This is a genomic window from Intrasporangium sp. (genome assembly GCF_051961875.1).
GTDB lineage: Bacteria > Actinomycetota > Actinomycetes > Actinomycetales > Dermatophilaceae > Intrasporangium_A.
In genome coordinates this window covers 1-42,468 of sequence record NZ_JBQCCV010000263.1, presented here as the reverse complement: position 1 = coordinate 42,468, position 42,468 = coordinate 1, and the positions used below count along the sequence as shown (strand labels likewise).

38 protein-coding genes are annotated in these 42,468 nt (G+C 72.5%); 23 read left to right on the top strand and 15 right to left on the bottom strand.

The genetic code is table 11. The features are described from left to right. Positions 1–124: 124 nt before the first annotated feature. Positions 125–1,501, bottom strand: coding sequence for an FAD-binding oxidoreductase (locus tag ACTHJJ_RS16280; RefSeq protein ID WP_440303991.1), 1,377 nt, complete (start codon positions 1,499–1,501; stop codon positions 125–127). A gap of 121 nt (positions 1,502–1,622) precedes the next feature. Then, positions 1,623–2,456, bottom strand: coding sequence for a UbiA family prenyltransferase (locus ACTHJJ_RS16275; protein WP_440303990.1), 834 nt, complete (start codon positions 2,454–2,456; stop codon positions 1,623–1,625). Between the two features lie 200 nt (positions 2,457–2,656). On the opposite strand from ACTHJJ_RS16275, the gene ACTHJJ_RS16270 reads away from it, so the two are divergent. From ACTHJJ_RS16270 to ACTHJJ_RS16260, 3 genes are read left to right on the top strand one after another with little or no spacing between them, the layout of a single operon-like run. Then, a complete protein-coding gene (locus tag ACTHJJ_RS16270; RefSeq protein WP_440303989.1) occupies positions 2,657–3,715 on the top strand; it encodes a type III polyketide synthase in 1,059 nt (352 codons plus the stop codon). A gap of 3 nt (positions 3,716–3,718) precedes the next feature. After that, a complete protein-coding gene (locus ACTHJJ_RS16265) occupies positions 3,719–4,240 on the top strand; it encodes an isoprenylcysteine carboxyl methyltransferase family protein (RefSeq protein WP_440303988.1) in 522 nt (173 codons plus the stop codon). Next, the gene (locus tag ACTHJJ_RS16260) at positions 4,237–5,316 is read left to right on the top strand and encodes an NAD(P)/FAD-dependent oxidoreductase (RefSeq protein ID WP_440303987.1); all 1,080 of its coding nucleotides are present in this window, start codon (positions 4,237–4,239) and stop codon (positions 5,314–5,316) included. Before ACTHJJ_RS16265 ends, ACTHJJ_RS16260 begins: the two co-directional genes overlap by 4 nt. A gap of 27 nt (positions 5,317–5,343) precedes the next feature. Here the strand turns inward: ACTHJJ_RS16260 and ACTHJJ_RS16255 are convergent, their stop codons facing one another. Then, positions 5,344–5,862, bottom strand: coding sequence for an Hsp20/alpha crystallin family protein (locus tag ACTHJJ_RS16255; protein ID WP_440303986.1), 519 nt, complete (start codon positions 5,860–5,862; stop codon positions 5,344–5,346). A gap of 252 nt (positions 5,863–6,114) precedes the next feature. Between ACTHJJ_RS16255 and ACTHJJ_RS16250 the strand changes: the two genes are divergently transcribed. The 3 genes from ACTHJJ_RS16250 (at position 6,115) to ACTHJJ_RS16240 (ending at position 8,533) form a co-directional block, all read left to right on the top strand. Further along, positions 6,115–6,801, top strand: coding sequence for a DedA family protein (locus tag ACTHJJ_RS16250; RefSeq protein WP_440303985.1), 687 nt, complete (start codon positions 6,115–6,117; stop codon positions 6,799–6,801). A 74-nt stretch (positions 6,802–6,875) separates the two neighbouring features. Next, positions 6,876–7,715, top strand: a complete 840-nt coding sequence (locus ACTHJJ_RS16245) for a hypothetical protein (protein WP_440303984.1) — start codon at positions 6,876–6,878, stop codon at positions 7,713–7,715. Positions 7,716–7,783: 68 nt separating this feature from the next. Continuing rightward, positions 7,784–8,533, top strand: a complete 750-nt coding sequence (locus tag ACTHJJ_RS16240) for a DUF4118 domain-containing protein (protein ID WP_440303983.1) — start codon at positions 7,784–7,786, stop codon at positions 8,531–8,533. 131 nt (positions 8,534–8,664) lie between these two features. On the opposite strand, the gene ACTHJJ_RS16235 is transcribed toward ACTHJJ_RS16240, so the two are convergent. Further along, positions 8,665–9,462, bottom strand: coding sequence for a deoxyribonuclease IV (locus ACTHJJ_RS16235; protein WP_440303982.1), 798 nt, complete (start codon positions 9,460–9,462; stop codon positions 8,665–8,667). 394 nt (positions 9,463–9,856) lie between these two features. On the opposite strand from ACTHJJ_RS16235, the gene ACTHJJ_RS16230 reads away from it, so the two are divergent. Both ACTHJJ_RS16230 and ACTHJJ_RS16225 read left to right on the top strand, forming a co-directional pair. Beyond that, positions 9,857–10,681 (top strand): hypothetical protein, encoded by an 825-nt coding sequence (locus ACTHJJ_RS16230; RefSeq protein WP_440303981.1) that lies wholly within the window; start codon positions 9,857–9,859, stop codon positions 10,679–10,681. Positions 10,682–10,971: 290 nt separating this feature from the next. After that, positions 10,972–11,487: a DUF4395 domain-containing protein gene (locus tag ACTHJJ_RS16225; RefSeq protein WP_440303980.1), complete on the top strand. Its 516-nt coding sequence runs from the start codon at positions 10,972–10,974 to the stop codon at positions 11,485–11,487. A gap of 110 nt (positions 11,488–11,597) precedes the next feature. On the opposite strand, the gene ACTHJJ_RS16220 is transcribed toward ACTHJJ_RS16225, so the two are convergent. From ACTHJJ_RS16220 to ACTHJJ_RS16205, 4 genes are all read right to left on the bottom strand, one after another. Then, a complete protein-coding gene (locus ACTHJJ_RS16220) occupies positions 11,598–12,170 on the bottom strand; it encodes a dihydrofolate reductase family protein (protein ID WP_440303979.1) in 573 nt (190 codons plus the stop codon). Between the two features lie 280 nt (positions 12,171–12,450). Further along, entirely contained in the window at positions 12,451–14,994 is a 2,544-nt protein-coding gene (locus ACTHJJ_RS16215) for an ABC transporter permease (protein WP_440303978.1), read from the bottom strand. Positions 14,995–14,996: 2 nt separating this feature from the next. After that, entirely contained in the window at positions 14,997–15,785 is a 789-nt protein-coding gene (locus ACTHJJ_RS16210; RefSeq protein ID WP_440303977.1) for an ABC transporter ATP-binding protein, read from the bottom strand. Positions 15,786–16,054: 269 nt separating this feature from the next. Further along, positions 16,055–17,710, bottom strand: coding sequence for an LLM class flavin-dependent oxidoreductase (locus ACTHJJ_RS16205; RefSeq protein ID WP_440303976.1), 1,656 nt, complete (start codon positions 17,708–17,710; stop codon positions 16,055–16,057). Positions 17,711–17,883: 173 nt separating this feature from the next. On the opposite strand from ACTHJJ_RS16205, the gene ACTHJJ_RS16200 reads away from it, so the two are divergent. Then, positions 17,884–19,173, top strand: coding sequence for an ATP-grasp domain-containing protein (locus tag ACTHJJ_RS16200; RefSeq protein ID WP_440303975.1), 1,290 nt, complete (start codon positions 17,884–17,886; stop codon positions 19,171–19,173). A 119-nt stretch (positions 19,174–19,292) separates the two neighbouring features. Continuing rightward, positions 19,293–19,862: a type 1 glutamine amidotransferase domain-containing protein gene (locus tag ACTHJJ_RS16195; protein ID WP_440303974.1), complete on the top strand. Its 570-nt coding sequence runs from the start codon at positions 19,293–19,295 to the stop codon at positions 19,860–19,862. Positions 19,863–20,031: 169 nt separating this feature from the next. Here ACTHJJ_RS16195 and ACTHJJ_RS16190 read toward each other — a convergent pair whose 3' ends face one another. After that, a complete protein-coding gene (locus ACTHJJ_RS16190; protein WP_440303973.1) occupies positions 20,032–20,679 on the bottom strand; it encodes a DUF1345 domain-containing protein in 648 nt (215 codons plus the stop codon). 35 nt (positions 20,680–20,714) lie between these two features. Between ACTHJJ_RS16190 and ACTHJJ_RS16185 the strand changes: the two genes are divergently transcribed. Genes ACTHJJ_RS16185 through ACTHJJ_RS16175 form a run of 3 tightly spaced genes read left to right on the top strand, consistent with a single transcriptional unit; the run spans position 20,715 to position 23,132 of the window. Continuing rightward, complete coding sequence (locus ACTHJJ_RS16185) at positions 20,715–21,638, top strand: diacylglycerol/lipid kinase family protein (RefSeq protein WP_440303972.1); 924 nt, start codon at positions 20,715–20,717, stop codon at positions 21,636–21,638. A gap of 1 nt (position 21,639) precedes the next feature. Then, positions 21,640–22,437 (top strand): phosphatase PAP2 family protein, encoded by a 798-nt coding sequence (locus tag ACTHJJ_RS16180; RefSeq protein ID WP_440303971.1) that lies wholly within the window; start codon positions 21,640–21,642, stop codon positions 22,435–22,437. Beyond that, positions 22,434–23,132, top strand: coding sequence for a phosphatase PAP2 family protein (locus ACTHJJ_RS16175; RefSeq protein WP_440303970.1), 699 nt, complete (start codon positions 22,434–22,436; stop codon positions 23,130–23,132). Before ACTHJJ_RS16180 ends, ACTHJJ_RS16175 begins: the two co-directional genes overlap by 4 nt. 25 nt (positions 23,133–23,157) lie before the next feature. On the opposite strand, the gene ACTHJJ_RS16170 is transcribed toward ACTHJJ_RS16175, so the two are convergent. From ACTHJJ_RS16170 to ACTHJJ_RS16155, 4 genes are all read right to left on the bottom strand, one after another. Then, complete coding sequence (locus ACTHJJ_RS16170; RefSeq protein WP_440303969.1) at positions 23,158–23,940, bottom strand: DUF1206 domain-containing protein; 783 nt, start codon at positions 23,938–23,940, stop codon at positions 23,158–23,160. A gap of 53 nt (positions 23,941–23,993) precedes the next feature. After that, entirely contained in the window at positions 23,994–24,821 is an 828-nt protein-coding gene (locus tag ACTHJJ_RS16165; RefSeq protein WP_440303968.1) for an acyl-CoA thioester hydrolase/BAAT C-terminal domain-containing protein, read from the bottom strand. Next, the gene (locus tag ACTHJJ_RS16160; RefSeq protein WP_440303967.1) at positions 24,808–25,326 is read right to left on the bottom strand and encodes a DUF2231 domain-containing protein; all 519 of its coding nucleotides are present in this window, start codon (positions 25,324–25,326) and stop codon (positions 24,808–24,810) included. Before ACTHJJ_RS16160 ends, ACTHJJ_RS16165 begins: the two co-directional genes overlap by 14 nt. Before the next feature lie 77 nt (positions 25,327–25,403). Then, complete coding sequence (locus tag ACTHJJ_RS16155; protein WP_440303966.1) at positions 25,404–27,944, bottom strand: DEAD/DEAH box helicase; 2,541 nt, start codon at positions 27,942–27,944, stop codon at positions 25,404–25,406. 210 nt (positions 27,945–28,154) lie between these two features. On the opposite strand from ACTHJJ_RS16155, the gene ACTHJJ_RS16150 reads away from it, so the two are divergent. Together ACTHJJ_RS16150 and ACTHJJ_RS16145 are read left to right on the top strand one after the other, a co-directional pair. After that, positions 28,155–28,658 (top strand): NfeD family protein, encoded by a 504-nt coding sequence (locus ACTHJJ_RS16150; protein ID WP_440303965.1) that lies wholly within the window; start codon positions 28,155–28,157, stop codon positions 28,656–28,658. Beyond that, the gene (locus ACTHJJ_RS16145) at positions 28,631–29,521 is read left to right on the top strand and encodes a slipin family protein (RefSeq protein WP_440303964.1); all 891 of its coding nucleotides are present in this window, start codon (positions 28,631–28,633) and stop codon (positions 29,519–29,521) included. The genes ACTHJJ_RS16150 and ACTHJJ_RS16145 overlap by 28 nt, the downstream gene beginning before the upstream one ends. Positions 29,522–29,640: 119 nt before the next feature. Here ACTHJJ_RS16145 and ACTHJJ_RS16140 read toward each other — a convergent pair whose 3' ends face one another. Then, positions 29,641–31,044, bottom strand: coding sequence for an aldehyde dehydrogenase family protein (locus ACTHJJ_RS16140; RefSeq protein WP_440303963.1), 1,404 nt, complete (start codon positions 31,042–31,044; stop codon positions 29,641–29,643). Between the two features lie 86 nt (positions 31,045–31,130). Between ACTHJJ_RS16140 and ACTHJJ_RS16135 the strand changes: the two genes are divergently transcribed. The 8 genes from ACTHJJ_RS16135 to ACTHJJ_RS16100 are packed head-to-tail and all read left to right on the top strand — an operon-like array spanning position 31,131 to position 41,467. After that, a complete protein-coding gene (locus tag ACTHJJ_RS16135) occupies positions 31,131–32,792 on the top strand; it encodes a carbamoyltransferase family protein (RefSeq protein ID WP_440303962.1) in 1,662 nt (553 codons plus the stop codon). Positions 32,793–32,796: 4 nt separating this feature from the next. After that, positions 32,797–34,380: an HAD-IIIA family hydrolase gene (locus ACTHJJ_RS16130; RefSeq protein WP_440303961.1), complete on the top strand. Its 1,584-nt coding sequence runs from the start codon at positions 32,797–32,799 to the stop codon at positions 34,378–34,380. After that, positions 34,377–35,471 carry a glycosyltransferase family 9 protein gene (locus ACTHJJ_RS16125; protein WP_440303960.1) on the top strand — a complete coding sequence of 365 codons (1,095 nt, stop codon included), beginning with the start codon at positions 34,377–34,379 and terminating at the stop codon, positions 35,469–35,471. The genes ACTHJJ_RS16130 and ACTHJJ_RS16125 overlap by 4 nt, the downstream gene beginning before the upstream one ends. Next, positions 35,468–36,442, top strand: coding sequence for a glycosyltransferase (locus tag ACTHJJ_RS16120; protein ID WP_440303959.1), 975 nt, complete (start codon positions 35,468–35,470; stop codon positions 36,440–36,442). Before ACTHJJ_RS16125 ends, ACTHJJ_RS16120 begins: the two co-directional genes overlap by 4 nt. Beyond that, complete coding sequence (locus ACTHJJ_RS16115) at positions 36,439–38,388, top strand: glycosyltransferase (RefSeq protein WP_440303958.1); 1,950 nt, start codon at positions 36,439–36,441, stop codon at positions 38,386–38,388. The genes ACTHJJ_RS16120 and ACTHJJ_RS16115 overlap by 4 nt, the downstream gene beginning before the upstream one ends. Continuing rightward, positions 38,385–39,782 carry a PfkB family carbohydrate kinase gene (locus tag ACTHJJ_RS16110; RefSeq protein WP_440303957.1) on the top strand — a complete coding sequence of 466 codons (1,398 nt, stop codon included), beginning with the start codon at positions 38,385–38,387 and terminating at the stop codon, positions 39,780–39,782. The genes ACTHJJ_RS16115 and ACTHJJ_RS16110 overlap by 4 nt, the downstream gene beginning before the upstream one ends. 25 nt (positions 39,783–39,807) lie before the next feature. Further along, positions 39,808–40,506: an SDR family oxidoreductase gene (locus tag ACTHJJ_RS16105; RefSeq protein ID WP_440303956.1), complete on the top strand. Its 699-nt coding sequence runs from the start codon at positions 39,808–39,810 to the stop codon at positions 40,504–40,506. Positions 40,507–40,516: 10 nt separating this feature from the next. Continuing rightward, a complete protein-coding gene (locus ACTHJJ_RS16100) occupies positions 40,517–41,467 on the top strand; it encodes a glycosyltransferase family 9 protein (protein ID WP_440303955.1) in 951 nt (316 codons plus the stop codon). Here the strand turns inward: ACTHJJ_RS16100 and ACTHJJ_RS16095 are convergent. Continuing rightward, a complete protein-coding gene (locus tag ACTHJJ_RS16095) occupies positions 41,400–42,398 on the bottom strand; it encodes a UDP-glucuronic acid decarboxylase family protein (protein ID WP_440303954.1) in 999 nt (332 codons plus the stop codon). The genes ACTHJJ_RS16100 and ACTHJJ_RS16095 overlap by 68 nt on opposite strands. Between the last annotated feature and the right edge of the window lie 70 nt (positions 42,399–42,468).

The following is a 42,468-nucleotide window of genomic DNA, read 5'->3' as shown; positions in this document are numbered from 1 at the left end:
AGGTGGAAGGGGCCGCCAAGTACGAGGCCACCCCCCGCGGCTTACTCCCCCGTTGTTGCATCTCGGGTTGTGTTATTCCGGGGGCCACCGCGGCCACCGGAATACCTCGAATCAGGGAGAACTGTCAGTCGAGCTTGTGGTTCGCGACCATGACCCCGTCCGGGTCGTAGGCCGACCGCACGGCACGGAGCAGGTTGAGCTGGTCCTCGTCGAACGCCGTGCCCGCGGCCACCCGGGACTCGGCGAAGTTGAGGTAGTTGCGGCCCGTCGACCACGGCTGCAGCGCGTCCACGAGGCCGTGCGTGGCGGTGTGGCTCGCCGCCGCGAGCTCCGGCGTCGCCGCGATGCCCGCCGACATGAAGGCGTAGTCGCCCTCGATGTGGCTCAGCGCACCGGCGCCGGTGGCGGGTCGGCCGACCGCGCCGCCGAGCTGACGCAGCTCGGCCATGATGAGGCCACTCTGCGGGCCGACGCTCGCCCGCTCGACGAAGGTCTCGATGCCGGCCTCGCCTAGGCGGCCCAGGATCGTCGACGTGCCGACGGCCGGTGTCGGGCCCTCGGGGTCCATGTGGAGGCGGGCCAGTGCCGGGGCCGGCATCCGACCGAACGTGTCCATCTCGGGACGCATCGCCCGGAGCGTGCGGATGACGTCAGCGCCATACTCGTCGGTGCCGAGCACCGCGCCGTCGATGACGGCGAGCGATCGGCCACGGAGCGGCTCGGGGATCTCCGGCAGCGGCGGGACGTTGAGGATCCGGAACGAGGTCGAGACCTCGTCGGGTGCCTCGGCCGCCCACTCCTCGAAGCCGCGCAGCACGTCGTGAGCCTGCGTGACGTCCCAGACGAGCCATCCGGCATATGCGCTCTGGATCGGGTGGAGGCGGAACTCGAGGGCCGTGACGACGCCGAAGTTTCCACCACCGCCGCGGAGGGCCCAGAACAGGTCACCGTTCTCGTGCTCGTCCGCCCGGACGAGGTCTCCGTCCGGCGTCACCATGACGACCGCGGTGAGGTTGTTGCTCTGCAGGCCGAGCTTCCTTGCGTACCAACCGAGTCCGCCGCCGAGGGAGTAGCCGGCGACGCCCACGTCGGGCGAGCTGCCGTGCAGTGCGGCGAGTCCGTGCTCGGCGGCGGCCGTGACGACCGGGTCCCAGATCGAGCCGGCCCCGACGCGCGCGATCCCGAGCCCAGGGTCGATGGTGATGTCGTCGAGCCCACCCGTGCGGATGATCATGACGTCGCTGAGGTCCTGCTCGGCGAGCGGGCCGGCGTTGTGACCGGTCGACTGCGGGGCGATGCGCAAGCCGGCGCGACGGGCGGAGCGGACGGCGGCGGCGACATCGCGCGCGGTCCTCGGCTCGGCGACTGCGGCGGGCCGCTGGTCGACGGCGACGTTCCAGGGCATGCGGGCCGCGTCGTAGCCGGGGTGGCCGGCGACGTGGACGGTTCCGCTCCCGGCCGTGAGGCTGGTGGTCGGTCCGGTGGTGGTGTCGATGGACATGGATGTATCTCCTTGAAGGGTTGCTTGCCTCCCCAGAGAGACGCGATCGCCGGTCCTGATACACCGTTCGGTGGTGCTGTCCCCAGCCGCCGGACACACTCACCCGACAGGTGAGGGCGATTCAGGAGGAAACGGGCGGCACGAGGACGATGGCCAGCACGTCGATCCCGGCCATCGCCATCGCGGTGAGGAAGGGCAGGCGTCCACGGCTGCGCATCGCCACCGCCGCCAGGACGACGGAGACCGCGAGCACCACACAGCCCGGCCAGCCCATCGAGCCGGAGCCACCCGGACGCAGCACTACCATCACTGTCGCCACGAGCAGGACGGCGGGCGCGACCACGTGGACGACGTCCGGACCCAGCCGGTGTGGCAGCCCGATGACACCCGTGACGAGGTCGCCCTCGAGATCGGGCAGGGTGTTGAGCAGGTGGGCACCGATCCCGAGCACGGCACCGGCGGCCATCACCCAGAAGGGAGGCAGGGCGCGCGAGGGGAGGGCGAGCCAGACGGTCGCCGGCAGCGCGGCGAAGGCAACGGCATATGGGACGGGCGACCACACGGTGGACTTGGCCCAGAAGTTGTAGAGCCAGCCGGCGCCCACCCCGAAGACCACGTGGGCGATGGCGGCCGGTATGCCGCAGGCGAGGGACAGGGCGACGCAGGCGACGAGGGCGGCCACGGTCGCGGACCAGACGGCCGGCACCGCCCACGGGTCCTGGACGAGCGGCTTGTCCTTGCGCTCGGTGATCCGGTCCCGCCCGGCGTCGTAGGCGTCGTTCGACCAGCCGATCGACAGCTGCCCCGTGAAGACGGCCGCGGTGACGAGGACGCCCGTGCCCCATGTGTGCCCGGCCGCCACGGCGAGGAGTGCCGTCATGGTCGTCACCCCCACCGTCGGGGGCAGGTGGCACGCCAGGGCGAGCACCCGGGCGGTGGCGAGGACGCGCGGCACCTCGCGATCGTAGGCCGGTCTCATCCACGGGTGCCCGCTCGACGGCCACCGAGTGACCGCTCGACCGCCAACGAGTGCCCGGTCGACCGCGCGCTAGTGGCCGGTCGACTGCCAGAAAGTGACCGGTCGGTGGGGCTTGCGGTCCCATCGGACGCGAAGTGGGTAGAGGTCAGGGCGTGACTTCGGCATATCGTGAACCGATGAGCCACCTCGCCGGCGTCGTCGGTGTGCTGCCGGAGCATCGGCACACGCAGGCCCACGTGACCCGAACCGTCGCCGACATGCTCGGTCTCGAGGGCGCGGACCGGGAGGCGCTCGAGCGGTTCCACCGCAACGCCGGCGTCAGCGAGCGCTACCTCGTCATGCCCATCGAGCGCTACGCCGGGCTGGGGGACTTCGGTGAGCGCAACGACATCTTCCTCACCGAGGCGACGGTGCTCGGGGAACGGGCGGTCAAGCAGGCCCTGGCCGTGGCGGAGGTCGAGCCGGGCGACGTCGACGTCCTCGTCACGACGACGATCACCGGCCTCGCGGTGCCCTCCCTCGACGCTCGCCTCGTCGGGCCGCTCGGGCTGCGCGACGACGTGAAGCGCGTGCCCATCGTGGGACTCGGGTGCGTCGCCGGAGCCGCGGGCATCGCCCGGGCCCACGACCACCTCGTCGGACACCGCGATGACGTCGTCGTGCTGCTCGCCATCGAGTTGTGCAGCCTCACCGTCCAGCAGCAGGACCTCTCGACTCCGAACCTCGTCGCGAGCGGCCTCTTCGCCGACGGTGCCGGAGCCGTCGTCCTGACCGGCGCCAACCGCCCACCGGCCCATCCGAGCCCGCGGGTGCTCGCGTCCCGCAGCCGCCTCTACCCGGACACCGAACGGGCCATGGGCTGGGACGTGCGCGGCACCGGGATGCAGATCGTCCTCGGCGCCGAGGTGCCCGACCTCGTGCGCGAGAACGTCCGCGGCGACACGGACCGCTTCCTCGCCGACCACGGCCTCACCCGCCGGGACATCGGCTGGTGGGTCGCGCACCCCGGCGGCCCGAAGGTGCTCGACGCCCTCGCCGAGGCGCTCGAGATCCCCGCCGACGCCCTCGGGGTGACGTGGCGCTCGCTCGACCGCGTCGGCAACCTCTCCTCCGCCTCTGTCCTGCACGTCCTCGCCGACACCCTCACCGACCGCCCGCCCGAGCCCGGCTCCCACGGCGTGCTCCTCGCAATGGGCCCGGGCTTCTGCCTCGAGCTCGTGCTGCTCGAGGCGTGAAGCATGTCGGCCTGGCTCTACACGGCCCTCGTCGCGGCCGTCGCGTTCGAGCGCCTCGCCGAGCTCGTCGTCTCGAAACGGCACGCCGCCTGGTCGCTCATGCAGGGCGGCCGCGAGTTCGGCCGGCGCCACTACGGGCCGATGGTCGTCCTCCACACCGGCCTGCTCGCCGGGGCCGTCGCCGAGGTGTGGCTCGCCCATCGCCCCTTTCTCCCGTGGCTGGGCTGGTCGATGCTCTCGCTGGTCGTCGGCAGCCAGGCCCTCCGCTGGTGGTGCATCGCGTCCCTCGGGCGCCAGTGGAACACGCGCGTCATCGTCGTCCCCGGGCTCACGCGGGTCAGCTCCGGGCCATACCGCTGGCTGCCGCACCCCAACTACGTCGCCGTCGTCGTCGAGGGCCTCGCGCTGCCGCTGGTCCACACCGCCTGGGTCACGGCCGCCACGTTCACCCTCCTCAACGCGTGGCTGCTCAGCGTGCGGATCCGCTGCGAGGACGAGGCCCTCGCTAGCCTCCAGCGGGCATGAGGGACGTGCTCGTCATCGGTGGCGGCCCCGTCGGGCTCGCCACCAGCCTGTATGCGGCTCAGCTCGGTCTCGACGTCACCGTCCTCGAGCCCCGCCTGGGTCCGCATCCCGCCACCGCCGTCATCGACAAGGCGTGCGGAGAGGGCATCATGCCGGGCGGTCTGCGAGCCTTGGCCACGGTCGGCGTCGATCCGCTCGGACTGTCGCTCAAGGGAATTCGGTATGTGGGGGTCGGGCGGAGCGTCGAGACCTCGTTCCGTGACGGCCCCGGCCGCGGGGTGCGCCGCACCGCGCTCCACCGGGCGCTGGTGGAGGCGGTCGACCGTGCCGGGGTGGAGGTCGCCCCTCTCTCGGCAGACCTCATCAGCCAAGATGGCCGCGGCGTCACCGTCGCCACCCGCCAGCAGCGCGGAGGCCGCGGGACGACCCTTCGCGCCCGCTACGTCGTCGCGGCGGACGGGCTCCACTCGCCGACCCGGCGCGCCCTCGGCCTCGAGGTGCCGGCCCGCCCAAGGGCAAGGGCACGGCACGGCCTCCGTCGGCACAGCGCCATACCCCCGTGGTCCGAGCACGTCGAGGTGCATTGGTCCGATGCCGGGGAGGCCTACGTCACCCCGGTGTCGGCCGGCGTCGTCGGCGTCGCGGTCCTCACCGACCGCAGGGCCCCGTTCGACGAGCTGCTCCGGTCCTTCCCCGTACTGTGTGAACGCCTTGACGGAGCACCATCCGCGAGTCGCGTCATGGGGGCAGGGCCGTTCCGGCAGAAGGCGATTCGCCGGGTCGCCGACCGGGTCCTGCTCGTCGGGGACGCGTCCGGCTACATCGACGCGCTGACCGGCGAGGGGATTGCGGTCGGCGTGGCCCAGGCCCGCGAGGCGGTGCGGGCGGTCGCGGCCGGCGACCCGGCGGCGTACGAGGCCGCGTGGCGCCGCGTGACGTGGCGCAGCGCGGCCCTGACGCAGGTGCTCGTCCAGGCGACCCGTGCCCGCTGGGGCCGGCGGCTCATCGTGCCCACCGCCGAGCGCCTGCCGGGCCTCTTCCGGTGGGCCGTCGACGAGCTCGCCGGACCGCTGTAGCCGCGGCACCGCCCCCTGATCGGCCGATCAGGGCGAGGACGTCTCGCCCTGGACGGTCTGCGCGCCGGCGCTGCCTGACCCGGCCCCGGACGTGCTGCCCGAGCTACCGGACGTGCCGGTGCCCTCGACGGCGGGACTCGAGCCGGTTCCGCCGTGCGAGACGTTGATCTTGCGCGGCTTCGCCTCCTCGGCGACGGGGATCGTCAGGGTGAGCACGCCGTCGCGGTAGTCGGCGCTGATCTTGTCGAGTGCCAGACCGCGCCCCAGGGTGAGCTGGCGGGCGTAGGTGCCGACCATCCGTTCGCGGGAGACCCACGTGGCATCCTCGGTGTGCTCGTCCTGGTGCCGTTCGGCGCGCACCGTGAGGGTCCGGTCGTCGACATCGATGTCGATCGAGCCTGGGTCGACGCCGGGCAGGTCCATCCGGACGGTGAACGTGTCACCGGACCGGTAGAGGTCCATCGGCATCGCCGTCCCCCGCGCGCCCTCCGAGAACATCCGGTCGAAGCGCCGGAAGGACTCGAACGGGTCGTACATGTTGGACATCTCTCTCCTCCGGGATCGGGACCGGCGGGACGTGCTCGCCGGTCAGGTGGATGGGGCGAGGACGGCCGGCCAGGCGCTCGCGGCTGAACGCCAGGCGACGACCGCCCTCGGCATCCTGTCTACCCACCCCCGGCCCCGCCTTTCGTGGCGCGGTCCGGTCTTCAGGGACGGCGCGTGCCGATGCCGGTTCGTGAGCCCTCGGGCATGCGCCGCAGACAGGTCCGGGTCAGGCGCGCTGGGTACCGTGGGGAGATGCCCTTCCTGGACAACCTGGTGCACGACATCCTCGGACTGCCGGCTTGGCTCGTCTACCTCGTGGTGGGAGTGCTCGTCTTCTTGGAGGACGCGATCTTCGTCGGCTTCATCCTGCCGGGCGAGACCGTCGCGATCCTCGGCGGCGTGGCCGCCTCGCTCGGGCACGTCCACTACACCGCGATCCTCGCGATCGTCATCGTCGGGGCCATCCTCGGTGACACGGTCGGCTTCGAGATCGGCAAGCATTTCGGGCCCCGCGTCATGGCGCTCCGGCCACTGCGTCGGCACCGGTCGCGTCTGGGGAAGGCACAGGACCTGCTGGCCCGGCGGGGTGGCGTGGCCGTCTTCCTCGGCCGGTGGACCGCCTTCTTCCGTGCCGTGATGCCGGCCCTCGCCGGGATGTCGGGCATGCGATACCCGACGTTCCTCGTGTGGAACGCGGCGGGCGGCATCGCCTGGGGCGCGACCGTCGTCACGATCGGCTACGTGGCCGGCAACTCCTACGCCCGGGTCGAGAAGTGGCTGGGCCGGGGCGTCGCCGCGATCGTCGCGCTCGTGATCATCGTCGGCCTGGTCGTCTGGTCGGTCCGGCGCCGTCGTAACGAGGCTCGCGAGGACCGCACGGCCACGAGCGCCGGCCCCGCAGAGAGCGTGGCAGGCGACCGGGATGCGAAGGGCAGCTGACCGCCCCTTCGGCTGAGCGGCATACCGCTGCTCGTCGATGAGCGGATGTCCTGGCCCTGTGCCACCCTTCCCGCATGGACGCCGTGAAGACCTACCGCTACCTCCGGGTCGCGATGATCGGCATGGTCGTCCTGCTCGGCGCCGCCCTGCTCCACGAGTGGTGGGTGACGGGGTGGCGGTGCCTCCAGCCGTCCGTGAGCGCCTACTACTACACGCCGGTGCGCGGTGCCCTCGTGGGCGCGCTCGTCGCGGTCGGCGTCTGCCTCGTCGTCATCAAGGGCAACACGGACTGGGAGGACATCCTGCTCAACCTCGGCGGGGGAGCGGCACCGCTCATCGCGCTCGTGCCGACGCCCGAGCCGGGCCCCTGCCGCTCCGTGCCGGTCGAGGTCGGCGACACCCCCGCCAATGTCGCGAACAACGTCTTCGCCCTGCTCGTCCTCGGCCTCACCGGCATCCTCGTCACGATCGTGGTCGCGCGCCGAGCCCTGCGTCCGGGACAGCGGCTCCAGCCGGCGGTGCGCTTCGGTGTCCTCGCGATGGTCGTGCTCTACGTCGCCGTCCTCATCTCCTTCTTCGCGGCGCGCTCGCTCTTCCTCGAGCGCGCCCACTACGCAGCGGCGCTCCTGCTCTTCGCCTGCATGGTCGCCGTCGTGACGATCAACGCGTGGGCGTATGGGCACCAACACGCGCAGGGTGCCCTCCCGACGCCCTCCGACTACGCCAACCGGTATGCCGCTGTCGCCGTCGTCATGGTCGGCTCGCTCGCGCTCATGCTCGCCTGGCGTGCCCTGTTCGGCTGGGCGCACGCGCTGCTGTGGATCGAGGGGGTCCTGGTGGGGTGCTTCGCGGTGTTCTGGGCGCTGCAGACCCGCGAGCTGTGGGACCAGGGGGTGCGCGCGCCGGTGCGCTGAACCGGCTGCCGGCAGGCTCCTGCCGGCAGGCTCTCCCGCCGGGGCCGTTCGAGTGTTGCACTGGTGTCATGACGGGTGGATGGATGCGGGCCGGAGCGGGCACGGTCCGCTCGCTGGCCGTGCTGGTCCCGCTGGTCGTCGCCGCGCTCCTGGGGCTGCTGCGTGGCGACCTCGCCTCGAGCGCCGCGGCGATCGTCCTCGTGATCCCGGTCGTCGCCGCGGCAGCGACCGGCGACCGGTGGGCCGGGGTGCTGGCGGCGCTCGCCGGAGCAGTCGGGTTCGACTACTTCCTTACAGCGCCGTACCTCAGCTTCTCGATCAACCGGTCCGAGGACGTGCAGCTGGCCGTGGCGCTGCTCCTCGTCGGCCTGGCCGTCACCGAGCTCTCCCTGTGGGGACACCGGCAGAGCGCGGCGGCGGCGCGACGACAGGGGTACCTCGACGATCTTGTCCGGCTGCTCGACCTGCCCGCGGACCCGAGCGGCCACGCGCTCCCGACCGCGATCTGCACCGCCATCACGTCCGTGCTGCGGATCGACCGGGCCGAGTGGGTCGGTGGGCCGCCACCTCCGGACGAGGTGCTCGTCGACCCCGAGGGCGTCCTGCGGCGCCGGGGCCGGGTCCTCCCCGTGCAGGTGGAGGGGCTGCCGACCGACGGCTCGGTTTCGATCCCGGTGTCACGCGCGGGCCAGGTCGTGGGGCGCTTCCGGCTCGTGGCGGCGTCCCGGGCCGTGCGCCCGAGCCCGGACGAGCTGCGGGCGGCCGTGCTCCTTGCGAACTCGGTCGTGCGAGAGGTCCCGGAGGCACACGCCTCCTGACCTCCGGCCGGGCCCGGGTTCGGGTCGCGCCAGTTCAGGCGCGGCTGGATCGGGGCGGTGGTTCCGCCGGCCGGGCCAGTTCAGGCGCGGCTGGATCGGGGAGGTGGTTCGGCCCCCCGGGCCGCGCGCCTTCAGGCGACCTGGGAGCGGAGCCAATCGATGTCGGCCTTCTGGCCCTCGACGCCGCCCGGCGTCTCGCACACGACCGGCGCCCCGGCGGATCGCACGAGCGCGGCCACCTCGTCGCCGTCGAGCGTGCCGGACCCGAAGTTCGTGTGCCGGTCGGCGCCGGAGTCGAACGCGTCCCGTGAGTCGTTCGCGTGGATGAGGTCGATCCGGCCGGTAATGGCCCGGACCTGGTCGACGACGGTGGTGAGGTCGTTGCCGCCGGCGAAGGCGTGGCAGGTGTCCAGGCAGAAGCCCACGGTGTCGCCCCCCTCGGCCTGGCCGATCGCCTCCCAGAGTTGGGCGATCGCCTCGAGCCGCCGCGCCATGGCGTTGTCCCCACCGGCGGTGTTCTCGATGAGGAGCGGCACGGGCATCTCGAGGCCGTCGATGCACTTGCGCCAGTTGTCGAAGCCCTTGGCCGCGTCCTCGTCCTTGCCGAGGTGGCCGCCGTGCACGATCACGCCCTTGGCGCCGATCTCGGCCGCCGCGTGCAGGTGCTGCTGGAGCAGCTTGCGGCCCGGGATGCGGATCCGGTTGTTGAGGCTCGCGACGTTGATCGGGTAGGGCGCGTGCACGTAGAGGTCGACACCCGCCGCCTCCGCGTCCGACTTCAGGGCCTCGGCCCCGCCGGCGTAGCGGATGACCGGCCCCTTGTAGCTCTGTGGGTCGCCGAGGAAGAACTGCGAGAGGGTCGCGCCCCGCGCCTTGGCCTCGGCGATGGGGTCCTCCTGGTCGACGTGCGCTCCGATGTGCAGGGCCATGACGACAGCCTAGGGTCCTCCGCAGACACCTGGGTCGGCGGCGTGGCGCCGGCGGCGGAGCTCTTCGGTGGGTGGTGAGGCTGTCGCCATAGCCCTCGTGCATGTGCGCAGGGGCTAGACCCAGCAGGCGTTCGCGGTCGTCGTCGAGCGAGGCCTGCCGGACCTCCCGGTGCTGTTGGATCATGCGCCGCACGTTCTTCTCGTCGTGGATGTAGGACCGCGTCATCCGGGGCCTTCGGTTCCCGCGCCCGGGTCCTGGACCGCTTCCTCAACCTCTACTGACTGTCGGTGGATCGGATCGGACCCAGATCGATTAGTGCCGCTGGTGCGGCCAGAAGTCGGGTTTTCGGGGTACGGGGGCTCGCACATCCGAATCACGAGTGGAGGGCACGCCATGAGCGAGCAGCCGGGGGACCAGAGAGCGAAGCTCTTCAAGGTCGGGGAGGAAGAGGTGCGAATCGAGGGCGACGAGGCCGGGACCGAGGCCGGAACCGAAACGGGAGGCGCCGGTGTGTCTGGTCCTGTTGTCACGGTGGTGGGTGAACCGGTGCGCGGAGCCGGCGAATCGGGCGCCGGTGCCGTGGACGACAGCGAGGCGGACGTCAACCTTGGTGGCGACACTAGCCCCCGCCCCGTGACCATCAGGCCCGAGGTCGCGACCAGTGCGGACGCCGCCACCACCCCCGACAGCGGGAATGTCGAGGCGGGCTCGGGCGAGGCAGACATGACCACCAGGGCGGAGAGCCCTCAGAGCCGGGATGTCGGCGCTTGGGAAACGGAAGCCGACAAGAGCACGGCCGGCTCGAGCGATGGCATCGACGACGAAGACGTGGGCGCCGGCCCCGACGGCGGACGAGTCCGCCTCGGCGAGGAAACCTCGAGCTCGATCAAGTACTCGCAGGAAATCACCTCCCCCGAGGACGAGCCGGAGCGGGAGGGTCGCAGCTTGGCCACGAGCCACCATGAGGTCATCAAGCAGTGGGCCGAGGAACGCGGTGGAACCCCCGCGACCGTGCAGGGCACCGAGCACGGCGACCACCTGGGAGTGCTCCGGTTGGATTTCAGCGGTGACAACGAGAACCTTCGTCACGTCAGCTGGGAAGAGTGGTTCGACACCTTTGACGCTCGCCGACTGAACTTCATTTACCAGGAGCAGCGGCGCGATGGGAGGCAGTCGAACTTCTTTCGGCTCGAGAGTCCCGATCGAGAGGATGGCTGACGTCACGTGATGGGCCAAGGACCTGCGAAGGACCGCATCGACGGACGCGCGGAACTTCTGCCGGAGGAAGCCGCCGCAGGCAGCGACGACCCTGAGGCGCAGGCCAGCGCGATCCTCGCCGAGTCAGATGAGCGCACGGAGCACCCTGAGGCTACGAGACGCGAGTCGACTCAGACGCCGGACGAGGCTTGACGGCTGCGGGACCGCTTCCGCGACCTCAACGGCGAGTCAGTGGATCGGATCGTGGACCGGGTCGATAAGTGCCGATTATGAGTTGAATAATGGAGTGCATGTCCTCCTTGCGCTTCCCTCCGGTCGTCGACGAGGTCAGCGTCCGGCTGATCGCGGCGGTGGTCCTCGGCATCGGCATCATCGCGCTGGCCACGCAGCAGTGGTGGCTCTACGCCGTCCTCGCGGTGGACTTCGTGATGCGGGCAGCCATCGGGCCGGGATGGAGCCCGGTCGCCCGACTTGTGCAGCGCTGGGTGCGCCCCGCGGTGCGGGTCGGCCCGGTCCGGGTGCCGGGTGCGCCCAAGCGCTTCGCTGCGGCCATCGGCGCGGTCATGACGAGCGCGGCGACCGTCCTCTGGCTCGTCCAGATTGGCACCGGCTCCAGCGGTGCGCTCGTCGCCCTCGTCTCGATCGCAGGCGTCATGGTCGTCTTCCCCGCGCTGGAGGCCGTGCTCGGGCTCTGTGTCGGATGCAAGCTGTTCGCCGTGCTCATGCGCGTCGGCCTCGTGCCCGAGACGGTCTGCCTCGAGTGCGCGGACATCACCCGACGCCAGCGGGCCGTCCCTGTTCTCTGACGTCAACGGACGAGAGGCCGTCGCCTTCGCGGCGGCCCGCTCAGCCTGCCGGTCGTGCGAACCGTGGTGCCCGCAGTTGAGGCTGCGGGCGCGCCGTCATGCCACCGCGCTCAGTGGAGAACGTCGAGGACCTGCTTCTGGACGCCGTTGTCGTAGAGCTGGTGCTCGACGACCCGCAGTCGCTGCGCGCGGATGTCGGCGTCGCTGAACAGTGGTTTGCCGGCGCCGAGCAGCACGGGGAACACCAGCAGGTGATAGCGATCGATCAGGCCGGCCTCCTGCAACGCCCGGTTGAGCGTGGCGCTCCCGTGCACGAGCAGCGGGTCACCGTCCGTCTCCTTGAGCTTGGCGACCTCGTCGACCGAGCGGAGGATGGTCGTCTCGCCCCAGTCATCGACGAGGACGTCCTCGTCCAGAGTCGTGGAGACGACGTACTTGGGCAGGGTCTTGTAGCGGGCGAACTCCGCCATCCCAGGCCACACCGGCGCAAACAACTGGTAGCTCCTGCGCCCCAGCAGCAGGGCGCCCGCCTCCTCCTGCTCGCGGCCCTTGAGCTCGTAGGCGTCGGGCAGGAAGTCGACGGTCTTGAAGGTCCACTGAGTGTCGTGCAGCCCCGGGTCGCCGCCGGTCGGGTCGAGCTTCCCGTCGAGCGAGACGAACGAGGTGGAGATCAGGGTGCGCATGGCGCTCTCCTCGTAGGTGGTGGTGGTCGCGTCTGCAGCTTCCCTGCCGCCGGCCGGGAAGGCGCTCCTAATGCCACGAGCAGTTGCGCTCACCGTGGCACGGGGCGCGGACCATCGCAACCGTTTGTGGCCTTCTGTCGGGTGCGTTCGAGGCGGTACTACCGCCTGCTTGTCACTGCAGAACGCGTGGTCAGAGGTCGAGGCCGAGGTCGACGTGGTTCGAGGTATCCCGCTGGTCGAATCGGCCAGCGGAATACCTCGAACCGGGTGGGGCTGGGTGTCAGTCCGTCGTGATCGCGCGGAGCACGTCGAGCCGGGCGGCGCGACGGCCGGGCCACAGCGCCGCGAGCACCCCCACGACGCCGGCGAGAGCGACGAAGACGGCGAGCTGGCCGGCCGGGATGGCGAGCACGTCGATCCCGTCCCCCGCGAGCGCCCGCTGCAGCGCCCACCCGCCGACGAGGCCGAGGCCCACGCCGAGCACCGCACCGAGCAGGGCGATGGCGACCGACTCGAGCCGGAGCATCGTGCGCAGCTGGCGCCGGCTGAGCCCGACCGCCCGGAGCAGCCCGATCTCGCGGGTGCGCTCGATGACGGACAGCGCCAGGGTGTTGACGATGCCGAGCACCGCGATGACGACCGCGAGCCCGAGGAGGGCGTAGATCAGGGCGAGCATCTGGTCAATCGGCCCACGCTGCTCCGCGGCGAAGGCCGCCTGGTCCTTGACCGTCACGGTCGGCAGGTCGGCGACGACCTTGTCGAGGCCGGCCTCGACCGCGGCGCGATCCGCGCCCGGTGCCGTGAGGACGAACGCCATGCTGTCCTGCTCGGGGACGCCGGCCTTGGTCGCCGTGTCGAGCCCCAGGAGGACGGGCAGGTTGATCGCCTTGAGGTTCTGGTAGACCGCAGCCACCGTGTAGGCGTCCTTCTGCCCGGCGACGGCGAGGTCGACCTTCGAGCCGACCGCGACGTCGTGCTCGGCCGCGAACTTGTCGTCGACCGCGATGGCCCGGCCCGTCAGACCCGCGAGCGAGCCCTCCGTGACGTTGACCGGGACAACCCGCTGGAAGGACTGCGGGTCGATGGCCGCGCCACCGGTGCGGTCCCCGTCGATCTGCATGCCGACGATCCGGATGGGGCTGACCGCCTCGACCCCGGCCACCTGCTCCACCTCACGGGTGACGGCGGCCGAGAAGGGCTGGCCGATCGCGTTCGAGACGACGAAGTCGGCGGCGAAGCTCGCGTTGATCGCCTTGTCGACGCTCGCCTTCGCGGAGGCGCCGAAGACGGACATCATCGACACGAGGGTGAGCCCGATCATGAGTGCCGACGCGGTTGCCGCGGTCCGGCGCGGGTTGCGGACGGCGTTCTGCTCGGCCATGTGCCCGACCGCCCCGAAGAGCCGCCGGTAGACGGCCCCGGTCGCGGCGATGAGGGGGCGACCCGCGAGGGGGCTCGTCATCGCGACGCCGAGGACGAGGGCGAAGACGCCGAGCCCGACGAACCAGGCGGGCTTCTCGACACTCGTGAACCCGCCGACGCCGACACCGGTGAGGCCCGCGGCCACGAGCACCGCGCCCATGGCCACGCGCCAGCGCATCGTGCCCTCAGGCATCGCGATGTCGTCGCGCATGGCGGCGACCGGCGGCATCTTGCCCGCCCGGCGCGCGGGCAGGTAGGCCGCGACCATCGTCACGGCCAGCCCGACGGCATACGCGGCGATGGCGGTCGAGGGCTGGAAGACGAGCGCCGACTCGGACAGGTCGAGGCCGAGCGTCGCGAAGAGCGCGCGGATGCCGACGGCGAGGCCGAACCCGAGGGCGAGGCCCAGGGTGGAGCCGACGAGGCCGACGACGAACGCCTCGAAGAGGACCGACCGGGTCACCTGGCGGCGGCCGGCGCCGAGCGCCCGGAGCAGCGCCAGCTCGCGGCTGCGCTGGGCGACGAGGATCGAGAAGGTGTTGATGATGAGGAACGACCCGACGAACAGGGCGATCCCGGCGAAGATCAGCAGGAAGGTGCTGATGAACGACAGCGCCTCGTTGATACTCGTCTTCTGCTCCTCGGCGAGCTTCGCGCCGGTGACCGACTCGTAGCCGGCGGGCAGCGCCTTCCGGACCGACTTCGCGAGCTCGTCGGGGCTGACGCCGTCCTTGGCGGTGACAGTGACGTTGGTGTAGTCGTCCCGGCCGCCGAAGTAGAGGGCCTGCGCCGTCTTGGTGTCGAAGACGGTGATGCTCGCGCCGGCAAGCCCGCCGGAGGCGAACTTGGCGGTGCCGACGAGGGTGGCGCTGACCTTCGGCTGGGCCCCGCTCGTGACGAGGGCGACGGTGTCACCGACGGTGTAGCCGGCGCGCTGTGCGGTGGCGACGTCGAGCACGACCTCGCCGGTCCGCTCCGGCCACTGCCCGGCGGTCAGGGTCAGCGGCTGCGTGCCGGACGACGTCGGCGCCTCGTTGTGGTTGAGGCCGAGGCCGGGCGCGCCCTGGCCGCCGATGAGCTTGCCGGCCTTGGAGACGACGAAGGTGGTCTCGTCACTGACGTTGCCGTCGGCGCGAGCCGCGCCGGTCGTGCCGGCGAGCTGCTCGACGAGGTCGCCGGGGACGGTCCGGGCGGAGCCGGTGCCGTCGAACATGCCGCTCGTCGTCGTGGGGCGGACCACGACGTCACCGACCGTGTCGGTGATGCCGTCGAACGCCTTGCCGATGGTGTCGGTGAAGATGAGGGACCCGGCGACGAACGAGACGCCGAGGATGATGGCGAAGGCACTCATGAGGAGCCGCAGCTTGCGGCCCATGAGGCTCTTCCAGCTGGCGCGCAGCATCGTCAGGCACCCGCCGTCCGGCGCTCGAAGCCGAGCATCGCCTCGAGCACCCGCTCGGCGGTGGGCTCGCGCATCTCGTCGACGACCCGCCCGTCGGCGAGGAACACGACGCGGTCCGTGTGGCTCGCGGCGACGGGGTCGTGCGTGACCATGACGATCGTCTGGCCGAACTCGTCGACGCTGCGCCGCAGGAAGGCCAGCACCTCGGCGCCCGAGGCCGAGTCGAGGTTGCCGGTCGGCTCGTCGGCGAAGATGATCTCGGGCCGGCTGACGAGGGCCCGGGCGCAGGCGACGCGCTGCTGCTGGCCGCCGGAGAGCTCGCTCGGGCGGTGACCGAGGCGATCGCGCAGGCCCACCGTCTCGACGACGAGGTCGAACCACGCCTGCTCCGGCTTGCGGCCGGCGATCGAGAGCGGCAGGAGGATGTTCTCCTCCGCGCTGAGCGTGGGGATGAGGTTGAACGCCTGGAAGATGAAGCCGACCCGGTCCCGGCGCAGGGCGGTGAGGGCCTTGTCCTTGAGGCGGGTGATGTCGACGTCGCCGATGTGGACCTCGCCGGCGCTCGCCGCGTCGAGCCCGGCGGCGCAGTGCATGAGGGTGGACTTGCCGGACCCGGAGGGGCCCATGATCGCGGTGAACTCGCCCGCGGCGAGGTCGAGGTCGACGTGGTCGAGGGCGACGACCTCGGTGTCGCCGCGGCCGTAGACCTTGGTCAGGCCCACGACGTGGGCGGCGGGCTGGCGCTGCTCGGACCGCTGGGTCGGCGCGGCGAGCGAGGCAGAGCTGGACATGTGAGTGGCTCCCGTTGGAGTGCGTGAAAGAGGATCTGTCGATTGCACTCCGAACGTTAGGGATTCGCGGGATCCCCGCGCTCTCAGGTTCGCCCCTGAACGAACCCTGAGAGCACCCTGAGCAGTGCCGCCGCTAGCGTCGTTCGCCGGCGTTTGGGGTCGTTCGATGCATCCCTCGCGCTCGAGCACCCCCGCCCACGCAGGGTATGCCGCTGGGCCCGGGCCCCCCGGGAGGTCCGCTCCGCGCACAGCCGGGTGAGCCGCATACGTCAGCTGAGGCCGTGCTCCGCGAGGGGGTGGAAGAGCTCGCGCTCCTCGTAGGCGAGGTGGGACAGGAGGGTGTCGGTCAGCAGGTCGATGGTCCGCTGCAGCTCGTCGAGCGCGGCGATCCCGGCAGTCCCGTAGCCGTCCTCGCCGGCGAGCGCGACGAGCGCTTCGTCGACCTGGTCGAGGACGTCGGCGATGACGTGGTGCTCGTCCTCGAGCCGGTCGAGGACCGGCGCGAGGCTGGGGTCCGCATGGCGCAGGTGGGTGAAAACGCTGCGGTCCTCGAGGGTGTGGTGCCCGGTCACGATCCGGCAGTAGGACTGGCAGAAGGCGCCGAGCGTCCAGTTGTTCTGCCGCATCGCCATCGTGTTGATGACCGACCGGGCCCGCCCGACGGTCATCAGCCCGTCACGGACCTGGTCGACAACCTCCCGCACCCGTGCGAGCTCGGACCGCAGGGCGTCGTGGATCTCGAGCAGGTGCTGGGGGTGCGCCTGCTGCATGGCGGTGTACGTGGCGTCCGCGGGCTGGGGCGCACTCGGCCGGTCGTCCTCACGCCACGGCAGCGATGCCGACAGCCGGGTTCCGTCGTCGGGAGTCGGCTGGACGGCAAGCGGGAAGGCGCCCTCGCGGCGGCTGGGTCGAGCCTCCCGGGTGGCGGGAGCGCCCACTCGGCTGTCGGCTGCGACCCGCTCGACAGGGGCTCCAGAGGTTTCGACGGGGGCGCCCGTCGGCGTCTGCGCCGGGGTGGCCGCGCGGCGGGCCCGCTCGGCCTCGACCAGCTCGCGGGTGGCGGGCGCGACCTCGTCGGCGAACCGGCGCACGTCGTCCGGGGAGTCCGAGCCAAGAATGTAGGTGCTCATCCCGGTCTCGAGCGTGAGCTCGGCCAGCTGCTCGGCCCAGTCGCGCGCCGCCCCCTGCAGGAACCCACCGCCGCGGCCGAACCGGCCGAAGACGTTGTACATCCGCCGGATGAGCTCGGGTCCCCGGCCCGCCTGCTGCGCGGCGTCGTCGAGCCGAGCGCTGAGGTCGGGCAGGGCGGCCGGGTCGGCATACCCCTGGCTCGGCAGCCAGCCGTCCGCGTACCGCGCGGTGACCCGCAACATGCGCGGCTTGTAGGCCCCGAGCCAGATCTCGACGTCGTGCAGCGGTGCCGGCCCGGCGCGCAGGCCGGCGGTCCGGTAGTGCTCGCCCTCGACGGTCACCGACCGCGCCCCCGGCCGCTCGGGGTCCTGGCCCCAGACGCCGCGGATGACCCGGATGGCCTCGATCAGCGCGTCGACCGCCTCTCGGGGGCTGCGCCGGGGGCCGCCCGCGGCGACGATCGCATCCCAGAAGGCGCCCGTGCCCAGGCCCAGCTCGGCCCGGCCGTTGCTGAGGATGTCGAGCGTCGCGACCTGCTTGGCCAGCACGGCGGGCGGCCGCAACGGCAGGTTCGCGACGTTGGCGGCGACCCTGATCGAGCTCGTGCGGGCGGCCACGGCGGCCAGCAGGGTCGAGGTGTCCGCATGGGTCGCGTTGTACGGGTGGTCCTGGATCGTGAACAGGTCGAGCCCCGCCACGTCGGCCGCCTGCGCCAGCTCGAGCGTCTCGGCGACGCGCGCTGCCTCGGGGCTCGCGAAGACCCCGAAGAGCAGGTCCTGGCCGTAGTCCGGCATGTCGCCTCCTTGTCCACCGGCCGTCCCCGGGCCGTCCCCGGGCCGTCCTCGGGCCCCAATCTCATCACGAGTGCCGATGGCCCCAAGCGGGGGAGTGCTTGCGGTGGCAGGGGCTTGACAGTGCTGCGAGGATCGGCGCACCACCGTCCATCGACGACGACGAGGTGAGGCAGATGACGCAACCTGCGACGACGAGCGACGAGGTCCCGCAGGCACCGCCGACCCGTCACCTCGTCGGGCTGCTCCTCGGGGCTGAGGAGGACTGGCCGACCGCCTTCGAGCAGGTCCTGGGCCTCGTCGGACCGATCACGACCGACGACGGGATCACCCACGAGCTCAGCACCGAGCGGCTCACGATCGAGCCGTTCGACCTGCGCCAGCCGGTCCGCACCGGCCTCGTCATCGACCGGCTCGCCTACTGGTACTACCACCCGCGGGAGTGGCTCAAGAAGGCCGCGCTCGTCGACGGGACCTACCTGCTGAACAGCCCGTTCACGTTCCAGTCGATGGAGAAGCACAGCGCCTACTGCGCGCTCATCCGGCTCGGCCTCAAGGTGCCGACGACGGTGCTCGTGCCCTACAAGAACCCGGTCGACAACGTCCGCTGGGCCTACACGAGCGCGAAGTACAACCGGCCCTTCGACCTCAAGGCCATCGCGAACGACCTCGGCTACCCGCTCTACATGAAGCCCTTCGACGGGGGCGGCTGGCGCGGCGTCTCGCGGATCAACGACGAGGAGGAGCTGGAGCGCGCCTACGACCAGTCCGGCGAGATGCTCATGCACCTGCAGGCGACGGTCGACTACGAGCACTTCGCGCGGGCCCTGTCGATCGGCCCCGAGACGATGGTGATGGACTTCCGCCCGGACCAGCCGATGCACAACCGCTACGCGGTCTCCTACGACTTCCTCTCCCCGAAGGCCGGCAAGCAGGCCGCCGCGATCAGCCGGATCGTCAACGCCTTCTTCGGCTGGGAGTTCAACTCGGCCGAGATGCTCGTCAGGGGCGACGACGTCTATCCGATCGACTACGCCAACGCCTGCCCCGATGTCGCCATCACGTCGCTCCACTACTACTTCCCCTGGGCGATCAAGGCGCTCGTGCGGTGGTCCGTGTACTGCCTCGTGAGCGGCCGGCGCCCCCGGGTCGACCTCGAGATCCACCGTTACTTCGAGGTCGCCGACCGGGCCGACCTCACCGACGACGAGAAGCTCGACGCCTACCTCGCCCTCGCTGACGCCTACCTCGACCGGGACGCCTACATCGCCTGGTGCGCCAAGCACCTCGGCCACCTCGACGAGGCCGTCCTCGAGTGGGTGCAGTCCGACGCGTTCGACAAGATCCTCCGTGACACCGTCCAAGCCACCTATCCCGCCCACGAGCAGGACCAGTTCATGGCCCACTTCGGCGGGCTCATCTCGCTGTGGGTGGGCGATGAGAAGGCGCGCCTGGGCGCCGGCTGAGCTGGGCGGCATACGAACGCACGGGTATGCCGCCCGTCCCGCTCCCGATCGAAGGTGCATGGTCCCGCGTCGCTGGGTAGGCACCGGGGGTTCCCCCACCACGCGAGAAGGAGTGCAGCATGCCCAAGAAGATCGCCTTCCTCACCGCGAACGAAGGCGTCGAGCAGGTCGAGCTCACGGAGCCGTGGAAGGCCGTGACCGACGCGGGCCACGACGCGGTCATGATCGCGCCGGACAGCGGCACGGTGCAGATGTTCAACCACCTCGACAAGGCGGACACGAAGCAGGTCGACCAGACGGTCGGTGACGCGCGGGTCGGTGACTATGACGCGCTCGTGCTGCCCGGCGGTGTCGCGAACCCGGACGCGCTGCGTCAGGACCAGCAGGCCGTCGCGTTCGTCAAGGAGTTCGTCGCGTCCGGCAAGCCGGTGGCGGTGATCTGCCACGCGCCGTGGATGCTCGTCGAGGCCGACGTCGTCTCCGGGCGGCGGGTCGCCTCGTGGCCGAGCCTCAAGACGGACATCCGCAACGCCGGTGGCGAGTGGGTCGACGAGGCCCTCGTCCAGGACGGCAACATCACGACGAGCCGCAAGCCGGACGACCTGCCGAAGTTCTGCTCGGCCCTGCTCGAGTCCCTCCAGCACGGCTCGGCCTCGGCGCCGACGGCTGCTGCCGGCTCGGCCACCTGACCTGGCCCTGATGTGGCAGGAGTGACGGAGTGCTCACTCGACGGGGGGAGACCTCACGTCGAGTGAGCGCTCCGCCCCACCCGTAACAGCCTCCCGCGGGGCGACCGGGGGAGACCTCACGTCGAGTGAGCGCTCCGCCCCACCCGCACCACCGCCGGCACCCCTCGACTCAGCCGCCCTTCCCGGCGAAGCCGGCGATGAGGTTGATCGTGGCGGCGATGATGACCGTCCCGTAGACGTAGCCGAGGAGACATTGACCGAGCACGACCCGCCGGATCCTCGAGTCCTTCAGGTCCGCGTCGGACACCTGGTAGGCCATCCCGTTGTTGAACGAGAAGTAGGCGAAGTCGGAGAACTGCGGGTCGGCCTTCTGCTTGAAGTCGATGGGCGGGCTCAGGCTCGCGTAGTAGATGCGTGCGTAGCGCAGCAGGTAGATGGTGTGGACCAGGAGCCACCCGACGGCGATCGCCACCACTCCGATGAGGGCGTCGAGCACCTGCTCCGCCCCCTTGCTCGAGCTGCCGATGAGCAGCACGCCCACGCCGCAGAGGCCGAGCAGCCCGACGGTGATGACGATGAGGTCCGACAGGGCCGCGCCCGGGTCGTCGCCCTCGACATGGTTGCGGGTCTCGGTCGCGTCCATGTGCATGAGCGAGGCGAGGAGTGGCAGCGAGAAGGCCAGGCCGGCCACGATGAACCCGAGCAGGATGTTGGCGAGGACACCCCGTGCCGGGCCGACGTGGATCAGGGCGCAGAGCACCCCGAAGACGACCCCGACGACGAGCGCGACACCAAGCCGAATGCGGACCTTGCCCACGGTCGCAGCGTACCGGTGGACTCTAGGATCGGCTCGTGACCACGCCAGCGCCGGAGCCCCGCAGGCTCACCGTCGTCGTGAACCCGACGAAGGTCGCCGACCTCGACGAGGCCAAGCGGGTCGTCCGCGACGCCTGCATAGGTCATGGGTGGCCCGAGCCGACCTGGGTCGAGACGACCGAGACGGAGACGGGGGAGAAGCAGGCCCGTGAGGCCGCCGCTTCGGGGGCCGAGGTGGTCGCCTCGTTCGGCGGGGACGGCACGGTCCGCGCCGTGGCGAGCGGGCTGCGGGGCAGTGACGTCGCGCTCGGCCTGCTCCCCGGCGGCACGGGCAACCTGCTCGCGCGCAACCTCGGCCTGCCGGTCGACTCGCTCGAGGACGCCGTCGTCGCCCTCGTGACGGGCCTCGAGCGCCGCATCGACGTCGGTCTCGTCACCGCAGAAGACGACGCCGAGGAGGTGTTCCTCGTGATGGCGGGCCTCGGGCTCGACGGCGTCATCATGGCCGGCACGAACGAGCGGATCAAGGGCGCCATCGGCTGGCCCGCCTATGTCCTCTCGGCGGCAAAGGGACTGGCCCAGCGAGGTTTCCGGGTCCGAGTGCATGCGGAGGGACCGGCCGCCGCGGTCCGACGACACCGTGCCAGCGCCGTCGTCGTCGGCAACTGCGGCACGCTCCAGGGCGGCATTGAGCTGCTCCCCGACGCGCGCCTCGACGACGGACAGCTCGACGCCGTCGTCCTCGCGCCCACCGGGCTGACCGGCTGGGCCTCCGTCGCCGCGGACCTGCTGAGCCGGCACCGGGCCGGGCAGGGGCGCCTCTCCCGGCTCCGCGGTGCGACGGTGACGATCGAGGCCGCGCAGCGGGTCGAGGCGGAGATCGACGGGGACCCGATCGGTCCCCGTCGCCGCATGGTGCTCCGGGTCGACCCCGGAGCCCTCCTGGTGCGAGGGGCCTGACGTGGGACGCCGAGGCAACCACCCGCGGACCTCCCGACGCGACCACGCGCGGAGGGCGCCGGCGTCGGGAGCGAGGTCAGCGGCATACGGAAACCGGCTCGGCCGGGGCCGACGGATGCTCAAGGCCGTGGGCTTCGGGCTGCTCTTCGCTGTGCCGGTCACCCTCCTCGCCTTCTTCGCACGCGAGAAGTTCCTGCCGGTCATCCATCTCGACGACGCAGCCATCCGGGCCGCGACCGACCTGACGCGCGGGCACGACTGGCTGCGCACCGCCCTGCTGGTCTGGCAGGAGATGACCCAGCCGAAGTGGGTCTACATCGTGGCGACGATCGTGTGCCTCGTCGTGTGGCGGCGCTTCGGGCTGCTGACGCGGGCGGCGTGGGCCTTCGTGACGATGATGGTCGCCTGGAACCTCCAGCTCATGCTCAAGCTCGCGGTGCAGCGCGCTCGTCCGGTCGTCAGCGACCCCGTCTCCCATGCGCCGGGCTACAGCTTCCCGTCGGGGCACGTCGCGAACGCTGCGGCCGCGGGCGCGGTGCTCGTGCTGCTCCTCTGGCCCGTGCTCGGCCGGGTGGGGCGACGCGTCGCGCTCGTGGTGGCGTCGGTCATCGTGGTCGTCACGTCGCTCGACCGGGTCTACCTCGGCGTGCACTTCCCCTCCGATGTCGTGGCGGGGATCCTCTTCGGCGTGGGGCTCGCCGTGGCGTCCTACGTCGGCTATCTCGGGTGGAACCCGGCACGTCCCGACGACCCGCCGCCTCCTGAGGGCGAGGCCGGACCCGAGCGAGGCCTGTCATGAGCGACCTGTCCCTGCGTCGCTACGACGTCGATCCCTCGCCGCCGTCCGCCCGCGAGGCCCTGCGCGATGCCGCGCTCCGGGTCATCGCCCCCGCGTTCGTCCTCTTCGCGCTGATCGTCGCGATCGGCTGGCTCATCATGGCCCCGCTCGGTGGGCTGCGCAGCGAGGACGACCTCAGCCGGTCCGTGCAGCGCGGCCGGACTCCGACATGGGATGCGATCACCGCAGTCTGGTCACACATCGGCAACACCGAGATCGTGATCGGGGTCTGCGTGGTCGCGGTCGCCTTCGTGTGGTGGCGGACCCGCCAGTGGTGGTATGCCGTCGTCCCCGCGATCGCGATCTCCGTGCAGGCGACGGTCTTCGTCATCGCGACGGCGATCATCGGCCGCCCCCGTCCGAAGGCCGTGCACCTGGACCCGGCGCCGCCGACCTCGAGCTATCCGAGCGGCCACATGGGCGCGTCGACCGCGCTCTACGTGACCTTCGCCTTGATGGCGCAGCGGATCGAGCGGCCCTGGCTGCGGCGGCTGCTGACCGTCGTCTTCCTGCTCGTGCCCGTCCTCGTCGGGTACGGCCGGCTCTACCGCGGCATGCACCACCTGAGCGACATCGTGGTCGGGCTGCTCAACGGGCTCGTCTGCGCCCTCCTCGCCTGGTACTGGCTCCGGCGACGCGACCCGGGCCGGCGCTGACTCACGCCTTGGCTCGGAGGCGCCCTCAGACGTCGGCGTACCTGGCCCGGCCGAACGAGTAGATCCCGTACGCCGCGAGCCCGAGGGCGACGACGGCGAGGAGCACCTTGCCGAAGGGCGCGTCGAGCAGCGTCCGGAGGCCCTTGTCGAGGCCGCCCGCCTGCTTCGGGTCGTTGTGCACGCCAGCCAGGACGAAGAGGACACCCACGACGCCCAGCGCGACGCCCTTCGCCACGTAGCCGAAGCGGCCCGACACGATCAGCGCACGGCCGGGGTGTGACCGCAGGTCGCGGAGGAACTGGCGCGACCAACCCTTGTAGACGTGATAGATCCCGATGCCGATCACCACGAGCCCGACGACGATGACGAGGACGCCGCCGGCCGGCTTCGACATGAGCCCGGCCGTGACGTCGCTCGTCTTCCGGTCGCTCGAGGTCCCCTTGCCCGTCGCGAAGCTTAGCGCGGTCCAGGCGAGGACGAGGTAGACGATGGCCTTTGCTGCCGCCTTGACCCGGTCGCCGGCTCCCGGTCCAGCGACGACTTGGGTCAGCTGCCAGATCGCCAGCCCCACGAAGCCGGCGATCAGGACCCAGAGCAGCACGATGCCGAGAGCATTGGAGGCGAGGGCGCCGAGCGCACCGGACTGGTCGGCCTGCTTCGCGTGGGCCCCGAACGCGAGCTGGAGGGCGATCCACGCGATGAGCAGGTGCAGCACGCCCAGGACGGCGTAACCGGTCCGGGCCGCCCAGTCGAGAGCTTGGCTGTCTCCCGCCTGGCGCGCCGCCCGCTTGACGTCGGCGGTGTTCATGTCGCGAATCCTCGCACCGATTGCCGGGAGCGCGGGGGACTTCGCGCCGTGGTTCAGCCGGCGCCGAGGAGCCGAAGGACGTGCGGCCAGGCGCGCTCGCCGAGCTCGCGGTCGGCGGCCTCCGTGCCGCCCCGTGCCATCTGCATGCCGCCTGTCGCGACCGGCTCACCGGGGAGGATGACGCGATGACCCGCCTGTGGGTGCGTCACGACTGTCGTCGGCAGTCCGTATGCCGCTCTCCGCGCCTCGATCTCGCGTGCTGAGTCCGCGGCCGGCCAGAGCCGGTCGTCCTCGCCGGCGACGACGACCACCTCGGCGAAGACCTGCTCGACGGGGATCCGGGCCGCCTGGACCGCATCGGGGTAGGCGCGCAGGCTGTGCTCGTACACCGGCCGGAACTCCGGCGGGTCGGTGTCGACGGTGAAGTCGTCGTCGTAGGGGACGAACGGGACCGGGACGCCCCGCCAGGTCCACGACGACCGCTGGGGACGGATCTGCCCGTCCGTGCCGGGCCCGACGTTCGCCCAGGCCACGTGACCGGGCGCGAGCGCGACGACGCCGTCGACGCGGGGGTCGTGAGCGGCATACAGGAGGAAGGCCTCAGCGGACTTGCTCACTCCGACGAGCACGACGCGGTCGCACGTCGTGGCGAGGAGGTCGAGCGCGGGCTCGAACAGCTCGAGCGGGTACTCGCAGATGCCGGGTGGCTGACCGGCGCCGCCGAACCACTGGTAGGTGAGGGCATGGACGCCCTGAGCGGCGAGGAGGTCCGCCCGGGCGACCTCGACGCGGCCGCTCGAGCCCGACAGGACGAGCACTCCCGTCCCGCCCGGTGACGCCGGCGTCGCGAGGTACTGCCCCGGCAGCTCAGTCGTCGCCATGGGTCCCGCCGCTCGCCGGCTGGAGCGGCGCGTTCTGCTGCCAGACCGCCCGTGCGCCGCTGTCGCCGATCCGGACCACCTCCACGGCGGTGCCGGCACAGGCGATCGCGGCGAGGACCGCAACGGGGACGAACCACCGTCCCTGCCCGCGCAGACCGGCAGCCCCGTCACGGGTGCCGTGCTGCCCCCGGGAGAGCCACCAGAGGACCCATGCCGCGAGCGCGACGGCCGCGACCCAGGGCAGCAGTGTGTCGCCGAGCTGGGTATGTGCGCGGATCAGGTCGGTGCTGGGGAGCCGGTGCTCGAGCTGCTCACCGCTGTGCGTCGCGAGGGGCACGAGGAACAGGGCCACCGTCGCGAGGAGCGGGGTCGCGACGCCGGAGCGCCGTCGGACCGCGCGGGAGCAGAGCGAGGCGAGGAGCAGGAGCACCGCGAGGGGCACGATGACGACGACGGCGTGGACCACGAGGGGGTGGACGGGCAGGCCGCCGATGGTGTCCGGCACGGGAGGGCCTCCTGGGTCGGGGACGAGGTCAGGTCTGGCTCGGCGGCGCCCGAGCACGCCCACCCTAGAGGCCGGGCCTACGAATCGAGGCGAACCAGGCCGGTGACGGTGAGGGCGGCCGCACCCGCCTCGTCGCTCGCCGCGAGGTCGACCTCGGCGGTGATGCCCCAGTCGTGGTTCCCCTCCGGATCGACGACGACCTGGCGCAGCAGCCACCGGCCCGGTTCGCGGGTCACCTGGAGCAAGGCCGGGGACCGGGCCGCCTGGTCGGTCGCGATCGAGTCGTGCTCGTCGTAGTAGGCGCCGAGCGCCTCGTTCCACGCGTCCGCGTCCATCACCACCCGCCGCGGCGGATCGGTCAGCTCGGCCACCCGGGCCTCGAGCTCGCCGAGGGCCTCCCACTGGTCGCGCGCGGCGAGCTCGATGCGGTGGAACATCGCGTTGCGGAGCAGGACCAGGAAGGCCCGCTCGTTCGCCGTGATCGGCCGGACCGGCAGGGCGACCTCGGCCCGCTCGACGCCCGCCTCGGCGGGGTTGACCAGGTCCTCCCACTCGTCGAGCAGGCTCGAGTCGGTCTGCCGGACCATCTCGCCGAGCCATTCGACGACGTCCTCGAACTCCTCGTTGCGGGCCCCCTCAGGGATCGTGTGCCGCAGCGCGCGGTACGCATCGCTGAGGTAGCGGAGCAGGAGGCCCTCCGAGCGCGAGAGGCCGTACTCCGAGACGAACTCGGTGAACGTCATACCCCGCTCGTACATCTCGCGGACGACCGACTTCGGCGACAGCGCGTCCGGGGAGATCCACGGGTGCGACCCCCGGTAGGCGGCGAGGGCCACCTCGAGCAGGTCCGTGAGGGGCTTGGGCCAGGTGACCTCCTCGAGGCGCTCCATCCGCTCGTCGTACTCGATGCCGTCCAGCTTCATCGCGGCGACGGCCTCGCCGCGGGCCTTCGACTCCTGTGCCCACAGCACCTGCCGCGGGTCCTCGAGGATGGCCTCGATGACCGAGACGAGGTCCCGCGCGTAGGTCTCCGACTCCGGGTCGAGGGTCTCCACGACGGCGAGCGCGAACGGCGCGAGCGGCTGGTTGAGCGCGAAGTCGCGCTGCAGGTCGATCGTCAGGGCGTAGCGCCGGCCGTCCGACTCCGCGCTCGGCAGCCGCTCGACGACCCCGGAGGTGAGCAGCTCCTTGGCGAGCACGAGGGCATGACGGCGGAGGCGCCGCTGACGTGCCTCGTCCTCGTGGTTGTCGGTGAGGAGGCGGGCCGCGTGGGAGACCGGGTTCCCTTCCCGGGCAAGGAGGTTGACGAGCATGGCGTGCGAGACGCGCAGTCGGGGCTGGAGCGCCTCGGGCTCGGCCGCGATGAGCTTGTCGAAGGTCTCCTCGCTCCAGCCGACGAAGCCCTCCGGCGCCTTCTTGCGCTGGATCTTCCGGCGCTTCTTCGGGTCGTCGCCGGCCTTGGCCTCGGCCCGCAGGTTGTCGACGACGTGTTCCGGGGCCTGGGCGACCACCCACCCGCGGGCGTCGAAGCCGGCCCGGCCGGCCCGGCCGACGATCTGGTGGAACTCCCGCGCCTTGAGCAGCCGCTGCTTCGTCCCGTCGAACTTCGTCAGGCCGGTGAGCAGCACGGTCCGGATCGGCACGTTGATGCCGACGCCGAGGGTGTCGGTGCCGCAGATGACCTTGAGGAGCCCGTCCTGGGCCAGCTGCTCGACGAGGCGCCGGTACTTCGGCAGCATCCCCGCGTGGTGGACCCCGATGCCGTGCCGCACGAGCCGGGAGAGCGTCCGCCCGAAGCCGGCGCCGAAGCGGAAGCCGCCGATCCGCTCGGCGATGGCCTCGCGCTCCTCACGGGACGTGACCTTGAGGCCGACGAGCGCCTGCGCCCGTTCGAGCGCCGCCGCCTGCGTGAAGTGGACGACGTAGACCGGTGCCCGGTCGAGGTCGAGCAGCTCCTCGATCGTCTCGTGGATCGGGGTCACGGCATACGTGAACTCGAGCGGGACCGGTCGCTCCGTCCCGGTGATGACCGCGGTCTGGCGCCCCGTTCGCCGGGTCAGGTCGTCGCGGAACATCGTCACGTCGCCGAGCGTGGCGGACATGAGGATGAACTGCGCCTGCGGCAGCTCGAGGATCGGCACCTGCCACGCCCAGCCGCGGTCCGGCTCGCTGTAGAAGTGGAACTCGTCCATGACGACGAGACCCACGTCGGCCGAGCTGCCTTCGCGCAGAGCGAGGTTCGCGAGGATCTCGGCGGTGCAGCAGATGATCGGTGCGTCCGCGTTGACCGACGCGTCGCCGGTGATCATGCCGACGTTCTCGGCGCCGAACTGGTCCGCGAGCGCGAAGAACTTCTCCGACACCAGAGCCTTGATCGGCGCGGTGTAGAACGAGACCCGGTCCTCGGCCAGCGCCGCGAAGTGCGCGGCCGTCGCGACGAGCGACTTCCCGGAGCCGGTCGGCGTCGAGAGGATGAGGTTGCTGCCGGACAGGACCTCGAGGAAGGCCTCGTCCTGGTGCGGGTAGAGGGTGAGCCCGCGACCGGCCGTCCAGTCGAGGAAGGCCTCGTAGAGCGAGTCCGCGTCGGGGTCGCGCGGGATGCGCTCGGTCAGGTTCACCGCCTTACCGTATGCCGTCCGGCGCGCACCCTGCCCCGACGCGCTCCGCGGGTGGCGACGGTGCTCACGCTGCGGCCTCCGCTGGCCGGCGGCTCCGTACGGATTCCCGTGTAGCGGGGTTATCGTGAGGACATAGCCGCGTGAGGTCTTGAGCGAGTTGAGCCGACGGTCCGCGCCACTCCGCTCGCCCGGGCGAAAAGGGTGATCGACGTGGACATCGTGGTGCTGGGAGCCGTGCTCGTGGCGGCCGGGATGGCCGTCGTGGTCGCCGAGGCGCATGCGTCGACCGGAGGGGTTCTCGGCCTCGTCGGTGTGCTCGTGGCCGTCCTCGGCATCGGGCTGACCATGGCAGGGGCGGGCGTCGCACTGCTCGTCGCGGTGCCGGTCGCGGCCCTGCTGGCGCTCGCCGGCGCGGCGGCGGCCCTCGCCGTGGCGAACGAGGTCAGGATTGCCCGACGGCAGCAGGTGCGCACCGGCCCGGAGGCCCTGATCGGGCGGCCAGCCACCGTGCGGACCTGGAGCTACCGGGAGGGCCAGGTGGCCGCCGAGGGCAGCCTCTGGCAGGCCCGGCTGGCCTATGGCTGGCGCGATCCCAGGCCCGTGCCCGGCGAGACGGTCGTCATCGCGGAGCTCGACGGGCTGACGTTCTCCGTGCGTCGGCCCTACCCATCGGAGGAAGTGTCGGTATGGACGCCATCATCGCTCTCGTCGTGATCCTCGCCATCCTCGGGGTGACCGCGGCCAGCGCCTCGGTCCGCATCCTGCGCGAGTACGAACGCGGCGTCGTCTTCCGGCTCGGCCGGCTCATCGAGCTGAAGGAGCCCGGGCTGACCCTGCTCATCCCCGTCGTCGACCGCATGGTGCGGGTGGACCTGCGCGTGGTCACCCTCAACATCCCGCCCCAGGACGTCATCACGCGGGACAACGTGCCGGTCCGGGTCACCGCGGTCGCCTACTTCCGCGTCATCGACGCGAACCGCGCGATCGTCGACGTGGAGAACTTCGCCGCGGCCACGAACCAGATCGCGCAGACCTCGCTGCGGGCCGTCCTCGGCAAGGCCGACCTGGATGCGCTGCTGTCCGAGCGCGAGCGCCTCAACGAGGACCTGCAGCAGGTCATCGACCAGCAGACCGAGCCGTGGGGGGTCAAGGTCCTCATCGTCGAGATCAAGGACGTCGACGTGCCGGCCGGCATGCAGCGCGCCATCGCCCGCCAGGCGGAGGCCGAGCGGGAGCGTCGCGCCAAGGTCATCAACGCCGAGGGCGAGTTCCAGGCCTCGGCACAGCTGACCAACGCCGCCGACGTGATGAGCCGCAACCCCGCCGCCCTGCAGCTGCGCTACCTGCAGACGCTGGCCGAGCTCGGCAACTCGAGCAACTCGTCGGCCATCATCCCGCTGCCCCTCGACGTGCTCCGCACCGTCCTCACCATGCGTGGGGAACCGGACGGGCAGTCCGTCGACCTCGGGTCTTCCGTCGATGTCGGGCCGTCCGTCGATGTCGGGGCGCCCGTCGAGGTGGGGCCCGTCGAGGTCGGGCCACTCGAGCAGGTGCCGGAGGACGGGCAGCGCGCCTAGGCCAACCGGCGTATGCCGCTCGGCGCGCTCCGCCCGCTCGCGCGGGTTCCGCACGGAGCCTGCTGAGCGGCATACCTCTTGGCGGGAACGCCACGGGAAGCAAGCCGGGCGCTCGACCGTCAGGGGGCCGGCTCGAGGTGGACCGCCTTGAGCGCGACGAGCTCGCCGAAGAGGTCGGGTCCGTAGCCGCGGCCGTGACCGCTGCCGCGACGCGGGTCGGCGGAGCCGCCCGGGGCGCCGCCGAAGACGGCGTTGACCTTGACGGTGCCGACGTCGAGGCGCTCGATCGCGTCGGTGGCGTGGCGCTGGTCCCGGGTCAGCACCGTCGCGGCGAGGCCGTAGTCCGACTCGCATGCCAGGTCGAGGCCGGCCTCGAAGGACGGGACGACGCTGATCGGGGCGACCGGGCCGAAGGTCTCCTCCCGCATCACCTGCATCTGCGCGGTGCAGTCGGTCAGGACGGTCGGGGCGTACCAGGGTCCGGGACGGTCGAGGCGGGACCCACCGGTCAGGCACCGGGCCCCGTCGGCGACCGCGTCCCGGACGTGCCCGTCGATGACCGCGAGCTGGCGCTCGTCGACGATCGGGGTCAGGGTCGTGGCGTCGTCACTCGGGTCGCCCGCGTGCAGCGACTCGGCGTAGCGGACGAGGTGCTCGGTCACGGCGTCCGCGACCGCCTCGTGGAGGTAGACCCGCTCCACCGCGGTGCAGAGCTGTCCGCCGTTGGTGAAGGCGCCGATGCCGATCTGCTCGGCCGCCCAGGCCGGGTCCACGTCGGCGTCGACGACGATGGGGTCCTTGCCGCCGTTCTCGACGATCGACTTGGCCCCCCGTGCGGCGGTCGCCATGCTGATCGCGCGCCCCGTCGCCGTGCTCCCGACGTGCGCGACGACGTCGACACGGGGGTCGTCGACGATGGCGGCGCCGACCGTGCCGTCACCGTCGACGAGCTCGAGCACGCCGTCGGGCAGGCACGAGGCGATGATCCGGCCGAGCATCAGGCCCGGCTCGCTGGACCGCTCCGACGGCTTGTGCACGACGGTGTTGCCCGTCATGAGGGCCGCCGCGATCAAGCCGGCGGCCGCGGGATACGGGTCGTTCCACGGGGTGAGCACCGCGACGAGCCCACGGGGCTCGGCGCGGACCCAGTCGATTGAGCCGGGCGATCCGGCGAGGGACCGGCCCGCGCCGAGGGTGCCGGCGACGGCGGCCTCGTCGAGCAGGTCGGCCGCGACCTTGGCCGACGAGATCGCCTCTCGCAGCAGGCGGCCCGTCGTCGCGCAGAGCAGCACGCCCAGATCGCGGGCCTGTTCGCGCACGATGTCTGCAGCCCACTTGAGGTTGCCGGCGCGTTCACCCGCGGACATGCGCGCCCAGTCGCGGCGCGCGGCATGGGCCGCACTGAGCGCCCGCTCGATCTCGGCGCTGCTCGACGGGCCGAGCCCGAGGTCCGGCCGGCCGTGCGTGCTGGGGACGGTCGTGAGGACCGGCGACGGGGCATGGGGGGATGAATCGCTGGGCATATGACCTGTGTTCCCGATGCCGTCGGAGGGAAACGCTTCTGGATCGAAGTGGGGTTAGAAGCGGTTCTTCGGGGTAGCCAATCCGTGTGCAGATCCTCGGAGTGAACGCGCTGTTCCATGACCCGTCCGCGACGCTTGTCGTCGACGGCCAGATCGTCGCGGCCGCCGAGGAGGAGCGGTTCAGCCGGCGCAAGCACGGCAAGCGGCCGGTTCCCTTCGCTGCCTGGGAGCTTCCTGAGCAGGCGATGAGGTGGTGCCTCGACGTGGGCGGTATCCGTCCGGAGAAGCTCGACGCCGTCGCCTACTCCTTCGACCCGGCGCTCGCCAAGCCCGGCGAGGACATGGGCCTCGACGACCCGTGGGACCAGCTGCGCCGGCTCTATGCCGAGCGGGCGCCGGAGTTCATCGCGTCGGCGCTGCCCGGCCTCGACCGCGATCAGGTCCGGTTCGTCCCCCACCACGTGGCGCACGCGGCGTCGGCGGCGCTCGCCGCTCCGGTCGCCGCCGACGGACGGCCGTGCAGCGTCCTCGTCCTCGACGGGCGGGGCGAGCAGGCCTCCCACCTCGCCGGTCGCTACCAGGACGGCAAGCTCGAGATCCTCGCGTCACAGGGCCTGCCCGAGTCCCTCGGCCTGCTCTACGAGTCGCTCACCGAGCACCTGGGTTTCCTGCGTTCCAGCGACGAGTTCAAGGTGATGGCACTCGCCTCCTACGGCAAGCCGGCGCACCTCGACCACTTCCGGGAACTGGTCCGCACCACGGACGACGGCGGCTTCGTCGCGACGATCCCGGACTGGTCGCAGTGGGCACCGCGGCGCGCCGCCGAGGAGACGACGTGGCCGCAGGCCTACGCCGACCTGGCCTGCACCGTGCAGACCCGCCTCGAGGAGGTCCTCGTCGAGCTGGCCGGCTGGGTGCACGAGCAGACCGGCGACCGGACCCTGGCGCTTGCCGGCGGGGTGGCGCTCAACTGCGTCGCGAACAGCCGCATCTGGCGCGAGACGCCCTTCGAGCAGGTCTGGGTCCAGCCGGCCTCCGGTGACGCCGGCACGTCCCTCGGTGCCGCCCTCCAGCTGACGAGCGAGGGCGGGCAGCTGCCCGAGCCGTTCCCCACCGCCGCTTTGGGCCGGGGCTGGTCCGACGACGACCTCGCCGCGGCGCTCCGCCGCGCGGCCGTCCCCTTCACGACCCCCAGCGACCTGGCCGGAGAGGTGGCCGACATCCTCGCCGCCGACGGCGTCATCGCCTGGTTCGACGGCCGGTCCGAGTTCGGCCCGCGGGCCCTCGGGCACCGGTCCCTGCTGGCGCACCCGGGCCGGGCCGCCAACCTGGAGCGGCTCAACGACGTCAAGGGCCGCGAGCAGTTCCGTCCGGTCGCCCCGATGGTGCTCGCCGAGCGAGCGGGTGACATCTTCCACGGCGGCCCGCTGCCCAGTCCCTACATGCTCTTCGTCCACGACGTCGACCCCGCCTGGCGAGAGCGGATCCCCGCGGTCGTCCACGTCGACGGGACGGCCCGCATCCAGACGATCGACGACGAGACGACCCCACGCATCGCGGCGCTGCTGCGCGCCTTCGAGCAGCGGACCGGTCTGCCGGTCGTCATCAACACCAGCCTCAACACGGCGGGCCGCCCGATGGTCGACACCCCGCGCGAGGCGCTCGAGCTGTTCGGCTCGAGCCCGGTCGACGCCCTCGTCCTCGGTCCGCACCTGGTCCGCCGCGCCACGTTCGTCGAGGGGGACTGACGCCATGACGCCCCATGAGACCGCTGCTCCACCGGGCCTGGGCGCGGGTGCCGCTGAGGTGGACTTCGCCATCGTCATCCCCACGATCGGGCGGCCCTCGCTGCACGAGCTGCTCGGCGACCTCGCGGCCCAGACCGGCCCCCGGCCTCGCGAGATCGTCGTCGTCGACGACCGGGCCGACCCGACGCCGCCCGTCGACCCCGGCGCCGCGATCCGGCACTGGAGCCGCGTCCGTGTCGCCGCGGGCCTCGGCCGCGGCCCAGCGGCGGCGCGCAACCTCGGCGCCCAGCTCGCCACCGCCGAGTGGATCGCCTATCTCGATGACGACGTCCGCGTCGGGCCCCACTGGTCCGAGCAGCTCGTCGCCGACCTCGCCGGGCTGCGGGGGAGCGTCGGCGGATCGCAGGCCCGGCTCACCGTTCCCCTGCCGGCCGACCGCCGCCCGACGGACTGGGAGCGGTCGACCGCCGGCCTCGAGCAGTCGCACTGGATCACCGCCGACATGGCGTTCCGCCGGGCGGCGCGCCTCGCCGTCGACGGCTTCGACGAGCGCTTCCCTCGTGCCTACCGTGAGGACGCCGACCTGGCCCTGCGGCTGCGCCGGGCCGGCTGGGACCTCGTCCGCGGAGAGCGGACCGCCACCCACCCGGTGCGTCCCGCCTCCCGCGGCACGAGCCTGCGGATGCAGCGCGGCAACGCCGACGACGCGCTGATGCGACGGCTGCACGGGCGGGACTGGCGCGAGGCGGCCCGGGCCGGTCGGGGCCGCTTCCGCTGGCACGTGGCGACCGTCGGCGCCGCGGCTGCGGCGGTCGCAACAGCGACGCTCGCCTCCCGCGGCACGCGGGGCCGCGGTTCCAGCAGGCTGCGGCAGGCTGCCGGTCTGGCCGCCCTGACGTGGGTCGGGCTCACGGGCGACTTCGCTCGTCGCCGCATCGCGCTGGGCCCCCGCAGCGCCAGCGAGGTCGCCGAGATGTTCTGGACGAGCGCGGCCATCCCGGTCGCCGCCGTGTGGCACCGGCTGCGCGGCGAGTGGCGGCACCGCAACGCGAAGCCGTGGCCACCGCCCCTGCGCGCGATCCTCTTCGACCGGGACGGCACCCTCGTGCACGACGTGCCCTACAACGGCGACCCGGGCCTGGTCCGGCCTGTGCCACAAGCCGATTCGGCGCTGCGGCGGGTGCGGGCCGACGGCCTGCTGACCGGAGTCGTCAGCAACCAGTCGGGCGTGGCGCGGGGTCTGCTCTCCGCCGAGCAGGTCGCCGCGGTCAACGCCGAGATCGACGGACGGCTCGGTCCCTTCGACACCTGGCAGGTCTGCCAGCACGGCCCGCACGAGGGCTGTTCCTGCCGCAAGCCCGCCCCCGGGCTCGTGCTCGCCGCGGCGCGCGACCTCGGCGTCCGACCGGAGGAGTGCGCCGTGATCGGCGACATCGGCAGCGACGTCCTCGCCGCCCGGGCCGCCGGAGCCCGCGCGGTCCTCGTCCCCACGACCGAGACCCTGCCCGACGAGACGGCCAACGCGCCATGGGTCGCACCCAGCCTGGAGGAGGCGCTCGACCTGCTCCGGATCGGAGGGGCCTCTTGACTCACTCCACCCGGACCAACCGGACCCTCGCGGTCCGCCTCGACAGCGACGGCGACGTGCTGCTCGCCGCGCCCGCCCTGCGCGCGCTGCGCGCCGGCAGCCGCCGCGTCGACCTGCTCGTCTCCCCGGCCGGCCGCCAGGCCGCCGAGCTGCTCCCTGACATCGACGACGTAATCGTCTTCGACGCACCGTGGTCCGGCAACGACCCGTCGCCCGTCTCGCCGCGTGCGGTGGACCACCTCGTCGCGCAGCTGCGCTCGGCGGCATACGACGACGTCGTGATCTTCACGTCGGTCCACCAGAGTGCCCTGCCGATCGCGCTGATCGCCCGCCTCGCGGGCGCGCGACGGGTCAGCGCGACGAGCGAGGACTACCCCGGCACCCTTCTCGACGTACGTCACCGCCGTATGCCGCAGGGCGCCCCCGATCTCGGCGGCGCGGCCGGCGGCCACGAGGTCGAGGCGATGCTCGCGCTCGCGGCCGCGGCCGGCTTCCCCCTGCCGGCCGGCGACGATGCGCGCCTGCGGCTCGCCCCGCTGCCGGTGCCGACGCGCCCCGAGCTCACCATCGAGCGGCGCTACGTCGTCCTCGCGCCGACGGCCTCCGTGCCGGCCCGCAGCCTCGGCGACCTCGCCAGCCGTCGGATCGCCGACCGGCTGGCCGCCGACGGCTGGACCGTCGTCGTGACGGGTGCGGCGACCGGCCCCGCGCCGTCCCGGCGGGTCGTGCCGCGGGGCGGCATAGACCTCGTCGGACGGACGACCCTCGCCGAGCTTGCCCAGGTCCTCGCCGGCGCCCACTGTGTCGTGGCCGTCAACAGCGCGCCCGGCCATCTCGCGGCGGCGGTCGGTACGCCCGTGGTGAGCCTCTTCGCGCCCGTGGTCCCGCCCGAACGTTGGGCGCCGTGGGGTGTGCCCAGCGAGGTGCTCGGCGATCGGCTCGCGGCCTGCCACGGCAGCCGCGCGCGGACCTGCCCGGTGCCGGGGCATCCCTGCCTCGACGGCATCGCCCCCGACGACGTGGCCGCCGCGGTGGCCCGACTCGTCGGTCCGCCCTCCGCGGCCACCGCCGACCTGGAGGTGGCGCGATGAAGGTCCTCGCCTGGCACGTGCACGGCTCCTGGATGACCTCCTTCGTCTCCGGCGGGCACGACTACCTCCTGCCGGTCACGCCCGGACGGGACGCGGACGGCCTCGGCCGTGCCGACACGTGGGACTGGCCGGCGAGCGCCCGTGAGGTGCCCGCCTCGCGGCTGGCCGACGAGCCGGTCGACCTCGTCGTGCTCCAACGCCCCCACGAGGCGGAGCTGCTCGAGCAGTGGACCGGCTGGCGCGTCGGGCACCACGTGCCCGCCGTCTACGTCGAGCACAACGCGCCGACCGAGCACGCGGTGCGGAGCCGCCACCCGGTCACGACCGACCCGCGCCTCGCGGGCCTGCCAGTGGTGCACGTGACCCGCTTCAACGCGATGGCCTGGGACTGCGGCGACGCGAGGACCCTCGTGGTCGAGCACGGCATCCCCGACCCCGGATACCGCTACACCGGTGAGCGGTCGTCCATCGGGGTCGTCGTCAACGAACCGGTCCGCCGGTGGCGGGTCGCGGGTACCGACCTCGTTCTCGACCTCGCCCGGGAGCTCCCGGTCGCCGTGCACGGCATGGGCCTGCCGGCCCTCGAGAAGGTGGCAGCCGAGCGCGGGATCCGGCTGCTCGAGTGCCTCGACCTCGACCAGGCGAGCATGCACGAGCGGCTCGCGCAGCACCGGGTCTACTTCCACCCCTACCGGTGGACGAGCCTCGGGCTCTCGCTCCTCGAGGCGATGACCCTCGGGATGCCCGTCCTCGCGCTGTCGACCACCGAGGCTCCGGCCGCGGTGCCCGGTGAGGCGGGTGTCGTGAGCTGCGACCTCACCCGGCTCCGGGAGGCGGCCCGGCGCTGGCTCGACGACCCGGCCGAGGCCCGCGAACGCGGCCTCGCCGCCCGCGAGCACGCCCTGCAGCACTACTCACTCAAACGGTTCCTCGACGACTGGGACCACGTCTTCCGGGAGGTGACCTCATGAGGATCGCCATGATCTCCGAGCACGCAAGTCCGCTGGCCGCGCTGGGCGGCGTCGACGCGGGAGGCCAGAACGTGCACGTGGCCGCCCTCGCCCGCGGCCTCGCCCGACGCGGCCACCAGGTCGAGGTCTTCACCCGCCGAGAGGACGAGAGCTCCCCGGAGCGTGTCGAGCTGGCCCCCGGCGCCACGGTTGTCCACGTCCCGGCCGGTCCCCCGACGGTCCTGCCCAAGGACGACCTGCTGCCCTACATGGAGGAGTTCGGCCGCTGGGTCCGCGACGAGTGGAAGCGGACCGAGGCTCCCGACGTGGTGCACGCGCACTTCTGGATGTCGGGCCTCGCGGCCCTCTCCGCCGGCCGGGCCTGCGGGGTGCCCGTCGTCCAGACCTTCCACGCCCTCGGCACCGTCAAGCGCCGTTTCCAGGGTGCCGAGGACAGCAGTCCCGCCGACCGGCTCCGCCTCGAGCGGGACATCGCCCACGACGTCGACCGGATCATCGCGACGTGCACCGACGAGGTCGCCGAGCTGCGGGCGATGGGCGTCTCGCCCGAGCGGGTGCGGGTCATCCCCTGCGGCGTCGACACGGCGCGGTTCCACCCGGCGCAGCACGTGCCCCGCGACGCGGCTGGTGGCGCGGCGGTCGCGGGTGCGGCGGTCGCGGGTGCGGCGGTCGCGGGCGATGCGGATCCCCGTGCCGGTGACGCCGCCGCCGGCCGGCCCGGAGGCGGTCGGCGCGCCAGGCTGCTCCTCGTCGGGCGGATGGTGCCCCGCAAGGGGTTCGACACGGCGATCCGCGCGCTCGCCCTGCTGCCGGACGCGGAGCTCGTCATCGCGGGCGGCCCGACGCGCAGCGAGGTCGAGCATGACCCAGAGGCGCGCCGCCTGATGGTGGTCGCGCAGGAGGCGGGGGTCGCGGACCGCGTCGTCTTCCTCGGTCAGGTCGCCCACGCCGACATGCCGGAGGTCTATCGGTCCGTCGACGTCGTCCTCGCCACGCCCTGGTACGAGCCGTTCGGCATCACCCCGCTCGAGGCGGCCGCATCCGGTCGTCCGCTCGTCGGCAGCGCCGTCGGCGGCCTGCTCGACTCGGTCGCCGACGGCGTGACCGGCCGGCTGGTCCAGCCCCGCGACCCGAGGGCCCTCGCCGACGCCGTCCGCGGCATCCTCGCCGATCCCGTGCTCGCGTCCCGCTACGGCGCGGAGGGCCGGGTCCGGGCGCTCGAGCGCTTCGACTGGGACATCGTGTCGGCGGCGACCGAGCAGGCCCTCACCGAGCTCGTCGAGGAGGTCCGCGCGGCGAACCCCCACCGGCAGACCGAGTGCGACCCCGCCCGGCTCGCCCCGGTCTGGCTGGACCAGCACGAGGAGGAGTTCCACGACGGCCTCGCCGGGCTGCGCGCCGACTGGTCGGTCATCCAGCAGTGGGGTGAGGAGCTCGCGACGTCGCTGCTGCGCGGTGGCCGGCTCCTCGCGGCCGGCAACGGCGGCAGCGCGGCGGAGGCCCAGCACCTGACCGGCGAGCTCGTGGGGCGCTTCCTGCGGGAGCGCCGGCCCTTCTCGGCGATCTCGCTGCACGCCGAGAGCTCGAGCTTCACGGCCATCCTCAACGACTACGGGCCGGACGAGGTGTTCGCCCGGCAGGTCGAGGGCCACGGGCGGCCGGGGGACGTCCTCATGCTGCTCTCGACGAGCGGGGCCAGCAGCAACGTGCTCCACGCCGCCAAGCGCGGGCACGAGCTGGGCCTGCAGGTCTGGGCGATGACGGGCCCGGCGCCAAACCCGCTCGCCAGCATCGCCGACAGCGCTCTCGCCGTGCCGGCGGCCTCGACCGCGGCCGTGCAGGAGATCCACCTGCTCGCCGTCCACGCCCTCTGTGCGGCGTTCGACCAGGTGCTCGCCTCGCGGGACCTGCTCAGGGCGGCCGTGCCGGCCGGGGGCCTCGCATGACGCGCCGCGTCGTCGTCGTGGGGGACGTCATGCTCGACCGCGAGGTGGACGGGAGGGTCGACCGGTTCTGCCCGGACGCCCCCGCGCCCGTGCTCGACGTGACGACCGTCCGGCAGGGTCCCGGTGGGGCCGGCCTCGCGACGCTGCTCTGCGCCGCCCCCGACATCGACGTGACGTGGGTCGGGCCGCTCGCGGACGACGACGACGGCGCGGCCATCGCGCGGGAGCTCACCGCGGCCGGGGTCACGACTGTCGCGCTCGGCCACGAGGGCGGCACCCGACGCAAGACCAGGGTCCGCAGCGGCGGCCACGTCCTGGTCCGCCTCGACGAGGGCGGCCCCGGCCGGCCGACGGGAACGGTGCCGCGAGAGGCGCTCGAGGCCATCGCCTCGGCCGACGTCGTGCTCGCCTCCTGCTACGGCGCCGGAGCGACCGCGGACCCCGAGATCCGCGCCGCCCTCGAGCAGCGCGCCGCGCATCGCGCCGTCGTGTGGGACCCGCACCCGCGTGGCGGCCCGCCAGTCCCCGGCTGCCTCCTCGTCTCGCCGAACCTCGCCGAGGCCCGGCGGGCCATCGGCCGCCCTGATGAGCCCGGCGACCGCGTCGCTGCCGCTGTCCGGGACCTCTGGGGGGCCGCGCATGCTGCGGTGACCGGTGGCGCCCAGGGCGCCTGGCTCGCCGCCGGCGACGACGTGCTGTACACCCCGGTGCCGTCCGTCGGCGACGGCGACCCGTGCGGTGCCGGCGACCGCTTCGCCGCCGCCGCGACGACCGCCATCGCCCGGGGCGCGACCGTCGCCGAGGCGATCGGAGTCGCGGTTGCCCGCTCCAGCGAGTGGGTCGCGACCGGCGGTGCATGGGCCTTCCGCCGCTCCGCCCACACAGGGCCGGCCCCCGACGACCGCACCACCCATGGCGTGCGCGGCTCGAGCGGGGCCCCGGCTGGGCGGCATACGGCCAAGGAGGTCGTCGAACAGGTCCGGGGCCGCGGCGGCACGGTCGTCGCGACCGGCGGCTGCTTCGACGTGCTCCACGCCGGGCACCTGCAGAGCCTCGAGGCGGCCCGCGACCTCGGCGACGCGCTCGTCGTGCTGCTCAACTCCGACGCCTCGGTGCGCCGCCTCAAGGGCGCCGGCCGCCCGGTCCAGACGGCCGAGGACCGCGCGCGGTTCCTCCTCGGGCTCGAATGCGTCGACGCCGTCGCGGTCTTCGACGAGGACGACCCCAGCGTCCTGCTCGACGAACTGCGCCCGGACGTGTGGGCCAAGGGCGCCGACTACGCCGGCGTGCCGCTCGCCGAGTCGGACCTCGTGCGCAGCTGGGGCGGGCGCGTCGTCCTGCTGCCCTATCTCGCGGGCCGGTCCACGACCGCCCTGCTCAGTGATGTTGGATGACGTGATGTCGAATGAGAGGAATCGGATGAGCACCCCACGCGATCTCGGAATCGTCTATGTGACAGGCGGATCCAGCGGGCTCGGCGCCGCCGTCGTCGATGCCGTGACGGAGGCGGGAGGCAAGGCCGCCGTCATCGACCGGCAGCCCCCGGCCGACGAGTCGGTGCCGTTCGCCCAGGCCGACCTCAGCGACACGGCTGCCGCCGAGCGCGCCGTGAACGAGCTGGCCGAGTGGTTCGGGCCGCCGGACGCCGTCGTGACGGCCGCGGGGACAGACGCGTGCGGGCCCCTGACCGGCATCTCCACGGAGGACTGGGAACGCGTCGTCCGCGTCAACCTGTTCGGCACCGCGGCGGTCGTCCGGGCGTGCCTGCCGCACCTCGAGCGTACCCGCGGCACGGTCGTGACGATCGGGTCGACGCTCGGGCTGCGCCCCGCGGGCGACGCGACCGCATACTGCGCCTCGAAGTTCGGCGTCGTCGGCTTCACCCGCGCCCTCGCGATGGAGCTCGCCGGCCGGGTCGGGGTCACCCTCGTGATCCCGGGCGGGATGCGGACGCACTTCTTCGACGGGCGGACCGAGCAGTACCGGCCCCCGGAGGACGCCGCCCTCAACGACCCGGCGGACGTCGCCCAGTGCATCCTCACCGCGCTGCGCCAGCCGGTCGGGTGCGAGGTGCGCGAGATGGTCGTCGCGACGTCGACGGAGCCGTCCTGGCCGTGAACCCCGCCTGATGCCAAGGATTCTCGCGCTCCGGGCCCTCGGGCTCGGCGACACGTATGCCGCTGTGCCCGCCCTTCGCGCGCTGCGCCGTGGCGTCGATGGGACGCGTCTCGTGCTCGCGGGACCGGAGTCGTGGGGCTCGCTCCTCGTGGAGCAGGGCGTCGTCGACGCCGTCCTGCCTGCCGTGGGTCTCGAGCCGCTCGCCTGGGACCTCGAGCCACCCGACATCGCGGTCAACCTGCACGGCTCCGGCCCCGAGAGTCATCGGCTGCTGGCGGCGCTGCGTCCCGGTCGCCTGGTCGCTTTCGCGTGCCCCGCAGCGGGATTCGACGAGGGCCCGGAGTGGGATCCCGACGAGCACGAGGTCGACCGGTGGGTCAGGCTGGCGGCGGAGCTCGGGGGAGCGGGCTCGGCCGAGGACCTGCGGCTGGCGCCACCGTCCGGCTCGGCGCCGCACCCGGGAGTCGTCGTGGTCCACCCCGGCGCGGCGTTCGGCTCTCGGCGCTGGCCGATCGAGCGGTGGCGTCAGGTCGTCATGGAGCTGGTCGGCTCGGGCCTGCCCGTCGTCGTGACCGGCACGGCCGATGAGGCGGCGCTCACGCAGACGGTCGCCGAGGTGGGCCGCGGCGTCATCGACCTCGGCGGCCGGCTGGCGCCCCGGGAGCTGGCCCAGCACATCGGTGCGGCGCGGCTGCTCCTGTCGGCCGACACCGGTGTCGCCCACCTGGCGACCGCCTACCGCACTCCGTCGCTCACCCTCTTCGGGCCGACCTCGCCGGCGCTGTGGGGCCCGGCGATCGACCCCGAGATCCACGAGACCATGTGGCTGTCACGGCCCGGCGACGTGCCGGGCCACCCGCACGGTCAGGAGGTGGACCTGCGCCTGGCCCGGGTCACGCCGAGCGACGTGCTCGCGCGGGCTCGGTGGCTGCTGGATCAGCCTGCGCCGCAACGTCCCTGAACCACGCCACGGTCCGCTCGAGTCCCTGCGTCCACGGCACGGCCGGTGCCCAGTCGAGCAGCTCGCGGGCCCGGGTCGTGTCCGGTCGCCGCACCTGCGGGTCGTCGGTGGGCCGCTCGATGTGCACGATCTCCGAGGACGAGCCGGTCGCGGCGATGACGTCCTCGGCGATCCGCTGCACGGTGAGCTCGTCGGGGTTGCCGATGTTGACCGGGCCGGGGTGGTCCGTGGCGGCGAAGGCGAGGATGCCGGCCACCAGGTCGTCGACGTAGCAGACCGACCGGGTCTGCTGGCCGTCTCCGGCGACGGTGATCGGCTCGTCCTTGAGCGCTTGGCGGATGAAGGTCGGGATGGCGCGGCCGTCGTGCGGGCGCATCCGCGGGCCGTAGGTGTTGAAGATCCGCACGATGCCCGTGTCGACACCCTCATAGGAGCGGTACGCGGTGGTGAGCGCCTCTCCGTAGCGCTTGCCCTCGTCGTAGACCCCGCGGGGGCCGATCGGGTTGACGTGGCCCCAGTAGTCCTCCGGCTGGGGGTGGACCTGGGGGTCGCCGTACACCTCGGAGGTCGATGCGAGGACGAAGCGGGCGCCCTTCTCCTTGGCGAGACCGAGCGCGTGCCAGGTGCCGATCGCGCCCACCTTGAGGGTGTGGATCGGCAGCTTGAGGTAGTCGATGGGCGAGGCGGGCGACGCGAAGTGGAGCACGAGGTCGACGTCTCCGGGGATGTGGACGAAGTCCGTCACGTCGCAGCGGACGAGCCTGAAGGCCTTGTCCTGCATGAGATGGGTGACGTTGTCCGGTGAGCCCGTCAGGAAGTTGTCGAGGCAGAGCACGTGCGCCCCGCGTCGGAGCAGGGCCTCGCAGAGGTGGCTGCCGAGGAAGCCCGCTCCTCCCGTCACGACGACCCTGGACCAGTCCGTGCTTCCCACGCTGCCTCCTTCGGTGGCACTCGTCGTCCGACCAAGCGCTTCTACCCGAGGGGTCGCCGGGCAAACTTCT

Excerpts from the sequence above, each read along its gene's own strand:
- ACTHJJ_RS16280 (WP_440303991.1), bottom strand. The coding sequence starts at position 1,501 with ATGTCCATCGACACCACCACCGGACCGACCACCAGCCTCACGGCCGGG.
- ACTHJJ_RS16270 (WP_440303989.1), top strand. The coding sequence starts at position 2,657 with ATGAGCCACCTCGCCGGCGTCGTCGGTGTGCTGCCGGAGCATCGGCAC.
- ACTHJJ_RS16265 (WP_440303988.1), top strand. The coding sequence starts at position 3,719 with ATGTCGGCCTGGCTCTACACGGCCCTCGTCGCGGCCGTCGCGTTCGAG.
- ACTHJJ_RS16260 (WP_440303987.1), top strand. The coding sequence starts at position 4,237 with ATGAGGGACGTGCTCGTCATCGGTGGCGGCCCCGTCGGGCTCGCCACC.
- ACTHJJ_RS16255 (WP_440303986.1), bottom strand. The coding sequence starts at position 5,862 with ATGTCCAACATGTACGACCCGTTCGAGTCCTTCCGGCGCTTCGACCGG.
- ACTHJJ_RS16250 (WP_440303985.1), top strand. The coding sequence starts at position 6,115 with ATGCCCTTCCTGGACAACCTGGTGCACGACATCCTCGGACTGCCGGCT.
- ACTHJJ_RS16245 (WP_440303984.1), top strand. The coding sequence starts at position 6,876 with ATGGACGCCGTGAAGACCTACCGCTACCTCCGGGTCGCGATGATCGGC.
- ACTHJJ_RS16240 (WP_440303983.1), top strand. The coding sequence starts at position 7,784 with ATGACGGGTGGATGGATGCGGGCCGGAGCGGGCACGGTCCGCTCGCTG.
- ACTHJJ_RS16235 (WP_440303982.1), bottom strand. The coding sequence starts at position 9,462 with ATGGCCCTGCACATCGGAGCGCACGTCGACCAGGAGGACCCCATCGCC.
- ACTHJJ_RS16230 (WP_440303981.1), top strand. The coding sequence starts at position 9,857 with ATGAGCGAGCAGCCGGGGGACCAGAGAGCGAAGCTCTTCAAGGTCGGG.
- ACTHJJ_RS16225 (WP_440303980.1), top strand. The coding sequence starts at position 10,972 with ATGTCCTCCTTGCGCTTCCCTCCGGTCGTCGACGAGGTCAGCGTCCGG.
- ACTHJJ_RS16220 (WP_440303979.1), bottom strand. The coding sequence starts at position 12,170 with ATGCGCACCCTGATCTCCACCTCGTTCGTCTCGCTCGACGGGAAGCTC.
- ACTHJJ_RS16215 (WP_440303978.1), bottom strand. The coding sequence starts at position 14,994 with ATGCTGCGCGCCAGCTGGAAGAGCCTCATGGGCCGCAAGCTGCGGCTC.
- ACTHJJ_RS16210 (WP_440303977.1), bottom strand. The coding sequence starts at position 15,785 with ATGTCCAGCTCTGCCTCGCTCGCCGCGCCGACCCAGCGGTCCGAGCAG.
- ACTHJJ_RS16205 (WP_440303976.1), bottom strand. The coding sequence starts at position 17,710 with ATGCCGGACTACGGCCAGGACCTGCTCTTCGGGGTCTTCGCGAGCCCC.
- ACTHJJ_RS16200 (WP_440303975.1), top strand. The coding sequence starts at position 17,884 with ATGACGCAACCTGCGACGACGAGCGACGAGGTCCCGCAGGCACCGCCG.
- ACTHJJ_RS16195 (WP_440303974.1), top strand. The coding sequence starts at position 19,293 with ATGCCCAAGAAGATCGCCTTCCTCACCGCGAACGAAGGCGTCGAGCAG.
- ACTHJJ_RS16175 (WP_440303970.1), top strand. The coding sequence starts at position 22,434 with ATGAGCGACCTGTCCCTGCGTCGCTACGACGTCGATCCCTCGCCGCCG.
- ACTHJJ_RS16170 (WP_440303969.1), bottom strand. The coding sequence starts at position 23,940 with ATGAACACCGCCGACGTCAAGCGGGCGGCGCGCCAGGCGGGAGACAGC.
- ACTHJJ_RS16165 (WP_440303968.1), bottom strand. The coding sequence starts at position 24,821 with ATGGCGACGACTGAGCTGCCGGGGCAGTACCTCGCGACGCCGGCGTCA.
- ACTHJJ_RS16145 (WP_440303964.1), top strand. The coding sequence starts at position 28,631 with ATGGACGCCATCATCGCTCTCGTCGTGATCCTCGCCATCCTCGGGGTG.
- ACTHJJ_RS16140 (WP_440303963.1), bottom strand. The coding sequence starts at position 31,044 with ATGCCCAGCGATTCATCCCCCCATGCCCCGTCGCCGGTCCTCACGACC.
- ACTHJJ_RS16130 (WP_440303961.1), top strand. The coding sequence starts at position 32,797 with ATGACGCCCCATGAGACCGCTGCTCCACCGGGCCTGGGCGCGGGTGCC.
- ACTHJJ_RS16120 (WP_440303959.1), top strand. The coding sequence starts at position 35,468 with ATGAAGGTCCTCGCCTGGCACGTGCACGGCTCCTGGATGACCTCCTTC.
- ACTHJJ_RS16115 (WP_440303958.1), top strand. The coding sequence starts at position 36,439 with ATGAGGATCGCCATGATCTCCGAGCACGCAAGTCCGCTGGCCGCGCTG.
- ACTHJJ_RS16110 (WP_440303957.1), top strand. The coding sequence starts at position 38,385 with ATGACGCGCCGCGTCGTCGTCGTGGGGGACGTCATGCTCGACCGCGAG.
- ACTHJJ_RS16105 (WP_440303956.1), top strand. The coding sequence starts at position 39,808 with ATGAGCACCCCACGCGATCTCGGAATCGTCTATGTGACAGGCGGATCC.
- ACTHJJ_RS16100 (WP_440303955.1), top strand. The coding sequence starts at position 40,517 with ATGCCAAGGATTCTCGCGCTCCGGGCCCTCGGGCTCGGCGACACGTAT.